The sequence below is a fragment of the Streptomyces spinoverrucosus genome (assembly GCF_006539505.1).
In the GTDB taxonomy this organism is placed as follows: domain Bacteria; phylum Actinomycetota; class Actinomycetes; order Streptomycetales; family Streptomycetaceae; genus Streptomyces; species Streptomyces spinoverrucosus.
Map to the genome: position 1 here is coordinate 1 of NZ_BJND01000052.1, position 57230 is coordinate 57230.

At 69.8% G+C, this 57230-nt stretch carries 46 protein-coding genes, 1 tRNA gene and 4 pseudogenes (1 of these 51 running past the window's edge); 21 read left to right on the plus strand and 30 right to left on the minus strand.

The genetic code is table 11. From position 1 onward, the window contains the following. Positions 1–503: 503 nt before the first annotated feature. Positions 504–941, minus strand: coding sequence for a glutaredoxin domain-containing protein (locus SSP24_RS30100; RefSeq protein ID WP_141313107.1), 438 nt, complete (start codon positions 939–941; stop codon positions 504–506). A gap of 109 nt (positions 942–1050) precedes the next feature. Between SSP24_RS30100 and SSP24_RS30105 the strand changes: the two genes are divergently transcribed. Further along, the gene (locus tag SSP24_RS30105; protein WP_189986399.1) at positions 1051–1593 is read left to right on the plus strand and encodes a hypothetical protein; all 543 of its coding nucleotides are present in this window, start codon (positions 1051–1053) and stop codon (positions 1591–1593) included. 326 nt (positions 1594–1919) lie between these two features. Here the strand turns inward: SSP24_RS30105 and SSP24_RS30110 are convergent, their stop codons facing one another. Both SSP24_RS30110 and SSP24_RS44405 read right to left on the minus strand, forming a co-directional pair. Next, positions 1920–2159: a hypothetical protein gene (locus tag SSP24_RS30110; protein ID WP_141313111.1), complete on the minus strand. Its 240-nt coding sequence runs from the start codon at positions 2157–2159 to the stop codon at positions 1920–1922. Between the two features lie 476 nt (positions 2160–2635). Further along, positions 2636–2782, minus strand: a pseudogene (locus tag SSP24_RS44405) (IS1380 family transposase); the annotation flags it as partial. Positions 2783–3093: 311 nt separating this feature from the next. On the opposite strand from SSP24_RS44405, the pseudogene SSP24_RS45590 reads away from it, so the two are divergent. Further along, a pseudogene (locus tag SSP24_RS45590) lies at positions 3094–3189 on the plus strand (RNase A-like domain-containing protein); the annotation flags it as partial. 338 nt (positions 3190–3527) lie between these two features. On the opposite strand, the gene SSP24_RS30125 reads toward SSP24_RS45590, so the two are convergent. The 4 genes from SSP24_RS30125 to SSP24_RS30140 all read right to left on the minus strand — a co-directional run bounded on the left by SSP24_RS30125 (position 3528) and on the right by SSP24_RS30140 (position 6384). Then, positions 3528–3600 (minus strand) — tRNA-His (locus SSP24_RS30125). Between the two features lie 94 nt (positions 3601–3694). After that, positions 3695–4297, minus strand: coding sequence for an oligoribonuclease (gene orn / locus SSP24_RS30130; RefSeq protein WP_141313117.1), 603 nt, complete (start codon positions 4295–4297; stop codon positions 3695–3697). A gap of 127 nt (positions 4298–4424) precedes the next feature. Beyond that, positions 4425–5675, minus strand: a complete 1251-nt coding sequence (locus SSP24_RS30135; RefSeq protein ID WP_141313119.1) for a helix-turn-helix domain-containing protein — start codon at positions 5673–5675, stop codon at positions 4425–4427. A 376-nt stretch (positions 5676–6051) separates the two neighbouring features. Further along, the gene (locus tag SSP24_RS30140; protein ID WP_174864741.1) at positions 6052–6384 is read right to left on the minus strand and encodes a hypothetical protein; all 333 of its coding nucleotides are present in this window, start codon (positions 6382–6384) and stop codon (positions 6052–6054) included. Between the two features lie 333 nt (positions 6385–6717). Here SSP24_RS30140 and SSP24_RS30145 point away from each other — a divergent pair, with 333 nt between their 5' ends. Then, positions 6718–7245, plus strand: coding sequence for a universal stress protein (locus SSP24_RS30145; RefSeq protein WP_141313121.1), 528 nt, complete (start codon positions 6718–6720; stop codon positions 7243–7245). A 150-nt stretch (positions 7246–7395) separates the two neighbouring features. Next, the gene (locus SSP24_RS30150) at positions 7396–7956 is read left to right on the plus strand and encodes a GPR1/FUN34/YaaH family transporter (protein WP_141313123.1); all 561 of its coding nucleotides are present in this window, start codon (positions 7396–7398) and stop codon (positions 7954–7956) included. A 145-nt stretch (positions 7957–8101) separates the two neighbouring features. Here the strand turns inward: SSP24_RS30150 and glmS are convergent, their stop codons facing one another. The 3 genes from glmS to SSP24_RS30165 all read right to left on the minus strand — a co-directional run bounded on the left by glmS (position 8102) and on the right by SSP24_RS30165 (position 11174). Continuing rightward, the gene (gene glmS / locus SSP24_RS30155) at positions 8102–9919 is read right to left on the minus strand and encodes a glutamine--fructose-6-phosphate transaminase (isomerizing) (RefSeq protein WP_141313125.1); all 1818 of its coding nucleotides are present in this window, start codon (positions 9917–9919) and stop codon (positions 8102–8104) included. A gap of 13 nt (positions 9920–9932) precedes the next feature. Next, positions 9933–10190 (minus strand): hypothetical protein, encoded by a 258-nt coding sequence (locus SSP24_RS30160; protein ID WP_141313127.1) that lies wholly within the window; start codon positions 10188–10190, stop codon positions 9933–9935. Between the two features lie 99 nt (positions 10191–10289). Further along, positions 10290–11174 carry a DUF4429 domain-containing protein gene (locus SSP24_RS30165; protein ID WP_141313129.1) on the minus strand — a complete coding sequence of 295 codons (885 nt, stop codon included), beginning with the start codon at positions 11172–11174 and terminating at the stop codon, positions 10290–10292. Between the two features lie 71 nt (positions 11175–11245). Here SSP24_RS30165 and SSP24_RS30170 point away from each other — a divergent pair, with 71 nt between their 5' ends. Next, positions 11246–12841, plus strand: coding sequence for a beta-N-acetylhexosaminidase (locus tag SSP24_RS30170; protein ID WP_141313131.1), 1596 nt, complete (start codon positions 11246–11248; stop codon positions 12839–12841). A 75-nt stretch (positions 12842–12916) separates the two neighbouring features. Here the strand turns inward: SSP24_RS30170 and SSP24_RS30175 are convergent, their stop codons facing one another. The 10 genes and pseudogenes from SSP24_RS30175 to SSP24_RS30220 all read right to left on the minus strand — a co-directional run bounded on the left by SSP24_RS30175 (position 12917) and on the right by SSP24_RS30220 (position 26016). Beyond that, positions 12917–14686 carry an IucA/IucC family protein gene (locus tag SSP24_RS30175; protein ID WP_141313133.1) on the minus strand — a complete coding sequence of 590 codons (1770 nt, stop codon included), beginning with the start codon at positions 14684–14686 and terminating at the stop codon, positions 12917–12919. Beyond that, positions 14683–15237: a GNAT family N-acetyltransferase gene (locus SSP24_RS30180; protein WP_141313135.1), complete on the minus strand. Its 555-nt coding sequence runs from the start codon at positions 15235–15237 to the stop codon at positions 14683–14685. The genes SSP24_RS30175 and SSP24_RS30180 overlap by 4 nt, the downstream gene beginning before the upstream one ends. Next, entirely contained in the window at positions 15234–16520 is a 1287-nt protein-coding gene (locus tag SSP24_RS30185) for a lysine N(6)-hydroxylase/L-ornithine N(5)-oxygenase family protein (RefSeq protein ID WP_174864742.1), read from the minus strand. The genes SSP24_RS30180 and SSP24_RS30185 overlap by 4 nt, the downstream gene beginning before the upstream one ends. Beyond that, a complete protein-coding gene (gene desA, locus SSP24_RS30190; protein ID WP_141313137.1) occupies positions 16504–17946 on the minus strand; it encodes a lysine decarboxylase DesA in 1443 nt (480 codons plus the stop codon). The genes SSP24_RS30185 and desA overlap by 17 nt, the downstream gene beginning before the upstream one ends. A gap of 145 nt (positions 17947–18091) precedes the next feature. After that, a pseudogene (locus SSP24_RS30195) lies at positions 18092–18927 on the minus strand (siderophore-interacting protein). A 136-nt stretch (positions 18928–19063) separates the two neighbouring features. After that, a complete protein-coding gene (locus SSP24_RS30200; RefSeq protein WP_141313139.1) occupies positions 19064–20116 on the minus strand; it encodes an ABC transporter substrate-binding protein in 1053 nt (350 codons plus the stop codon). A gap of 133 nt (positions 20117–20249) precedes the next feature. Then, positions 20250–21410: an acyl-CoA dehydrogenase family protein gene (locus SSP24_RS30205; protein ID WP_141313141.1), complete on the minus strand. Its 1161-nt coding sequence runs from the start codon at positions 21408–21410 to the stop codon at positions 20250–20252. A gap of 6 nt (positions 21411–21416) precedes the next feature. Then, on the minus strand, positions 21417–22367 hold the full coding sequence (locus tag SSP24_RS30210; RefSeq protein WP_141313143.1) for a hydroxymethylglutaryl-CoA lyase: 951 nt from the start codon (positions 22365–22367) through the stop codon (positions 21417–21419). Beyond that, on the minus strand, positions 22364–24391 hold the full coding sequence (locus SSP24_RS30215; RefSeq protein ID WP_141313145.1) for an ATP-binding protein: 2028 nt from the start codon (positions 24389–24391) through the stop codon (positions 22364–22366). The genes SSP24_RS30210 and SSP24_RS30215 overlap by 4 nt, the downstream gene beginning before the upstream one ends. Before the next feature lie 8 nt (positions 24392–24399). Next, the gene (locus SSP24_RS30220) at positions 24400–26016 is read right to left on the minus strand and encodes a carboxyl transferase domain-containing protein (RefSeq protein ID WP_141313147.1); all 1617 of its coding nucleotides are present in this window, start codon (positions 26014–26016) and stop codon (positions 24400–24402) included. A gap of 86 nt (positions 26017–26102) precedes the next feature. Between SSP24_RS30220 and SSP24_RS30225 the strand changes: the two genes are divergently transcribed. The 4 genes from SSP24_RS30225 (at position 26103) to SSP24_RS30240 (ending at position 29678) form a co-directional block, all read left to right on the plus strand. Next, entirely contained in the window at positions 26103–26693 is a 591-nt protein-coding gene (locus SSP24_RS30225; RefSeq protein WP_141313149.1) for an SACE_7040 family transcriptional regulator, read from the plus strand. A gap of 24 nt (positions 26694–26717) precedes the next feature. Then, positions 26718–27419: a CPBP family intramembrane glutamic endopeptidase gene (locus SSP24_RS30230; protein ID WP_141313151.1), complete on the plus strand. Its 702-nt coding sequence runs from the start codon at positions 26718–26720 to the stop codon at positions 27417–27419. Between the two features lie 196 nt (positions 27420–27615). After that, a complete protein-coding gene (locus tag SSP24_RS30235; protein WP_141313153.1) occupies positions 27616–28773 on the plus strand; it encodes an acyl-CoA dehydrogenase family protein in 1158 nt (385 codons plus the stop codon). A 35-nt stretch (positions 28774–28808) separates the two neighbouring features. Continuing rightward, positions 28809–29678, plus strand: a complete 870-nt coding sequence (locus SSP24_RS30240; protein WP_141313155.1) for an acyl-CoA thioesterase — start codon at positions 28809–28811, stop codon at positions 29676–29678. On the opposite strand, the gene SSP24_RS30245 is transcribed toward SSP24_RS30240, so the two are convergent. Further along, a complete protein-coding gene (locus SSP24_RS30245; protein WP_141313157.1) occupies positions 29675–30463 on the minus strand; it encodes a phosphatase in 789 nt (262 codons plus the stop codon). The genes SSP24_RS30240 and SSP24_RS30245 overlap by 4 nt on opposite strands. Positions 30464–30549: 86 nt before the next feature. Next, on the minus strand, positions 30550–32052 hold the full coding sequence (locus SSP24_RS30250; protein WP_174864743.1) for a PucR family transcriptional regulator: 1503 nt from the start codon (positions 32050–32052) through the stop codon (positions 30550–30552). Between the two features lie 147 nt (positions 32053–32199). Here SSP24_RS30250 and SSP24_RS30255 point away from each other — a divergent pair, with 147 nt between their 5' ends. Genes SSP24_RS30255 through SSP24_RS30265 form a run of 3 tightly spaced genes read left to right on the plus strand, consistent with a single transcriptional unit; the run spans position 32200 to position 36373 of the window. Beyond that, positions 32200–33660, plus strand: a complete 1461-nt coding sequence (locus SSP24_RS30255; protein WP_141313159.1) for a sodium:solute symporter family protein — start codon at positions 32200–32202, stop codon at positions 33658–33660. Between the two features lie 56 nt (positions 33661–33716). Further along, positions 33717–34691 (plus strand): agmatinase, encoded by a 975-nt coding sequence (speB, locus tag SSP24_RS30260; protein WP_141313160.1) that lies wholly within the window; start codon positions 33717–33719, stop codon positions 34689–34691. Further along, positions 34688–36373, plus strand: a complete 1686-nt coding sequence (locus SSP24_RS30265) for a thiamine pyrophosphate-binding protein (protein ID WP_141313161.1) — start codon at positions 34688–34690, stop codon at positions 36371–36373. The genes speB and SSP24_RS30265 overlap by 4 nt, the downstream gene beginning before the upstream one ends. 7 nt (positions 36374–36380) lie before the next feature. Here the strand turns inward: SSP24_RS30265 and SSP24_RS30270 are convergent, their stop codons facing one another. Further along, positions 36381–36740 carry a peptidase inhibitor family I36 protein gene (locus SSP24_RS30270; protein ID WP_141313162.1) on the minus strand — a complete coding sequence of 120 codons (360 nt, stop codon included), beginning with the start codon at positions 36738–36740 and terminating at the stop codon, positions 36381–36383. 148 nt (positions 36741–36888) lie between these two features. Further along, positions 36889–37695: an endonuclease I family protein gene (locus SSP24_RS30275; protein WP_141313163.1), complete on the minus strand. Its 807-nt coding sequence runs from the start codon at positions 37693–37695 to the stop codon at positions 36889–36891. Positions 37696–38036: 341 nt separating this feature from the next. Between SSP24_RS30275 and SSP24_RS30280 the strand changes: the two genes are divergently transcribed. From SSP24_RS30280 to SSP24_RS30290, 3 genes and pseudogenes are all read left to right on the plus strand, one after another. After that, the gene (locus SSP24_RS30280; protein ID WP_141313164.1) at positions 38037–38789 is read left to right on the plus strand and encodes a DUF899 domain-containing protein; all 753 of its coding nucleotides are present in this window, start codon (positions 38037–38039) and stop codon (positions 38787–38789) included. A gap of 276 nt (positions 38790–39065) precedes the next feature. Further along, positions 39066–39398: a hypothetical protein gene (locus tag SSP24_RS30285; RefSeq protein ID WP_141313165.1), complete on the plus strand. Its 333-nt coding sequence runs from the start codon at positions 39066–39068 to the stop codon at positions 39396–39398. Positions 39399–39461: 63 nt separating this feature from the next. Then, positions 39462–39569, plus strand: a pseudogene (locus SSP24_RS30290) (IS5/IS1182 family transposase); the annotation flags it as partial. A gap of 34 nt (positions 39570–39603) precedes the next feature. Here SSP24_RS30290 and SSP24_RS30295 read toward each other — a convergent pair. Both SSP24_RS30295 and SSP24_RS30300 read right to left on the minus strand, forming a co-directional pair. Continuing rightward, complete coding sequence (locus SSP24_RS30295) at positions 39604–40032, minus strand: VOC family protein (RefSeq protein ID WP_141313166.1); 429 nt, start codon at positions 40030–40032, stop codon at positions 39604–39606. Positions 40033–40069: 37 nt separating this feature from the next. Continuing rightward, on the minus strand, positions 40070–40555 hold the full coding sequence (locus tag SSP24_RS30300; RefSeq protein WP_141313167.1) for a hypothetical protein: 486 nt from the start codon (positions 40553–40555) through the stop codon (positions 40070–40072). A gap of 68 nt (positions 40556–40623) precedes the next feature. Between SSP24_RS30300 and SSP24_RS30305 the strand changes: the two genes are divergently transcribed. Together SSP24_RS30305 and SSP24_RS30310 are read left to right on the plus strand one after the other, a co-directional pair. Next, positions 40624–41505, plus strand: coding sequence for a serine hydrolase (locus SSP24_RS30305; RefSeq protein WP_174864744.1), 882 nt, complete (start codon positions 40624–40626; stop codon positions 41503–41505). A 56-nt stretch (positions 41506–41561) separates the two neighbouring features. After that, positions 41562–42602, plus strand: a complete 1041-nt coding sequence (locus SSP24_RS30310) for an esterase-like activity of phytase family protein (RefSeq protein ID WP_141313169.1) — start codon at positions 41562–41564, stop codon at positions 42600–42602. 10 nt (positions 42603–42612) lie between these two features. Here the strand turns inward: SSP24_RS30310 and SSP24_RS30315 are convergent, their stop codons facing one another. Next, positions 42613–42978 carry a hypothetical protein gene (locus tag SSP24_RS30315; RefSeq protein ID WP_141313170.1) on the minus strand — a complete coding sequence of 122 codons (366 nt, stop codon included), beginning with the start codon at positions 42976–42978 and terminating at the stop codon, positions 42613–42615. A gap of 122 nt (positions 42979–43100) precedes the next feature. On the opposite strand from SSP24_RS30315, the gene SSP24_RS30320 reads away from it, so the two are divergent. The 3 genes from SSP24_RS30320 to SSP24_RS30330 all read left to right on the plus strand — a co-directional run bounded on the left by SSP24_RS30320 (position 43101) and on the right by SSP24_RS30330 (position 48793). Beyond that, positions 43101–46814: an ABC transporter ATP-binding protein gene (locus SSP24_RS30320; RefSeq protein ID WP_141313171.1), complete on the plus strand. Its 3714-nt coding sequence runs from the start codon at positions 43101–43103 to the stop codon at positions 46812–46814. Between the two features lie 74 nt (positions 46815–46888). Beyond that, the gene (locus tag SSP24_RS30325; protein WP_141313172.1) at positions 46889–47278 is read left to right on the plus strand and encodes a hypothetical protein; all 390 of its coding nucleotides are present in this window, start codon (positions 46889–46891) and stop codon (positions 47276–47278) included. A 96-nt stretch (positions 47279–47374) separates the two neighbouring features. After that, positions 47375–48793: a S28 family serine protease gene (locus SSP24_RS30330; RefSeq protein WP_141313173.1), complete on the plus strand. Its 1419-nt coding sequence runs from the start codon at positions 47375–47377 to the stop codon at positions 48791–48793. A 25-nt stretch (positions 48794–48818) separates the two neighbouring features. Here SSP24_RS30330 and SSP24_RS30335 read toward each other — a convergent pair whose 3' ends face one another. The 3 genes from SSP24_RS30335 to SSP24_RS30345 all read right to left on the minus strand — a co-directional run bounded on the left by SSP24_RS30335 (position 48819) and on the right by SSP24_RS30345 (position 55174). Further along, a complete protein-coding gene (locus SSP24_RS30335) occupies positions 48819–49346 on the minus strand; it encodes a hypothetical protein (RefSeq protein ID WP_308439658.1) in 528 nt (175 codons plus the stop codon). 201 nt (positions 49347–49547) lie between these two features. Next, entirely contained in the window at positions 49548–51380 is a 1833-nt protein-coding gene (locus SSP24_RS30340) for a glycoside hydrolase family 3 protein (protein ID WP_141313175.1), read from the minus strand. A gap of 359 nt (positions 51381–51739) precedes the next feature. After that, positions 51740–55174 (minus strand): DNRLRE domain-containing protein, encoded by a 3435-nt coding sequence (locus SSP24_RS30345; protein ID WP_167529744.1) that lies wholly within the window; start codon positions 55172–55174, stop codon positions 51740–51742. Between the two features lie 504 nt (positions 55175–55678). Here SSP24_RS30345 and SSP24_RS44410 point away from each other — a divergent pair. Continuing rightward, positions 55679–57230, plus strand: partial view of a polymorphic toxin-type HINT domain-containing protein gene (locus SSP24_RS44410; protein ID WP_229866312.1) — the start only. 6533 nt of this gene lie beyond the right edge of the window; 1552 of the gene's 8085 nt are visible here — the first part of the coding sequence; it begins with the start codon at positions 55679–55681; the stop codon falls past the right edge of the window.

Genomic DNA, 57230 nt, shown 5'->3' on the forward strand with positions numbered 1-57230 from the left:
TAAGAGTCGGAGCCGCCCGTGAGGGGCAGGAACTTCCTCGCCGCCACGGTGCTCCGGCTCCGCAGCGGCCTGGATACCTGATGGTCCTGGGCGACACCAGAGGAGGTCACGAAGGCTGGCCCGGTACCTTGCGGGATTAGGCTAGGACCCCATTGTGGAGATTGCGGTCTGGAACTCCTACGCCATGCTCGCCCACCAGCGAGGGGAGCACACGGAGGCCGTCGACTCGGGCCTGGCTGCCCAGTCCACCGCCATCACCAAGCGTGACCCCTCTTCGCCTCCCTGGACCACGCCCGCACGGCCATCGGCCACTTGAACCTCGGCGACTGACAGGCCGCCATCCGTTTCCTGGGGGTACACCCAGGAGGCCCTGGGGCTTCCGAAAGGTCGGCGAACGCCAGCCCTTCCCGGACTCCCCGCTGTACGCCGTGATGCTGGCCGAAACTGCCGCTGAAGTAGCGGAAAAGGCGAGCCAGTTGCTCTCCGTAGGGTGCGGATTCTGATCACGCGGAAGGGGAGAGCTGTTCGCGCACCCATTCGGGATCAGGGTTGGTGTGTGGCCGGCCCGCCACGATGACGGTCGGCACGGTCTCGTTGCCGTCGTTGGCTGCCCTCACCGCTGCTGCTCCTGCCGGGTCACGCCAGATGTTGACCCAAAGCAACTGGCGGGCGCTGCGGCCCAGCCGGATGCGCAGTCGTATGCAGTACTTGCAGCCCGGACGCCAGAAGACGACCGGCCGACCGTCGACCACGCTGCGGCGTTGTGCCTCCCGGGCATCGATCGACCTCGGGAAGATCAGGGGCGAGTTCACGCCTGCGAGCGAAAGGAACGCCAGTAGGAGTGCTGCGGCTGTGCCGGGGTTCCCTTTGAAGATCAGCCCAGTCGCGACGGCTGAGCCGCAGAGCACAAGCAGCATCGGCAGGATCCAATCGCGCATCATGGGGACGCAGGCTATCGATGAGTGGAAATGCTCCTCGAAACCAGGGGCTGTCCGGCGATCATGCAGTCAGTGGCCGTGTTTCCGTGACGCTGCCGTAGCCTCCGTGGTCATGTTCAAGTGGTGGCATGTGGTGGCGGATGACGAACGGCAGCGATGGACTCTCGATCCGTTCGTGAGCGTGGGGCCGCTGGCGTTCGGTGTGGGCCCCGGTGAGGTATCGGAGGCACTGCGCGGTGTCACAAAGGAAGCTCAGCGGCACAGGCTTCGCCGTCGTGCGAACGAGACTGTCGACGTCATTGAGGAGGGCGAGTACCGAGAGTTCGGTCTGAAGCTCTACTACCGGGAGGAACGGCTGGCCGGCATCGTGGTCGATGCACTGCGAGGGCCTCAGGTCTACGTGGAGGGTGTGGCCTTGGTGGGCCAGGTCCCTTCCGTTCTGGAGCAGTGGATGCTCGACCGTGCCGAAGCCCGTGAGCCGGATTCGGAGCTCTCTTACATGGATGCTGGCGTCCCTGGGTCGGACTCACTGGGCGTCGTTCTGGATGTGCAGCGCGCAGGCGATCACCTCCTGACGCGGCCGGTGTTCGTCCCCCGTGAGGCCCTGGATGACCTCCCCCACTTCCTGCCACGGGAAGCTTGGTCGCGTTGCTGAGCACGCCTGCCAGGCAGACTGGGACGGGGCCGTGGGTCTTTCCGTGACGGACGCGGTCGCAGTCACCGGCCAACGTCCATACAGATTGGCGGACTTGAGCGCGGGACGCGGTAGTGCGGTCAGCGCACCATCCCGCGGCCACCGCCCTCGACGGACTCGCGGGTCCTGGTCGGAGCAGTGGGCGCAGGACTTCGGTTGTGGTCGGCAGGGCGGTCAGGGAGAGGGGTCCTGCCCCTGTTCCTGACCGCCCCGGTGGTGGACGGGTGGGTGGACTTCTTCATGCGCGGTTGTGCGGTTTGAGGGCAGGAACTGCCTTTGGTTGTCCGTCAGTTGCAGAAGTTGAGGATGGGGAGGAGGCCGTTGCCGCACTGGAAGTGCTCCCCGTCCCCGCCGCCGCCACCGTAGGCTGGGGTGGCCTTTGTGGCGACGTGCGTGGCTGGCGTCGCGGCCGCGGCGGATGTGGCAGTTGCCACCCCCGCCGCACATGCGATGCCCACGGCGGCACTCACCGCGAGTGCTCGCGGAATCCGGGAAACGGCCTTCTTGGGGTGAGGTGTAGTGTTCATGGACTCACCATGCACACCCTCGCGATCAGTTGCTCGCCGAGCGCATCCGAGCGGGTGAGCCACCCCACAGGGCCGGATCAGAATTCGCTTTCAGGGATACGCCGGCCTCGGCTGACCTCGATACGCGGCACATCGCTCAGTTGGCCTCGGCATTTCATGACGGCTCGCCAGATCAACTCGCAAGCAGTTGTGGCTTGTTGGGCCGTTTGGTGGGCAGGTCGAGGGTCCGGCTGTCACGCCTGGTGGGCGCCGGGTTCCACGGCTCCGGCGGGCCGGTGCGGGTTTGGAGGGACGGGGCACGCTGCTGGTCAGCCTGGCTTCGGCAGGGCGGTGAGCCGGGCCAGGGCGTCGGTGATCACGTCGGTCCAGGCCGGCAGCTCCAGCACGATCTGGACGATCTCCAGCCAGATCTGGTTCTGCGCGCCCTCGTGGAGGGGCAGGTGGTCGCTCGCGGCGTTGGAGCCGGCGTTGCCAGGTCCCACATCCGGAGCCGGCGTGTCGGCCAACTTCCACACACGGTCGCGGACTTCAGCGCTTGCCGTCCTGATCACATCAGGGGCCTTCGGCCCGGCCGAGGCTAGGGCGTCGACGAGGCGGGAGACCGTCGGGTCGGAGGCCACCGGCAACCCGACGCGCTCATGGCCCCGTTGGACGAGGAGCACCGAGCGCTCCGACATTCGAGGCGCAGGAGGCACGTGCGGAGGCCTTCGGTATGCGGGCGCTCAACGAGTTCAAGGCAAGCATGTGGGAAAGAGCCCGGAGCAAGCTCGTTCAGCGCCTGCGTGATCAGGGCGCCCCAATGGGGAGGTCGCGGGTTGCAGTGTCACGAAGCAGCCGTACGGCCGGTCCGACAAAGAACCTCCGGTTGGGGAGCCGGCGAAGAGCCGCCCCTCCTTTCCCTTCGGGGCCACCCGGACCGAGGAGGAGACACGGGGAGGCATCCTGGCCCTCCAGGCCCGAGCCCGTCGACGTGCGGGCCGCGCGAGTGATCCTCGGACGGGACGCATCCCGTCCTCACGGATTCGTTTGACCGTGGACACGGCGAGCTGGACCAAGTGATCCGTGCCTACGCCGGACAGCCGGCCAGCGACACACCGGAGCGAACCGAGCCGGGCGTCGATCGCCTACCTGCGGCACACCTGGCACACCCGCCCATGGGCGCCGGTACGCGGAGCCCCCGCCCGGACGACTCGGCCGGCCCCGTACAGCCCCAGCGGCTGGCTCGCCTTCGTCGCCGCCCGGCTCGTGGATGGACCGCGGCGACGCAGATGCCGTCGCCCGGCGCGTGGTGGCCCGCGGTGTGGCCACCAGGGCAATGAAAGAGGCCGGTGACCCCTTCCTACGAAGGTCACCGGCCTCTTCGAACAGGGTGAGTGACGGGACTCGAACCCGCGGCATCCTGGACCACAACCAGGTGCTCTACCAGCTGAGCTACACCCACCATGACCGGCGGTTCTACTGTCGTTTCCCCGACCGGCCGAGAAAAAGTGTACAGGGTCCGAAGGGGTGCTCGCGCCCGGCTTTCGCCGGGGCGGTCACTGTGCGGGCAGGACGTGCTTCGCGGCGATCGCTCGGGCGGTGTCCGAGTCAGGGCCGGGCTGCGGTACGAAGATGGCCTCGCGGTAGTAGCGCAGTTCCGCGATGGACTCGCGGATGTCGGCCAGGGCGCGGTGGTTGCCGTTCTTCTCGGGGCTGTTGAAGTACGCGCGCGGGTACCAGCGGCGGGCCAGCTCCTTGATGCTGGAGACGTCGACGATGCGGTAGTGGAGGTAGTCCTCCAGCGTGGGCATGTCGCGCAGCAGGAAGCCCCGGTCGGTGCCGACCGAGTTGCCGCACAGCGGGGCCTTGCCGGGCTCCTTGATGTGTTCACGTACATAGGTGAGGACCTGGTCCTCGGCGTCCGCGAGGGTCGTGCCGTTCGGCAGCTCCGCGAGCAGGCCGGACGCGGTGTGCATCTGACGTACCACCTCCGGCATCGTCTCCAGCGCCCGGTCCGGCGGGCGGATGACGATGTCCACCCCCTCGCCGAGTACGTTCAGCTCGGAGTCGGTGACGAGGGCGGCCACCTCGATGAGAGCGTCGTCGGACAGCGAGAGGCCGGTCATCTCGCAGTCGATCCACACCATGCGATCGTTCATGCGTCCACCCTACGGCCGACATGCGCATATGAGGGGTGCCGCGTACGTGCGGGAACGGGAGCAGGGCCCACAGGGGCTGCCTGCTCCCTGTGGACCCCGTCACACCGTCACGGCCGGGTCACGGCCCTTACGACCCGCTGCGCTGCCCCGGCAGGCTCGCACGCGCGTACGTCTCCCGCGCGTGATCCCCCGGCAGCGCCGAGGAGCCGACCGCGCTCGCCGCCGCCGTACGGCGTGCCTGCATCGGCACCGGGCTCTCCGGGTGCAGCGGGGCGGACGGCGGGCCTGCCTGCGGCGGCGGGCCGGTCATCGGCGCGGGCGCGCTCGCCGTGCCGTCGCCGTCCGACGTGCGGTCGGACTGCGGGCGGCGTGCTCGGTACGCCGCCCGGTACGCGGCCGGGGACGAGCCCAGCTGGCGGCGGAAGTGGCCGCGCAGGGCGACCGGCGAGCGGAAGCCGCAGCGGCCCGCCACCTCGTCGACCGAGTAGTCCGATGTCTCCAGCAGGCGCTGCGCCTGCAGCACCCGCTGGGTGATCAGCCACTGCAGGGGCGCGCTGCCCGTCAGCGAGCGGAAGCGGCGGTCGAACGTGCGGCGCGACATGTACGCCCTCGCCGCCAGCGTCTCGACGTCGAACTGCTCGTGCAGATGCTCCAACGCCCAGGCGACGACCTCCGCCAGCGGGTCGGCGCCGATCTCCTCCGGTAAAGATCGGTCCAGGTAGCGTTCCTGGCCTCCGCTCCGGCGTGGGGGCACCACCAGGCGGCGGGCCAGCGCGCCGGCCGCCTCGTTGCCGTGGTCCGTCCGCACGATGTGCAGACAGAGATCGATTCCGGCCGCGGTGCCCGCCGACGTCAGCACGTCACCGTCGTCGACGAACAGCTCCCGCGGGTCCACATGGACCGACGGGTAGCGCTTCGCCAGCGTCGGCGCGTACATCCAGTGCGTGGTGGCCGGGCGGCCGTCCAGCAGGCCCGCCGCCGCGAGGACGAACGCCCCCGTGCACAGGCCCACGATCCGGGCGCCCTCCTCGTGCGCCCGGCGCAGCGCGTCGAGCGCCTCCTCCGGCGGTGGCGAGGTGATCGATCGCCAGGCGGGCACGACCACCGTGCCCGCGCGGGAGATCGCTTCCAGGCCATGCGGCGCGGTCAGTTCCAGGCCCCCTGTGGTCCGCAGCGGGCCTTCCTCGCCCCCGCACACCAGCAGTCGGTAGCGCGGTACGCCGGCGTCCTGGCGGTCGATTCCGAACACCGACAGCGGTATGGAACTCTCGAAGATGGGGCCGCCGCTGAACAGCAGCACCGCGACGATCTCCTTGCGGCGGCGCCCGGACAGCTTCCGGGCCCCGGCATCCGGCGCGGCAGTGGAGTCGTGGCTCATACTGCTAAGCCCCCCTCGGTGGTCGCGGCTCCTCGGTTGTGTCGCTCCTGCACGTTTCCCCTCGGTCCTGCACGAGTCCCCCGCCGTAGACAGTCAAGATCGAATCTACTGTGTCCCGCCGTGCCGGTGTGCCAGTTCATCACCCGGCACATTGTCGACTTGGCAACTTGGCGTGAAGCATTCGATCACGAAGCGTTGCACTAGCGGGCCGCGCAGGGAAGTGCGCCTTGTCGCAGTGGCCAATCCACGTAGGGTGCGCGAGCCCCCTGGGACCCTTTCCGTGCAGGTCGAACGGGGGTTGGGGGGTGCTCGGGGGTGCTGATGCACACAGTTCAGAAGTTGGCTGAAAAGATACGGGCGCGTGCGCGGAAACCGGTCAGCCGACCGGTGTATGTCCGCCCGGGCGCCGTCCGCCCCTGTGCGCCCCCGAACCGCTGCGCTGATGCCGGCCCCGGTGCGGCGCGCCCTCCGTGGCCCGCAGCCGGGCCGCGCCGCGCTCGGACGCGCGCAGCAGCGCCCGGCAGACCGCAGTGACGGCGGCGAGGCCCAGGGCGGTGCCCATGGCGCCCGCGAGGGAGCTGCCGCACCACACGAGGATCACCGGGACGAGCAGACAGCTGAAGGCGGCCCACCGGACCACGTCGGTCACCGCGTCCGGGCCGGACGCGGTCCCGGGGCGCGTCTCGGGGGTCGGGCGGGGTGCGGACATCACATACTCCCTGTAGCGGCGGCTCACGCTCCCTGCGGCGGTGGCTCACGTGGATCAACGCCGGTTCGACCGCTCGGTCACTGCCGGACCGGGGGTGCGCCGGCGGCGTAAGTGAATCCTGTGCAAACCGCCTGTACGGGGCAGCAACCATTGCGTTACGGGCGCCCCCTCGTGCATGCTCCCTGGAACCCGCCGCGGACGTGAGCGGGATCTGGGCTAAGGAGGCGTGCCGCCGTACCCTTGGGGGTATGGGGTTGGGAAGATGATTCCCGGACACAGCTCCGCCGCACACTGTCGTCCCACCCGATCAAGGATCACAACGCCGAGACAGCCATGGCCGGTCACGAATTCTTCGAACCCGCGGACCGCAAGCGGCCGGTCGCCGACCCGACGGCGGCCGATCCCCTGGCGGCGGAAGAGCCACGCCAATCGTGCGACCCCGCCTTCAAGCACGGTGTCGTCGTCGGCTTCGACGGCTCGACGTCCTCCGAGCGTGCCCTCGCGTACGCGATCGGCATGGCCCAGCGCTCCGGTTCGGGCCTGATCATCGTCCATGTGGCCAACCGGCTGCCCACCACGGTGTGGGCCGGCTGTGAGCCACCCGTCTTCGTCGACGTGCCGGACCACCGCACCGAGGTGCTCGGTCTGGAACTCGCGTGCGCGGAGTACCTCGCCGAGGTGCCCTGGATCCTGGTCGAGCGCGGCGGTGACATCTGCCACGAACTCGAGGAGGTCGGGCGGGAGTACGAGGCGGACGCCATCGTCGTCGGCTCCACGCACGGCATCGTGGGGCGCATTTTCGGCTCTGTCGCGGGGCGGCTCGCCAAGCGCGCCAAGCGCCCTGTCGTTGTCATTCCGTAACTCGCCGTTGGCCCAGGTGAGATGCCTGGTGGGCACGGCCGACTCCCTTTGTGCACACGCCAAATCTACTCACGCGTAGATGTGTTTGTGCCCTTGTGAAGGGCATATACCGGTCACCGCACAACTGCACAGGCATGAAGGGAGCCCGCCGTGGACAACGGAGTCTCTGCGGGAAGCACCACCACGATCGTCGGCCGACTCGCGCTCGGTATCACCCTGTTGGCCGTCGGCCTCGGGTACACCGGGCTGATCGACGGAGTGACGGCGGCGGACGCCGTGACACTGGCTCACTACGTAGGCGGCGTCGTGCTGTTCGTCGCCGGACTGTTCGCGTTCCGGGAGGGCGACGGCGGGACGGGGACCGCGTTCGCCGCGCTCGGCGCGCTCTGGTTCACGTGGGCGGTCTCGCCCGACGTCTCCGACAACGCCGCGGGGTTGTTCCTGCTGCTGTTCGCCCTCGTCGCGCTCTCCCTCACGCTCGCCGGGGGCGAGACGCTCGGGCAGGCCACGTACGGGCTGTTCTTCGTCGCGCTGCTGCTGCTCGCCATCGGGCAGTTCGCGGACAGTGGGGCGCTGGACAAGGCGGGTGGCTGGTTCGCCGTCGCCTCCGGCGCGGTGGCCTGGTACGCCGCCACGGCGGCGCTGGCGCACTGGCCGACGGCACTTCCGCGACGCGGTGCCGCGAGCCGCGGTGTGACGGCTGCGGGTTAGCTGCGCCGGCTGGGGAGTTGGGCGGCTTCCCGGCGAATGAGACGGACCCCCGCGTGGAGGTGGCACACGTGGGGGTCCGTCCTGTTGTCTTGCCGGTGCGGGTGCGTTGTGGTTTCTCGCGCAGTTCCCCGCGCCCCTAGGGCAACTATTCGACCGTTACCGACTTTGCGAGGTTCCTGGGCTTGTCGATGTCCCTGCCCAGGGCCAGGGCCGTGTGGTACGCGAGGAGTTGGAGGGGGATGCCCATCAGGATCGGGTCCAGCTCGTCCTCGTTCTTGGGGACCACGATCGTCTGGTCGGCCTTCTCCTGCTCCTGGTGGGCCACCGCCAGGATCTTGCCGCTGCGGGCCTTGATCTCCTCCATCGCGGCGCGGTTCTTCTCCAGCAGGTCGTCGTCGGGGACGATGGCGACCGTCGGGAGGGCGGGCTCGATCAGGGCCAGCGGGCCGTGCTTCAGCTCGGAGGCGGGGTAGGCCTCGGCGTGGATGTACGAGACCTCCTTGAGCTTGAGGGAGGCCTCGCGGGCGACCGGGTAGCCACGGACGCGGCCGATGAAGAGCATCGAGCGGGCGTCGGCGTACCCCTTGGCCAGCTGCTCGATCTCCTCCTCCTGCTTCATGATCTCGGCGATCTGCGTGGGCAGCTTGCGCAGGCCCTCGATGATCCGCTTGCCGTCGCGGACGGAGAGGTCACGGGTGCGGCCGAGGTGCAGGGCGAGCAGGGCGAAGGCCACGCAGGTGTTGGTGAAGCACTTCGTGGAGACCACGCAGACCTCGGGGCCCGCGTGCACATAGATGCCGCCGTCGGCCTCGCGGGCGATCGCCGAGCCGACGACGTTCACGATGCCCAGCACCCGGGCGCCCTTGCGCTTCAGCTCCTGGACGGCCGCCAGGACGTCGTACGTCTCACCGGACTGCGATACGGCGATGTAGAGCGTGTCGGGGTCGACGACCGCGTTGCGGTAGCGGAACTCGGAGGCGGGCTCGGCGTCGGCGGGGATGCGGGCCAGCTCCTCGATCATCTGGGCGCCGATCATGCCCGCGTGGTACGAGGTGCCGCAGCCGAGGATCTTCACCCGGCGGATCCGGCGCGCCTCGCGCGCGTCGAGGTTCAGGCCGCCGAGGTGCACGGTGGAGAAGCGGTCGTCGATCCGGCCGCGCAGGACGCGGTCCACGGCCTCGGCCTGCTCGTGGATCTCCTTGTGCATGTAGGTGTCGTGGCCGCCCATGTCGTACGACGCCGCCTCCCACTCCACGGTGGTGGGCTCCGCCGTGGTGCGGGTGCCCTCCGTCGTGTAGGTGCGGAAGTCGTCGGCCTTCAGGGTGGCCATCTCGCCGTCGTCCAGCGTCACTATCTGACGCGTGTGGGTGACCAGCGCGGCGATGTCCGAGGCGACGAACATCTCCTTCTCGCCGACGCCGAGGACGACCGGGGAGCCATTGCGGGCGACGACGATGCGGTCCGGGAAGTCGGCGTGCAGCACGGCGATGCCGTACGTGCCCTCGATCAGGCGCAGGGTCTCACGGACCTTGTCCTCCAGCTTCTCGGCCTGCGAGCGGGCGATCAGGTGGACGAGGACCTCGGTGTCGGTCTCGGAGAGGAACTCGACGCCGTCCGCCTCCAGCTTGCGGCGCAGGTCGGAGGCGTTGTCGATGATGCCGTTGTGGACGACGGCGACCTTGCCCTCGGCGTCCAGATGCGGGTGGGCGTTGACGTCGGAGGGGGCGCCGTGGGTGGCCCAGCGGGTGTGGGCAATACCGGTGGTGCCCTTGAAGCGCGCCGGGACCTTGGTCTCCAGGTCACGGACCCGGCCCTTGGCCTTGACCATCTTCAGACCGGCGGCCTTGGGGGAGGTGACGACGATGCCGGCCGAGTCGTAGCCGCGGTACTCCAGACGCTGGAGGCCCTCCAGGAGCAGGGGGGCGACGTCACGCTTCCCGATGTATCCGACGATTCCGCACATATATACGTATTCCTCAGCCGTAGACGATGCGGCGCAGCTGCCTGAGCGTGAGCTCGGGTGGTGCCACCGCCCGGTATTTCAGGTCCGCCGCGATCTGTTCGAAGATCGTCGCGTTGACCAGGCCCTGGGCCTGAAGTTCGCGGTGGCGGCGACGGACGAACTCCTCGGTCGTCTCGTCGAAGTAGGCGAGCACGTCCTGGATCACACGCAGCGCCTCACCCCGGTTGAGGGGGGTGGAGCGCGTCAGATGATCAACGAGTTCGTCGTGCACCCGGTAGATCCTGGGGTACGGGCGACACTTTCGCAACATCCCTGCCCGATTTCGGGCAGGGATGTGGGGTGGATGGGCTGTGATGCCCGTTGTATCCGGTTACATCCGTTTCAGGATCGCCTGCTTGGCCAGGCTGAACTCCTCGTCGGTCAGTACGCCGCCGCGGTGCAGTTCGCCGAGCTCGCGCAGGCGCCGGAGCAGTGCGTCGTGGTCGTCCTCGCGGGCGGACGCGGCGGGCTCCGACTGCTGCGCGGAGGCCTCCAGGGCGGCAGCCGGGGCCGGGGCCGCCGGGTGCGGGAGGCGGGCCTGGACGGCGGCCGCGACCAGGGCCATCAGCGGGTCCTTCTTGAAGCCCCACAGCTCGACCGAGTTCGGGTCGTACTTGGGCGGGGCCTTGGTCGGGGCGTTCTTCACGGTGAAACGCAGATAACCGTTCTCCAGGCCCGCCGCCGGATGCCACTCCACCGCCACGATGTCGATGACGGCCAGCGTGCGGGTGCCGGCGGCGGCCTTGGCGTCCTCCGTCTTCCAGTTCCACTCCAGGCGCACCTGCTCGCCGTCGAAGCTCGCGGTGCCGTCCCCGGCGGCGGCCGACAGCGGGACTGCGGGGCCCGGCAGCAGGTACTCGGAGACCGGCTCGGAGGGCACCTGGTCCAGCATCAGGGCGTTGCGCACCTCGTCCACGAAGTACTCGGCGACGCCGTAGCGGTCGGACTCGACGACCAGTTGGTAGGGGTCGTGGGGTTCGCCGAGCCGGCCGCCGGTCGCATGAAGCAGCGGGTCGGCGCCGTCCCGCAGCCGCAGCCTCAGCCGCCCGGACTTGCGGCCCTGCTCGAACGATATGCCCGCCAACGCCCCCAGTGGCACGACCAGTTCACCCAGCGTCTTGCGCAGCAGGCTGACGTTCTTGTCCCGTCCGGGAGTCAGGCGCAGCGCGTCGCCGTCGAAGACCCACGTCCCGTCCTTCTGGATGATTTCCGCCATGAGAGGGATTGTTTCACCGGTCTCGCGAGAGAGTGGTCCATACCTGTTGGAGCTCCAGGAAGGGACCGTTTGTGAGACAGCACCGCTCCCTGCACCACAGAACCCTTCGCCTTCTGGCTTCCCTGCTGCTCGTCACGGCGGTGGGCGCCTCCCTCACCGCGGCGGCACCGGCGCCCACAACCACGACCGCGCTCGACGACGTGATACCGGCCCCCGCCTCCGTCGACCCGGGCGGATCGCCGTACCGCATCACCGAGTGCACCCGCATCCGCGTCGACAACTCCCTTGAGGCCCGCCGTATCGGCGGCTATCTCGCGGACGTGCTGCGCCCCTCGACCGGCTACCGCCTCCCCGTCACCACCCACGGCGACGGCGGCATCCGGCTGCGGCTCGCCAAGGGCCCGTACGGCGACGAGGGTTACCGCCTCGACAGCCGCCGCACCGGCGTCACCATCACCGCCGCCCGCCCCGCCGGACTGTTCCACGGCGTGCAGACCCTGCGCCAGCTCCTCCCGGCCGCCGTCGAGCGGGACTCCGTACAGCCCGGCCCCTGGCTGGTCGCGGGCGGCAGCATCAAGGACACCCCGCGCTACGGCTGGCGCGGCGCCATGCTCGACGTCTCCCGGCACTTCTTCACCGTCGGCGAAGTCAAGCGCTACATCGACCAGTTGGCGCTGTACAAGTTCAACAAGCTGCACCTGCACCTCAGCGACGACCAGGGCTGGCGCATCGCCATCGACTCCTGGCCGCGCCTCGCGACCTACGGCGGCTCCACCGAAGTCGGCGGCGGCCCCGGTGGCTACTACACCAAGGCCGACTACAAGGAGATCGTCCGCTACGCGGCCTCCCGGCACCTGGAGGTCGTCCCAGAGATCGATATGCCCGGCCACACCAACGCGGCCCTCGCCTCGTACGCCGAACTGAACTGCGACGGCGTCGCGCCCCCGCTCTACACCGGCACCGCCGTCGGCTTCAGCTCGCTGTGCGTGCCGAAGGAGGTCACGTACGACTTCGTGGACGACGTCATCAGGGAGCTCGCCGCGCTCACGCCGGGGCGTTATCTGCACATCGGCGGTGACGAGGCGCACTCCACCAGCCACGAGGACTACGTGAAGTTCATGGACCGGGTGCAGCCGATCGTCGCCCGGTACGGCAAGACGGTCATCGGCTGGCACCAGCTCACCGGCGCGAGTGCGGCGAAGGGTGCGCTCGCGCAGTACTGGGGGCTGGACGGCACGAGCCCGGCGGAGAAGGAGCAGGTCGCGGCGGCGGCGCGGAACGGGACCGGGCTGATCCTCTCCCCGGCCGACCGGATCTACCTCGACATGAAGTACAACGCCCAGACCCCGCTCGGACTGTCCTGGGCCGGATACGTCGAGGTGCAGCGGTCCTACGACTGGGATCCGGGCGCCTATCTGCCGGGTGCGCCCGCGTCGGCGATCCGGGGGGTCGAGGCGCCGCTGTGGACAGAGACCATCGAGAACTCGGCCCACATCGAGTACATGGCGTTCCCGAGGCTGCCGGGTGTGGCCGAGCTGGGGTGGTCGCCCGCGTCCACGCACGACTGGGCGGACTACCGGGAGCGGCTTGCGACGCAGGGGCCTCGGTGGGATGCGCTGGGGATCGGGTATTACCGGTCGCCGCAGGTTCCCTGGCCCTCTGAGTAAGAGATCCCCTCTGAGTAAAAAGAGGACGGGCACCTCGGAGGACCGTACTCCGGGGTGCCCGCCTGTCTTTGGGTGTCAGAGCCCCGCTATGGGGTTCTTCAAGGTGCCGACCAGTTGGAGTGCGCCCGCCGGGTCCGCCAGGTCCACCATCTGCTTGTTGTTGCGCAGCTGGAGACGGTTCAGGCAGGACAGCGCGAACTCGGGGGCGAACATGTCGTACTGCCGGAACTTGTCGGCGAGTTCGGGCATCGACTCCTGGTACTCACGGGTGACCTCGGCGACCGTCCGCCAGAAGTCGTCCTCCTCCAGGATTCCCTCGGTGGCGAGGTTTGCGGCGAGGAAGCGGAAGAAGCAGTCGAAGACGTCCGTGAAGATGGACAGGAGTTTTGTGTCCTCGGGGACGTCGACGCGCAGCCGCTCCACCGTCGGGGGCAGGACCGCGTCCGGGTCCATGACGGCGATCTCCTCGGCGATGTCCTTGTAGATCGCGCGTTCGACGACGCCGTCCTTCAGGACCAGGATGACGTTCTCGCCGTGCGGCATGAACACCAGGTCGTAGGCGTAGAAGCTGTGCAGCAGCGGGGTGAAGTAGGCCCGCAGATAGCGGCGCAGCCACTCCTTCGGGGCCAGGCCCGACTGCTCGATCAGCGCAGCCGCGAAACCTCGGCCCTCGTGGTCGACGTGCAGCAGGGAGGCCATGGTGGCGAGCGACTCGCCCTGCTGGAGCGAGGCGACCGGGCTCTCCCGCCACAGTGCGGCCAGCATCTTGCGGTACGGCGAGTAGCGGTCCGTCGCCTTCTCGTACTCCAGATGCCGGTAGCCGACCGCCGCCCTCTCGCGGATGATCGACAGGCCCGTCGACTTCAGCACCGGGTCGTTCTCGATCAGCTGGGCGAGCCAGTCGTTGATCGCCGGGGTGGCCTCCATGTAGGCGGCCGAGAGCCCCCGCATGAAGCCCATGTTGAGGACGGACAGGGCCGTCTTCACGTAGTGCTTCTCGGGGTGGGTGGTGTTGAAGAAGGTACGGATGGACTGCTGGGCCAGGTACTCGTCGTCGCCCTCGCCCAGGCAGACGAGGTGGTTGCGGGCGACCTCGGCGGCGAAGGTGACGGTGAGCTTGTTCCACCACTGCCAGGGGTGGACGGGGATGAGCAGGTAGTCGGCTGGGTCGAGGCCCCGGTCCGTGAGCTGCTGGTGGAACCGCTCGACCGTCTCCGCGCCCAGCTCGTCCCGCAGGAACGACTCGTACTCGATGCCGACGCCGGCTGTGAAGGCGGCGCGCGAGCGGTGCGCGGCCAGCCACACCAGCCGGACCGGGCTCGCGGTCTCGGGGGCGTACGAGAGGTACTCGTGGATGCCGAAGCCCAGCCGGCCGTTGTTGGCGACGAAGCAGGGGTGGCCCTCGGTCATACCGGTCTCGATGGCCTGGAAACCGCCTTTCACCAGCTCGGCGACCGGGATCTGCGGCTTGGTGAGCTTGTAGCAGGTGCCGGAGAGGGTGGAGGAGATCTCCTCCAGGTAGACCGGGAGGATCTCGTCGCTCAGGCCGAGCGCCTGCTTCAGCTCGATGAAGAAGTCCAGCGCGGCCAGAGGGAGTTCATTGCCGTCGCGGTGCCGGGTGATGGAGTCGGCGTCGATCTGCCAGTGGTCCAGGGCGCGGATCATGGCCGTGAAGGTGTACCGCGTCAGACCGTCGTCGCTGCGGACGACGAACTGATCGCCGTCCTTCTCGGGCGTGATCAGCCGCTCGTGGGCGAACTCGGCGAGCGCCTTGCGGATCAGGAGGCGGTTGGCCCGCGCCCAGCGGTGGGGGGCGAGATGCGCTACGGCGTCGGACAGGGTCATACGGCTACTCCTCGGGCGGCCACGAACTGTTCGCGCGTGCAGAAGCTCAGCAGCGCGCGTTTCTCCGGCTTGTCGATCTCACGTACGGGTTCAAAGCCGACGGCCTCGTTGAGCGCGTGCACCGCCTTGTTGCTCACGTCCGGCTCGACCACGACCCGCCGGGTGCCCGGGTCGGCGAACAGCTCGTCCATCACGGCGGTGATGACGGCCCGGGTGAAGCCGTGGACCGGCCGGTCGGTGGGGGCGACCAGGAAGTGCATGCCGACATCGCCGGGCTCGGGGTCGTACAGGCCGACCAGCTCGACGTACCGGGGGTCGTACTTCTCCATCAGGAAGGCAGGAGCGCCGTCGTGCAGGCCGAGGTAGGCGTGGTGGTGCTCGTGGGCCGCGATCCGCATGTACTCGCGCTCGACGTCCTGGAGTTTGGCGTCCTGCATCATCCAGAAGGCCGCCTTGGGGTGGGTGACCCAGGCGTGCAGCAGCTCGGCGTCCTTCAGGGGGTCGAGGGGGCGGATGGTGAACGTACCGATGCCCGTACGTGTCGTGCTCATACGGCGAACTCCTGGAACGCGATGGTCTTCTCGACCGGGTAGTACTCGCTGCCGAGCAGCTCACGGATGATGTACGCGTTCCGGTACGCGCCCATGCCGAGGTCGGGGGACGTGATGCTGTGGGTGTGGACACCGGCGTTCTGGAGGAAGACGCCTCTGCCGGTGACGTCGATGGCGTAGTTGCGGGCGACGTCGAAGCTGCCCTGGGAGTCGTACACCAGCCGGTCGCGGACCGGCTTCAGGAACTCCGGCTCGACGTACCGGTAACCGGTGGCGAGCACCAGGCCCTGGGAGTTGATCTCGAAGTCCTTCTCCTGCTCCTCCTGACGGAAGCCCAGCGTGTACGTGCCGTTCTCGTACCGGGCGCTGGTGAGCGCGGAGTTGGTGAGCAGCCGGGTGGGGACCGGCCCGCCGAGGTTCTTCTGGTAGAGCAGGTCGAAGATCTCGTTGATGAGATCGCCGTCGATGCCCTTGAACAGGCCCTTCTGCTGGGCGGTGAGCCGGTAGCGGGTGGCCTCCGGCAGCTCGCGGAAGTAGTCGATGTACTCCGGGGAGGTCATCTCCAGCGTGAGCTTGGTGTACTCCAGCGGGAAGAAGCGCGGGGAGCGCGTCACCCAGTTCAGCTGGTAGCCGTGTACGTCGATCTCGCTGAGCAGGTCGTAGTAGATCTCGGCGGCCGACTGACCGCTGCCGACCAGCGTGATCGACTCCTTGCGCTGGAGCTCCGCCTTGTGCTGGAGGTAGCGGGAGTTGTGCAGGAAGTCACCGCCGAGACCCTGGCAGGCGTCCGGGATGTAGGGCGGGGTGCCGGTGCCGAGGACCAGGCGACGGGCGCGGAAGACGTCGCCGCCTTCGGTGCGGACGACGTACAGCTCGTCCTCGTACGTCACCTCGGTGACCGTTGTGCTGAAGCGGATGCTGCTCAGCTTGTTCGCGGCCCAGCGGCAGTAGTCGTCGTACTCGACCCGCAGCGGGTAGAAGTTCTCGCGGATGTAGAACGAGTACAGCCGGCCCTTCTCCTTCAGGTAGTTGAGGAAGGAGTACGGGGAGGTCGGGTCGGCCAGCGTGACCAGGTCCGACATGAACGGGGTCTGCAGGTGGGCGCCGTCCAGGAACATGCCCGCGTGCCATTCGAAGTCCGGCTTGGACTCCAGGAAGAGGCCGTCGAGTTCGGCGATGGGCTCGGTCAGGCAGGCCAGGCCGAGGTTGAAGGGGCCGAGCCCGATTCCCACGAAGTCGTACGTCTCTTTCGTGGCACCAGTGGCTTCAGGAAGCGCGGTCAAGGGATTCTCCCAGGTACTGCTCGGCATGGCCGGCGATCAGGTCGAGGACGGCGGCGATGTCTTCGGTCGTCGTCTCGGGGTTGAGCAGGGTGAACTTCAGGTAGTGGCGGCCGGCCACCTTGGTGCCCGCGACGATGGCCTCACCGGAGGCGAACAGGGCCTTGCGGGCGTAGAGGTTGGCGCGGTCGATCTGGGCCGGGTCGGTGACGGCCGCCGGGATGTAACGGAAGACCAGGGTGGACAGGGAGGGCTCGACCACGACGTCGTAGCGCGGGTCGGCGGCGAGCAGCTGCCAGCCCTCCTGAGCCAGGTCGCACACCTCGTCGAAGAGCTGTCCGATGCCGTCGGCGCCCATCACGCGCAGGGTCATCCAGAGCTTGAGGGCGTCGAAGCGGCGGGTGGTCTGGAGGGACTTGTCCACCTGGTTGGGGATACGTTCCTGCACCATCCGGCGGGGGTTGAGGTACTCCGCGTGGTAGGTGGCGTGGCGCAGGGTCGAGGCGTCCCGCACCAGCACGGCCGAGGAACTAACCGGCTGGAAGAAGGACTTGTGGTAGTCGACGGTGACCGAGTCGGCGCGCTCGATGCCGCTGAGCAGGGCGCGGCGCTTCGGTGAGGCGAGCAGTCCGCAGCCGTAGGCGGCGTCGACGTGCATCCAGGTGCCGTACTGGGCGCACAGCTCGGCGATCTCGGGCAGCGGGTCGATGGAGCCGAAGTCTGTGGTGCCTGCGGTGGCGACCACGGCCATGGGTGTCAGGCCGTCCTGCGCGCAGCGCTCCAGCTCACGGGCGAGCGCGACCGTCTGCATCCGCTTGTCGTGGTCGACGGGGATCGCCACGACCGACTCGGCGTCCAGCCCGAGGAGTTTGGCGGACTTCTTCACGCTGAAGTGGCTGACCTCGGAGGCGAAGATACGCAGTTTCGCGAGGTCGTCGCTCTTCGCCTCCTCCCGGGCCAGCAATAGCGCCTGGAGGTTGGACTGCGTGCCGCCCGAGGTGAAGACGCCGTCGGCGTTCTCGCCGAGGCCGATGCGCTCGGTGGTCCAGTCGATGAGCTTGCGCTCGATCAGGGTGCCGCCGGCCGACTGGTCCCAGGTGTCGAGGGAGGAGTTGACGGCGGAGAGGATCGCCTCGCCGAGCACGGCCGGGATGACGACCGGGCAGTTGAGGTGGGCGAGGTAGCGGGGGTGGTGGAAGTAGATCGCGTCCCGGAGGTAGACATCCTCCAGTTCGTCCAGCACCGCGGCGGTGTCGCCCAGCGGCTGGTCGAGGTCGATCTGCTCGATGCGGGGGGCGAGGGCATCGACGGTGACGCCCGTGAACGGACGGTCGGTGGTGGCGAGTTTCGCCGCCACCCGCTCTACTCCATCGGTCACGGAGCGGCGGTACTGCTCCGCGGTCGTGTCATTGAGCAGGTGCGAGCGCATGTGGGGGTCCTCCGGTGGGGACGGTCCGTTGCGGGACGGGGGAAGGCCGCGTCTAACTTAGGTTAGCCTAACCTAATTAACTCTGGTGAAACGCAGCCCCAGCCGTGACAGCCGTCACCTTGAACGGCTGCCCTTCGGACAGCAGTTACTCGCCCCGCTCGCGCAACTGCTCTTCGGTGAGGCCCTGTCGCCAGTAGCCGAGAAGGTGACACGGCGCCGGTCGACACCGCGCTCGCCGACGAAGTGCCGACGCAGTTCCTTCACGCAGGACGACTCGCCCGCGATCCAGACGTACGGGTGTTCGGCGGGCGGCAGTTGGGCGGCACGCAGGGCGCCGAGAGCCATGGGGGAGCTCTCGGCGCGGCCTGCGTCCTGCACCAGCCAGGTGACCTCGGCGTCGGCCTCGGTCACCAGGTCCTGGATGTCCCCGGCGTCGTTCACCTCCAGCCAGACGTGGACCCGCTGACCGGCGGGCAGCGACTCCAGAATGGCCGCGACGGCAGGCAGGGCGGTCTCGTCGCCCCAGAGGACCACCAGGTCGGTGTCCTCCGGCGGCCGGAACCGGATCGCCCGGTTGTCCGCGACCGCCGGCCCGAGCAACAGCACCCGATCACCGGCGGCGGCCCGGGAGGCCCAGGCGGAGGCGGGCCCGGCGGGGGTGTGCAGCACGAAGTCGATGTCGATCTCATCGGGATCGCGACGGAGCGCCCGCAGCGTGTAGGACCGCATCACGGCCCGTACGTCATCGGGGAGTTCACGCCACCCCTGCCACCACCCGTCACCGAGCTCAATGGGAACCTGCGGCTCCCGCTGGCCGGGGTGGGGCAGGAACAGCGACAGGGACTGGTCACGCCCCTCGGAGAAGAAGTACCGCAGGTCGTCCCCGGCAAAGGTGACCCGAACAAGAGACGGCCCGAGCCGCTCCGTCCGTACGACTTGCAGAGAGAAGAAACGGAATGGGGCGGCTACGGCCGTAGTCATGGAGTAACTCCTGAATGGACGTCAGGGATGCCGACCTCTCAGGGGCGCGGGGCTGTATTGATTTGCGGCTCCGCCGCGCGGGCGCGACCAACCACAACGGACCCGCAGCCGCCCCACAACCTCAAGTGGCTCTCTCTCAGGCGACCTTCTTCGCCTTCTCGATCGCCTCGGCAAGACTGGTCAGCAACGGCGTGCACTTGTCGTACGACAGAATCGGCTCCGGCGAACGCGGAATGACCTGCCCCGCCTCGACCGCGGGCAGCTTCTTCCACGTGCCCTCGGTGATGTCCGCCGGCTGAATCGTCGACGACCGGTCGTCCATCATGATGATGTCCGCCGGGTACTTGTCGACGTTCTCCCAGCTCAGCGACTCGAACCAGCCCCCACCCTGCGCCTTCGCCTTCTCCGGCGGCTCGACGAAGTTCACGCCGAGCGCCTTGAAGTACTCCAGGTCGATGGAGAGGTTGGTGCCGGAGACGTAGAAGATCTCCTGGCTCGCGGAACCGGCCATCACCTTGATCTCGGGCCGGGCCTTGGCCGCCTTGCGCAGCCGCTCGGCCGCGGCCTCGAACTCCTGCTTGGCCTTGACGACCTTGTCGGCCTTCATGTCCGCGCCGAGCGACTCGGCCAGCGCCCACATGCGCTGCAGCGGCTCGGTCATCTGGCGGTCGTAGACGGAGATGGCGACGCTCGGGGCGAGCTTGGCGATCTTGTCCTTGGACGCCTCGGGGACGTACCAGAGGGTGCCCGCGCTGTCGAAGGTGGTGGAGATCAGGACGTCCGGCTGGAAGGCGGCGTACTGCTCGACGTTGAACTGGTCCCAGACGTTGCCGAAGACGGTCAGCTTGGTGACGTCCATGTCCCCGGCCTGGACGTCGGCCTTGCCGTCCTGCGTCTTGGTCGGGCCGAAGACGCCCTTGACCTCGATGCCGTAGTCGTAGAGGGCGGCGGCGACGCCGACGAAGGCGACAATGTTCGTGGGGACCTGGTCCAGCTTCACCGTCTCGCCGCGGTCGTCCTTGAAGCTCCAGGGGCCGGAGGCCTTGGCGGATGCGGATGCCTTCGCGTCCGAGCCGCCGCTGCTCGTGTCTTCGTCGCCGCAGGCTGCGAGCACGGCACCGAGGCCGAGGGCACCGCCGGCGGCGAGGAGGCCGCGGCGGGTGAGGTGGGTGGCACGGGCGTTGGACATGAGTGTGGCTGCTTTCGAACAGGGCGGAGGGCCCGCCGGACAATTCGAAGGTAGGTTAGCCTAACCTCAGATCTTGTCCAGGGGGCGGGCCCCCGGGCGTACGCACCTGTGCGCGGCCTGTGCGGCCGGTCGCTCAGCCCGCGAGCCCCAACTCCCGTGCGATCAGCATCCGTTGCACCTCGCTCGTGCCCTCCCCGATCTCCAGGATCTTCGAGTCCCGCCACATACGCGCGACCGGATACTCGTTCATGAAGCCGTAGCCGCCGTGGATCTGGGTGGCGTCGCGGGCGTTGTCCACGGCGATCGTCGACGAGTACAGCTTTGCCAGCGCCGCCTCCTTCTTGAAGGGTTCGCCCGCCAGCAGCCGGGACGCCGCGTCACGCCACGCCAGGCGGGCCGTGTGGGCCTTCATCTCCATGTCCGCGATCTTGAATTGGATGGCCTGGTTGGCGCCGATCGGCCGGCCGAAGGCGTGACGTTCCTTCGCGTACTTCAGCGACTCGTCGACACAGCCCTGCGCCAGGCCGGTGGCGAGCGCCGCGATGGCGATGCGGCCCTCGTCGAGGATGCGCAGGAACTGGGCGTACCCCCTGCCCTCCTCGCCGAGCAGGTTCGCCGCCGGGACCCGGACGTCGTCGAAGGACAGCTCCCGGGTGTCGGAGGCGTTCCAGCCGACCTTGGAGTACGGGGCCGCGACCGTGAAGCCCGGCGTGCCGGACGGGACGATGATCGCGGAGATCCGCGGCCCGCCGTCCGGTTTACGGCCCGTCACCGCGGTGACCGTGACCAGACCGGTGATGTCCGTGCCGGAGTTGGTGATGAAGCACTTGGTGCCGTTGATGACCCACTCGTCGGTCTCCGGGTCGAGCCGGGCCGTGGTGCGGGTCGCGCCCGCGTCCGAGCCGCCGCCGGGCTCGGTCAGGCCGAAGGCGCCGAGGATCTCGCCGGTGCACAGGCGGGGGAGCCATGCGCGCTTCTGCTCCTCGGTGCCGAACAGGTGGATCGGCATCGCGCCCAGCGAGACGCCCGCCTCCAGGGTGATGGCCACCGAGGAGTCGACACGGGCCAGTTCCTCCAGGGCGACGCCCAGGGCGAGATAGTCGCCGCCCATACCGCCGTACTCCTCCGGGAACGGCAGCCCGAACAGGCCCATCTTGCCCATCTCGCGGACGATCTCGTACGGGAACTCGTGCCGCTCGTAGTAGTCGCCGATCTTGGGGGCGACGACCTCGTGTGCGAACTCCTCGACCGTGCGGCGGAGTTCTTCCAACTCGGGGCTGAGGCGGTGGTCCATGGTGCGTCACTGCTCCTGGTGGTCCTTGTGGGACAGGGCTCTTACGGTGCGGGACGGGCTGGGTCGGCCCAGGTGACCGGCCATCCACACGCTGGTGGCGGTGAGACGGCCGAGATCGACGCCGGTGTCGATGCCGAGGCCGTGCAGCATCCACACGAGGTCCTCGGTGGCGAGATTGCCGGTGGCGCTCTTCGCGTACGGGCAGCCGCCGAGGCCGCCCGCCGAGGCGTCGACCGTCGTGACGCCGTGCTGAAGCGCGGCCAGGGTGTTGGCCAGGGCCTGGCCGTAGGTGTCGTGGAAGTGCACGCCTAGGGCGGTGGTGGGGATGTGGTCGGCGTTGAGGGCGGTGAGGAGTTCGGCGACGTGACCGGGGGTGGCCACGCCGATCGTGTCGCCCAGGCTCAGTTCGTCGCAGCCCATGTCCAGCAGGGCCTTGCAGACCCGGACGACCTGGTGGACCGGGACGGGGCCCTCCCACGGGTCGCCGAAACACATGGACAGATAGCCGCGGACGTGGACGCCGTCGGCTTTCGCCCGTGCCACCACCGGGTCGAACATGGCCAGCGCCTCGTCGACCGTGCGGTTGAGGTTGGCCTTCGCGAAGGACTCGGTGGCGCTGGCGAAGACGGCGACGCGGGTGGCGCCCAGGGCCAGCGCACGGTCGAGGCCACGGGTGTTGGGGACGAGGACCGGGAGGGCGACGGGGAGATCACTGACGAGTGGGAACAGCTCCTCGGCGTCGGCCAGTTGGGGCACCCACTTGGGGTGTACGAAGCTGGTGGCCTCGATCGTGGTCAGGCCTGCGTCGGCCAGCCGGCGGATGAACTCCGCCTTGACCTCGGTCGGGACCTGCGCCTTCTCGTTCTGCAGGCCGTCGCGGGGGCCGACCTCGTGGATGCGGACGCGTGAGGGCAGATCATCGGCCGGTACGACCATGGGAAGGCCGTTGGTTGTCATTCCGCCACCTCCTCCGCGGGGGCGATGACCGCCAGGACCTGGTCCATGGCGACCGTCGTGCCGGGGCTGACGTCCAGCTCGGTGACAGTTCCGGCGTGCGGGGCGGAGATGACGTGCTCCATCTTCATCGCCTCCACCACCAGCAGGCTCTGACCGGCGCTCACCTCGTCGCCGACCGCCACCTTCACGACCGTGACCGTGCCCGGCATGGGCGCGGTGAGCGAGTCGGCACCGGAGTGGGCGGCGCGGGAGAGGGACGCCTCGACCGGGTCGTGGTCGCGCACGTGCCAGGCGTCACCGTCGCGGCCGAGCCAGGTGCCGTCCGGCAGGGCGGCGAAGGTGTGGGCGATGCCGTCGAGCCGGAAGGTGAACCGCGAGTCCGCTCCGGCCGGGGCCGGACCCGGCGTCACTCGGACCGGGGCCGACCCCGCGGCCCCCCGCACCGGGACCTCCGCCCCGTCGAGCAGTAGCTCGAAACCGCCGTCCGGCGTGGCGCGCAGGCGTACGGTCACCGGGTCGTGCCCCGGTACCCGGAGGTGGTGCGCCGTCCAGGATCGCTCGCCGCCCAGGCGCCAGCCCTCCGGGACGGAGAACGGGTCGACCCAGCCGGAGCCCCGGGCGGGGGCCAGCGCGGCCTGGCGCAGGAGAGCCGCCGCCGCGTAGACCTCTGTCGGGACCGCGTCCGGCACGAGGCGCGCCACGTCCCGCTCGACCAGCCCGGTGTCCAGGTCGCCCTCGACGACCGCCGGATGGGCGAGCAGCCTCCGCAGGAACCCGGCGTTCGTCGGCACGCCCAGGACGACCGTCTCGGCGAGGGCGGCGCGCAGCTTGCGCAGGGCGGTGGCGCGGTCGGGGCCGTACGCGATGACCTTCGACAGCATCGGGTCGTACAGGCTGCCGACCTCGCTGCCCTCGCTGAGCCCGGAGTCGGTGCGCACGCCGTCGCCCTGCGGCTCGCGCAGCCTGAGCACCGTGCCGCCGGAGGGCAGAAAGCCTCGCGTCGGGTCCTCGGCGCAGATGCGGGCCTCTATCGCGTGCCCGGTGAGGGCGATGTCGTCCTGTGCGAAGGCGAGGCGCTCGCCCGCCGCGACCCGCAACTGCCACTCCACCAGGTCGAGGCCGGTAATGAGTTCGGTGACCGGGTGCTCCACCTGGAGGCGGGTGTTCATCTCCATGAAGTAGTACGCGCTCGGATCCCCGCCCGGGACGATGAACTCGACCGTGCCCGCCCCGACGTACCCGCACGAGCGGGCCGCTTCCACGGCGGCCCGGCCCATCGCCGACCGCGTCTCCTCGCTGAGGAGCACACTCGGCGCCTCCTCGATGATCTTCTGGTGGCGACGCTGGAGGGAGCACTCGCGCTCGCCCAGGTGGACCACGCCCCCGTGCCCGTCGGCCAGGACCTGGATCTCGATGTGGCGGGGCCGGTCGATCCACCGCTCCACGAGGAGGGTGTCGTCGCCGAAGGAGGCGGCGGCCTCGCGCCGGGCCGCCGCGATCTCCTCGTCCAGCCCGCTCAGGTCCCGCACCAGCCGCATGCCCTTGCCGCCGCCGCCCGCACTCGGCTTCAGCAGCACCGGGGCGCCCAGTTCCCGGGCGGCCTTCGCGAGTTCGGGGTCGCGGCCGCCGGGGACGACGGGCACTCCGGCCGCCGCCACGGTCTCCTTGGCGCGGATCTTGTCGCCCATGAGGGCAATGGCGTCGGCGGGCGGTCCGATGAAGACGAGCCCGGCGTCGGCGCACGCGCGCGCGAAACCGGCGTTCTCGGCGAGGAAGCCGTAGCCCGGGTGGACCGCCTGGGCGCCCGCCGCGGCCGCCGCCCGAAGGATCCGCTCCACGGACAGATAGCTCTCGACAGCCGGCGCCGGTCCGATCCGTACCGCCGTGTCGGCCTCGCGCACATGCCGGGCGTCGGCGTCGGCGTCGGAGAAGACGGCCACCGAGCGGACGCCCAGCGAGCGGAGCGTACGGATGACGCGGACGGCGATCTCGCCTCGGTTGGCCACAAGAACGGTGTCGAACATCGGTCCCCTCACATCCGGAAGACGCCGAACTGGGGGTCACCCAGGGGCGCGTTGGCGCACGCGGTCAGGGCCAGGCCGACCACCTGACGGGTCTCCAGGGGGTCGATCACCCCGTCGTCCCAGAGGCGGGCGGTCGCGTAGTAGGCATTCCCCTGACGCTCGTACTGCGCACGGATCGGCGCCTTGAACGCCTCTTCCTCCTCGGCGGGCCAGGACTCGCCGCGGCCCTCGATCTGGTCCCGCTTGACGGTGGCGAGGACGGAGGCGGCCTGCTCGCCGCCCATGACGGAGATCTTGGCGTTGGGCCACATCCACAGGAAGCGCGGCGAGTACGCCCGGCCGCACATGGAGTAGTTCCCGGCGCCGTACGAACCGCCGACCACGACCGTCAGCTTCGGTACGCGCGTGGTGGCGACGGCGGTGACCATCTTCGCCCCGTGCTTGGCGATGCCGCCGGCCTCGTAGTCCCTGCCGACCATGAACCCGGAGATGTTCTGCAGGAACAGCAGCGGGATGCCGCGCTGGTCGCACAGCTCGATGAAGTGGGCGCCCTTCTGGGCGGACTCGGAGAAGAGGATGCCGTTGTTGGCGACGACGCCGACCGGGTGGCCGTGGATCCGGGCGAAGCCGGTGACCAGGGTCTGCCCGAACTCGGCCTTGAACTCCGCGAACCGGGAGCCGTCGACCACGCGCGCGATGATCTCGCGTACGTCGTAGGGGGTACGGGAGTCGACCGGCACCGCCCCGTACAGCCCGTACGGGTCGACCTTCGGCTCCACCGCGGGCCGCACCTCCCAAGGCAGCGCCCCGCGCGCGGGGAGGGTGTCGACGATGTTCCGCACGATCCGCAGGGCGTGGGCGTCGTCCTCCGCGAGGTGGTCGGTGACGCCGGACACGCGCGCGTGCACCTCGCCGCCGCCGAGCTCCTCGGCGGTGACGACCTCGCCGGTGGCGGCCTTCACCAATGGGGGGCCGCCGAGGAAGATCGTCCCTTGGTTCCGCACGATGACGGCCTCGTCGCTCATCGCCGGGACATACGCCCCACCGGCCGTGCAGGAGCCGAGGACGGCCGCGATCTGGGGGATCCGGGCGGCGGACATCCGGGCCTGGTTGTAGAAGATCCGCCCGAAGTGCTCACGGTCCGGGAAGACCTCGTCCTGCATGGGCAGGAAGGCGCCGCCGGAGTCGACGAGGTAGAGACAGGGCAGCCGGTTCTCCAGGGCGACTTCCTGCGCGCGCAGATGCTTCTTCACCGTCATCGGGTAGTACGTCCCACCCTTGACGGTCGCGTCATTGGCGACGACGACGCACTCCCGCCCGCTCACCCGCCCGATACCGGCGATGACACCGGCGGCCGGGGCCTGGCCGTCGTACATCCCGTCGGCCGCGAGCGGGGCCAGCTCCAGGAAGGGTGAGCCCGGGTCGAGCAGGGTGTCGACGCGGTCGCGCGGCAGCAGCTTGCCGCGCGCGGTGTGCCGGGCGCGCGCCTTCTCACCCCCGCCGAGCCGGGCGGCGGCGAGCTTGGCGCGCAGCTCCTCCACGAGCGCGAGGTGCGCTGCCTCGTTGGCCCGCCAGGCCTCCGACGCGGGGTCCGCCGCGCCGTGCAGCTCCGGTGCCTGGTCCATCCTGCGGTCCCCTCACCTTGTTAATGAGCGTTAACGCATTTCCTCCAGGTTAACGACCGCTAACCTCGCTGTCTAGAATTGCTTTCATGGCCATGCGAACCGACGCCCCCACCCGCCGCGAACAGATCCTCAAGGAGGCCGCGCGACTCTTCGCCGAGCGCGGCTTCCACGGTGTCGGGGTGGACGAGATAGGGGCGGCGGTGGGCATCAGCGGCCCCGGCCTCTACCGCCACTTCCCGGGCAAGGACGCGATGCTCGCCGAGCTGCTGGTGGGCATCAGCGGACAGCTCCTGACCGGCGGGAAGCGCCGGGTGGCGGAGGCGGACGGGGACGCCGAGGCGGTCCTCGACTCGCTCATCGAGGGCCATATCGACTTCGCGCTCGACGACCGCCCGCTCATCACCCTGCACGACCGCGAGCTGGACCGCCTCCGGGACAGCGACCGCAAGCTGGTGCGCCAGCTCCAGCGCCAGTACGTCGAGCTGTGGGTGGAGGTGGTCCGTCAGGTCTACCCGGGCCTCCCCGAGCCGACGGCCCGCTCGGCCGTCCACTCGGTCTTCGGCCTGCTGAACTCGACCCCGCACCTGGGGCGGCCGGGGTCCCTGCCGGGGCGGGGGGCGACGGCGGAGCTGCTGCACCGGATGGCGAAGGGGGCGTTCGCGGCGGCGGGCTCGTAGACGGGCCGGGATGCCGGAGGCAGGATGCGGATCGTCTGTGTCGTCGCCGTCCTGGTCGCCGCGAACCTGATCAACAACTGGCTCGTGCGCGGCCCTGTCGCGTACGTCCTCACCTGTGTCGCCGCGACGGCCGTCCTGCTGCTGATCGCCCGCTGGGACGGTCTGACCCGGGCCGATCTGGGGATCGACGCGGCGGGGGTGCGCCGGGGGTTGCGGTGGGCGCCGGTCCTTGTCGGTGCCGTTGTCGCCGTCTGCCTGCTTCTCCTCGCCTTCCCGGCGGGCCGCGAGGTGTTTCGGGACGCCAGGGCTGCCGGCCTGTCCGCCGGTCAGTTGCTGTGGGCGGTGCTGGTGCGGGTGCCGCTCGGCACCGTGCTGCTGGAGGAGACTGCCTTCCGCGGTGTGCTGTGGGCCATGATCCGGCGTCGGTGCGGCACGGCGTGGGCGACCGTGGGCTCGTCGCTGCTCTTCGGCCTGTGGCATGTGCTGCCCTCCCGCGGCCTGGGCCGCGCCAACGCCGCCGTGGGGACGGCCTTCGGGGGTGGCTCGGCGGGTATGGCGGCGACCGTGGCGGTGGCCGTCGTGGCCATGGTGGCCGCCGGGGCGGTCCTGTGCGAGCTGCGCCGCCGCAGCGGAAGCCTGCTGGCGCCTGCGGCGCTGCACTGGGCGATCAACGGCTTCGGTTACGCCTTGGCCTGGGCGGTGTCCCGGGGTGGGGCTTCCGCCTGAGCGCTGGAAGTGCCGCGATTGCCAGTCGATCGTCTGCGGCGCCGTTGTGGTTGGTCGCGCAGTTCCCCGCGCCCCTTCGGGCCGCTGCGCTACCGGCGTGACGAGGGTTACTCATGGATCGGTCTGGACGTCGGTTCCTACTCGCCGGTACGGTAAGTGAGCAAGCGCTTAGACATGTACCCGTGGAGGTGGCGGCGTGCGCCGTACGGTGTTCAACGAGGATCACGAGGCGTTCCGGGAGACCCTGCGCGCCTTCATCGAGGCCGAGGTCGTACCGGTGTACGACGAGTGGTTCGCCGCGGGGCAGGCGCCGCGCGAGTTCTACTACAAGCTCGCCGAGCTGGGTGTCTTCGGCATCCGTGTGGACGAGGAGTACGGCGGCGCCGGCATCGACTCGTACAAGTTCGAGGCCGTGCTCTACGAGGAGACCGCCCGCGCGGGTGTGACCTTCGGTGGCTCCGGCGTGCACGTGCTGCTCGGTCTGCCGTACATCAAGATGCTCGCCACCGACGAGCAGAAGAAGCGGTACCTGCCGAAGTTCGTCTCCGGTGAGGAGATGTGGGCGATCGCGATGACCGAGCCGGGCACCGGGTCCGACCTCGCGGGCATGAAGACCACCGCCAAGCTGAGCGAGGACGGCACGCACTACGTCCTCAACGGCGCCAAGACCTTCATCACCGGTGGCGTCCACGCCGACCGCATGATCGTCTGCGCCCGCACCGCCGCGCCCACCGCCGAGGACCGCCGCCACGGCATCTCCCTCTTCGTCGTGGACACCAAGGCCGAGGGTTACTCCGTCGGCCGCAAGCTCGACAAGCTCGGGCTCAGGACCTCCGACACCGCCGAGCTGGCGTTCGTCGACGTCAAGGTGCCCGTCGAGGACTTGCTCGGCGAGGAGAACAAGGGCTTCTACTACCTCGGCCACAACCTCGCCTCCGAGCGCTGGGGCATCGCCTACGGCGCGTACGCGCAGGCCAAGGCCGCCGTCCGGTTCGCCAAGCAGTACGTGCAGGAGCGCACCGTCTTCGGCCAGCCGGTCGCCCACTTCCAGAACACCAAGTTCGAGCTGGCCGCCTGCCAGGCCGAGGTGGACGCGGCCGAGGCCGTCGCCGACCGCGCCACGGAGGCCCTCGACGCCGGTGAACTGACCCCGGCCGAGGCCGCCAGCGCCAAGCTGTTCTGCACCGAGGTGGCGCACCGTGTCATCGACCGCTGCCTCCAGCTCCACGGTGGCTACGGCTTCATGAACGAGTACCCGATCGCCCGCCTGTACGCGGACAACCGTGTGAACAGGATCTACGGCGGGACCAGCGAAATCATGAAGACGATCATCGCGAAGGACATGGGCCTGTAAGGTCCACGAAATTACTGGCCAGTAGAAAAGTGGCCATGAGCCAGGCACTACAGGATCTCCTCGATCTGCTCGACCTGGAGCAGATCGAGGAGAACATCTTCCGCGGCCAGTCCCGGTCCGCCGTCGTCCCACGCGTCTTCGGCGGACAGGTCGCGGCCCAGGCGCTCGTCGCCGCCGGGCGCACGGTCCCCGAGGACCGGCCCCCGCACTCCCTGCACGCGTACTTCCTGCGCATCGGCGACCCCGGCGCGCCCATCGTCTACACGGTCGACCGGCTGCGCGACGGCCGCTCGTTCACCACCCGCCGGGTCGTCGCGGTCCAGCACGGCCAGCCGATCTTCGGCATGTCCGTCTCCTTCCAGACGTACGAGGAAGGGATGGACCACCAGACGCCGATGCCGCCCGCGCCCGACCCGGTCACCCTGCCGACCTCCGAGGAACGGCTGAGCGGCTACGGCCACCTCGACGCGCGGGTCGTCGAGAAGTTCCTGGAGGCGCGTGCCGCCGTCGACCTGCGCTACGTCGACGAGCCGCCGTACGGCAGGTTCGGCGAGCCCCGCGCACCGCACTCGCAGGTGTGGTTCCGCACCAACGGCAAGCTCGCCGACGACCCCCTCCAGCACATCGCCCTCGCGACGTACGTCTCCGACATGACCCTGCTCGACTCGGTCCTGCTCGCGCACGGCCGGGGCGGCTGGGCCGTCGGTGATGTCGTCGGGGCCTCGCTGGACCACGCGATGTGGTTCCACCGCCCGTTCCGCGCCGACGAGTGGCTCCTGTACGACCAGGAGTCCCCGTCGGCGTACGGCGGCCGGGGTCTGGGCCAGGCCCGCATCTACACGCAGGACGGCCGCCTCGCCATCACGGTGATCCAGGAAGGGGTCGTCCGGATACCCAGGGGTTAGATGAGCCCCGCCTCGGAGAGCAGATACGCCGTCATCGGGTCGTAGTACCGGGGGCTGACCACATGGTCGTCGAGCGGGACCGTCACCTGGACGGTCCCTTCGGCCTCCGCGATGAACAGGGCCGGGTCGTTGCAGTCGGCGTAGCCGACGGAGTCGACGCCGTGCTGGCCCGCGTAGCCCGCCCAGCCGTGGTCGGCGACGACCAGGTCGGGCAGCGGGCGGCCCTCCCGCTCCATGGCGGTGAGGATGGCCTTCATCGGCTCGCCCGAGTGGGTGTGCCACAGGGTGGCGCCGTGCTCCAGCATCGCCACGTCCGCGAACTGCATGACGTACCCCTCGTCGGTCTGCAGCCCGTCCGGGATCACGACGATCTCGCAGCCTGCGCTGCGCAGCGCCGCCGCCGTCGCCCGGTGCACGTCGAGGAGCCCGCCCGGGTGGCCGGTCGCGAACAGCACCCGCTGCTCGCTGTCGGCCGCCTTGCGCAGCCGGGCCGCGAGGCGCTCCAGGGCGGCGACCGTCAGCTCGGGGTCGATGGTGTCCTGGCCGTGCCGGTACTCGGGGTCGTCGTTCACGCCGACCCGCTCCGCCATCACCGCGAGCACGTCCTGCTCGTCGGTCCAGCGGTCGCCGAGCTCCAGGCCGAGCCAGAAGTTGCGGACGCCGTTGGAGAGTTGGCGGTAGTGGGAGAGGTTGTTCTCACGCGGGGTGGCGACGTCGCCCGCGATACGGGTCTTCACGAGGTGCTCGACGAGCTCGGCGCGGCTGGGTGTCCCGGATATCGGCATGGCTCTTATTGTGCGGTACGCGCCCGGACCCGTCCCGGACGTCCCGCACGCTGGGACGTGGGTCACTCACGCGCGGTCACCCGCGGTCACAGCTGCCGCAGCGCGAACCACAGCTCCATCCGTACGTCCGGATCGTCCAGGTCGCTGCCGAGGAGCGCCGCGCACCGGGCGATCCGTTGCCGCACGGTGTTGCGATGGACGGACAGGGCAACGGCGGTGCGGTCCCAACTGCCGTGCAGGGAGAGCCAGGTGCGCAGGGTTTCGGTGAGGGCGGGGGTCCCGATGATGGGGGCGAGGAGGGTGGTGGCGTGGGCCTGCGCCTCGACCGCCGGGACCAGGTCGGTGAGGCCGGGGCGGTCGGTGCCGTAGTGGGCCAGGGGAGTGCGGGTGGCCCGGGCGCGGGCCAGCGCGCGGGCCGCCTGGGTGTCGGCGGCCGGCCACTCCCGGGGCCCGGACGGGGCGCTGACGCCCAGGGTCCAGCCGGGTTGCGGGGCCGGTTCACGATCGGCGGGCAGCAGGACGCGTACGACGTCCTTGGCGAGGTCCACCAGCGGCGAACCCAGCGCCGCGCCGAGCGCCGAGGCGGCGACCGGGTCGGGGGCGGTCGTGTCGGGCCGCGCGTGCACGACCAGCCACCGCCCGGCACCGAGCAGCGGGGCCACGGCCTCCGGCTCGTCCCCCAAGAGCAGCCGGACCAGCGCGGAGGACCGGGCCGCGCCGGTACCGCTCTGGTGCTCGCCGGTGAGGAGAGAGAGGAGCACGGCGGCGACGGATGCAATGGCGTGATCGGCGGGGTCGCGCTGCGGGGCGGCGACACCAAGCACAAAGCCCTGTCCGGCACCGAGGGCGTAGGCGGAGAGGTGGGTGCCGGTGATGGTGTCGGTGGCGGAGGTGGGGGAGGGCTCCCCGCCCGACCCGCGCGCACCGCCCCGCCCGCGCCCACCCCCCGGCCGTACCACCCCCGCCAGCTCCCCCAACCCCCCGCGCACCTCGTCCCCCGGCGACCTGCCCGCCATGGCGATCGCGGCGCCGTCGGGGCCGTACAGCACCGCCCATCCCCCCACCCGCTGGGCCAGCTGCCGTAGTACGGACGGCACCGGGTCCGGGCGGGCGGCTGCTGCTGCCAGGCTCTGGTGGGCCTCCGTCACCCGGCGGAGTTCGGCGTGCCGGGCCTGTGCCATCAGCTGCCAGACCGCGCGGGCCACGCCGGAGAAGGTGGTCTGCGGCGGGACCTCCAGCAGCGGCAGGTCGTACGCCTCGCAGGCCGCGACCAGCGCCCGCGGCACCGTGTCGTGCACCGGCGCCAGGCCGAATCCGAGCGCCGCACCGCCCGCCGCCACGATCCGGGAGACGTAGTCGTCGAAGTAGGTCCCCGAGCCCGCCGCCTCCGGGATGTGCACCCCGGCCGTCAGCAGGAGTTCGCCGCCCAGCAGATAGGGATACGGGTCCGACATCTCCGAGGTGTGCGCCCAGTGGATCACGACCTCCGGATCGGTGGGCCCGGCGACTTGCCGCAGCGCCAGGTCCTCGCGGGCCAGCAGGGACGAGAGGGGCACGGGTGGCGTGGGTGGAACGGCGGGATCGGGCATGGTGTGCGTTTCCTCCATCCCGTACGGCTCGAATGGATGAAACGTACACTTCGCAGTCGCTTTCCGGCCACCTAGTCTCAGGCTTCGTCCCCCGCTCGTCCCCCCCCTCGTCCCCGCCACCGAGAGTGCGCGAAGGAGGCCCCACACATGGCCGTCGACTACCTCGTGATCGTCGTCTATCTGGCCGGCATGCTGGCCATGGGCTGGTGGGGCATGCGCCGCGCCAGGTCGAAGAGCGAGTTCCTGGTCGCGGGCCGCCGCCTCGGCCCCGCCATGTACTCCGGCACCATGGCGGCGATCGTCCTCGGCGGCGCGTCCACCATCGGCGGCGTCGGCCTCGGCTACCAGTACGGCCTGTCCGGCGCCTGGATGGTCTTCACCATCGGCCTCGGCCTGCTCGCCCTGTCGATCTTCTTCTCCGCCCGCATCGCCCGCCTGAAGGTCTACACCGTCTCCGAGATGCTGGACCTCAGGTACGGCGGCCGGGCGGGCGTGATCTCGGGCGTGGTCATGTGGGCGTACACCCTCATGCTCGCGGTGACGTCGACCATCGCGTACGCCACGATCTTCGACGTCCTCTTCGACATCAACCGCACCCTCGCGATCGTCCTCGGCGGCTCGATCGTCGTCGCCTACTCGACGCTCGGCGGCATGTGGTCGATCACGCTGACCGACATGGTGCAGTTCGTGGTGAAGACCATCGGCGTGCTGCTCCTGCTCCTGCCCATCGCGGTCGTCAAGGCGGGCGGCTTCAGCGAGATGAAGGCGCAGCTGCCGACCGAGTACTTCGACCCGCTGGGCATCGGCGGCGAGACGATCTTCACCTACGTCCTGATCTACACCTTCGGCATGCTGATCGGTCAGGACATCTGGCAGCGCGTCTTCACCGCCCGCAGCGACCGCACGGCCAAGTGGGGCGGCACGGTCGCCGGCACCTACTGCCTGGCGTACGCCCTCGCCGGTGCCGTCATCGGTACGGCGGCCAAGGTGCTCTACCCCAACCTGGCCAGCGCGGACGACGCCTTCGCGACCATCGTCAAGGACGAACTGCCGGTCGGCGTACGGGGGCTGGTGCTGGCCGCCGCGCTCGCCGCCGTGATGTCGACGTCGTCCGGCGCGCTGATCGCCTGCGCGACGGTCGCCAACAACGACATCTGGGCGCGGCTGCGGGGCGTCGTACGGCCCGGCGGCGGCGAGCACGACGAGGTCAAGGGCAACCGGACCTTCATCCTGATCATGGGCCTGGCCGTGATCGGTACGGCGATCGCGCTCAACGACGTCGTCGAGGCGCTGACGGTGGCGTACAACCTGCTGGTCGGCGGGCTGCTCGTGCCGATCCTCGGCGGGCTGCTGTGGAAGCGCGGCACCGCGCAGGGCGCCCTGGCCGCCGTCGCCGTCGGTGGCGTCGCGGTGATCGCGCTCATGGCGACGTACGGCATCCTCGCCAACGAGCCCGTCTACTACGGCCTGCTGTCCTCGCTGGCCGCCTATGTGATCGTCTCGCTGGCCACGCCCGCCACCGACGCCGCCGTCCTCGCCGCCTGGCGCGAGCGCCTCGCCGGGCGGGCACCCGAACCGGTGTCCGAGCAGGTCCCGGCGCCCCAGTAGAGTCGTAGCACAAGCAGTACATACGCGATGAAGCGTAGGAAAGAAGGCATTTCATCATGAGCAGCAACGAGACGCCGACCCCCCGCGGCCCCGTCGACTCCTCCCGCGTCCCGCGCTACGCCGGTCCCGCGACCTTCGCCCGGCTGCCCCGCCTGGACGAGGTCGGCACCGCCGATGTCGCCGTCGTGGGTGTGCCGTTCGACTCCGGCGTCTCGTACCGGCCGGGCGCCCGCTTCGGCGGCAACGCGATCCGTGAGGCGTCCCGGCTGCTGCGCCCGTACAACCCGGCGCAGGACGCGTCCCCCTTCGCGCTCGCCCAGGTCGCGGACGGCGGCGACATCGCCGTGAACCCGTTCAACATCAACGAGGCCGTGGAGACCGTCGAGGCGGCCGCCGACGACCTGCTCGGCACCGGCGCCCGCCTGATGACGCTGGGCGGCGACCACACCATCGCGCTGCCGCTGCTGCGCTCGGTGGCCAAGAAGCACGGCCCGGTCGCCCTGCTCCACTTCGACGCCCACCTCGACACCTGGGACACCTACTTCGGCGCCGAGTACACGCACGGCACCCCGTTCCGGCGGGCGGTGGAGGAGGGCATCCTCGACACCTCGGCGCTCTCCCACGTCGGTACGCGCGGCCCGCTGTACGGCAAGCAGGACCTGGACGACGACGCCAAGATGGGCTTCGGCATCGTGACGTCGGCGGACGTCATGCGGCGCGGCGTGGACGAGGTGGCCGACCAGCTGCGCCAGCGCATCGGCGACCGCCCGCTGTACATCTCCATCGACATCGACTGCCTCGACCCGGCGCACGCGCCCGGCACCGGCACCCCCGAGGCCGGCGGCATGACCTCCCGCGAGCTGCTGGAGATCCTGCGCGGCCTGGCATCCTGCAACCTGGTGTCGGCGGACGTCGTCGAGGTGGCCCCCGCGTACGACCACGCGGAGATCACGTCGGTGGCGGCCTCCCACACGGCGTACGAACTGACCACGATCATGTCCCGACAGATTGCCGAGGCGCGCGCGAAGTGACTCACGACCACGACCTGGTACTCCGCCCGACGGCCGCGCAGACGGAGGCCGCACTGAATCCTCCCCCCGGCCGCAACGGCGGAGACCTGGTCGTGGAGACGCTGGCCGGGCTCGGTGCGACGACGGTCTTCGGCCTGCCCGGTCAGCACGCGCTCGGCATGTTCGACGCGCTGCGCCGCTCGGACCTGCGGTATGTGGGCCTGCGGGTGGAGAACAACGCCGGTTTCGCGGCGGACGCGTACGGCCGGATCACGGGTGAGGCGGCGCCGCTGCTGCTGTCGACGGGGCCGGGGGCGCTTACGTCGCTCGCCGCGCTCCAGGAGGCACGGGCGGCCTCGGCTCCCGTGCTGGCGATCAGCAGCCAGATTCCGACGGCCGGGTTGGGCGGCGGCCGCCACGGCTACCTCCACGAACTCCCGGACCAGGCGGCCTCATTCAGGGGCGTGGTCAAGTCCGTCCACATGGTCCGTACGCAGTCCCAGATCCCGTCGGCGATCGCGGAGGCGTGGCAGTCGGCGCTGACGGCTCCGCACGGGCCGGTGTGGGTGGAGATCCCGCAGGACGTACTGCTGGACCCGACGTCGCTGCCGATGGTGACCGGGCTGGACGCGACGCCGGAGGAACTGGTGCCGCGCCCCGAACTGACGGCGGTAGCCGCTGATCTGCTCTCCAAGGCGTCCCGCCCGGCGATCATCGCGGGCGGGGGAGTCGTACGCGCGGACGCGTCGAAGAAGCTTCGCCGGCTGGCGGAACGGCTCCAGGCACCCGTCGTCACGACCTTCGGCGGCAAGGGGGCGTTCCCCTGGGAGCACCCGCTGTCGCTCCAGTCCTGGCTGGAGGACCGTCACATGACGGACTTCCTGGAGGACGCGGACGTCTTGCTCGTGGTCGGCTCGGGCCTCGGCGAACTCTCCTCGAACTACCACACGTTCAAGCCGCGCGGCCGGGTCATCCAGATCGAGGCGGACCTCGGCAAGCTGGAGTCCAACCACCCGGCACTCGGCATCCACGCGGACGCGCGTCTGGCGCTGCAGGCGCTGCTGGAGACGGTGGCGGACCGCGAGGACACGGGGGCGCGGGAGCGCGTACGCGAGGTGCTCGGGCGGATCGCCGACCGGATCGCCGCCCAGGAACTCACCCTGGAACAGCAGGTGCTGGCGTCGGTCCGCCGGGCCCTGCCCTCCGACTCCCCGTCCTTCTGGGACATGACGATCCTGGCGTACTGGGCCTGGTCGGCCTTCGACCCGAAGGCCCCCAACACCATGCACTCGGCCCAGGGCGCGGGCGGCCTCGGCTACGGCTTCCCGGCGGCGCTGGGTGCGGCGGCCGCCGACCCGACCCGCCCGGTGCTGGCGGTGTCGGGGGACGGCGGCGCGCTGTACTCGATCGCGGAGCTGGCGACGGCGAGGCAGTACGACCTGCCGGTGACCTGGCTGATCGTCGACGACGGCGGTTACGGCATCCTGCGCGAGTACATGACCGACGCCTTCGGCCAGGCCACGGCGACGGAACTGACGCGCCCCGACTATGTGGCGCTGGCCGAGTCCTTCGGCGTCCCGGGGGTCCGGACGACCCCCGAGACGCTGGAACAGGACCTGGCGAAGGCGCTGGCGTCACCCGGGCCGTCGGTGGTCGTACTCCCGGCGGTCCTACGGATGTTCGCGCCCACGCATCTGGGCTGAGCCGGCCTCAGCAGCCGCCCGGGCCGACCCCGTCGATCCGGCCGCCGAAGTCGCCGAGGTAGCGGGAGCGCCAGTCGCCGTTGAAGGCGTCGCGCTTCTCGACCGGGCTCCAGTTGATGAAGCAGGCGCGGGTGCTCGCGACGAACGAGCCGACGTGGTCGTGCAGGTGGGGCGGCATGTCGCGGTAGCCGCTGCGTGCCGTCCACTCCCAGTAGTCGCCGTCGAAGCCCTCACCGCTCCAGAAGCACACCGACCCGTCCGGACAGGCGGGCGGCGCGGCGGCCTCGGCGGCGACCGCGCCGTGCGACGGCAGGACGAGGGCGGACAGGGCGAGGGCGGCGGCGACGGACCAGGAACGAAGCTTCATGAATCTCCTCCGTTGACTGCGGTACGCCCCGGCGGAGTTGCCGGGGCGCCCTGCCATGGTCCCGAGGGGGTACGGCGGCATGCCCGGCTGCCAGGGCCGCACACCACCTCATGGAGGGAACCGGAAGCACACCGCAGAAAACGTGTACCTACCAGATCGCCTCGACCCACTCCGGGTGGTCGATGAACGGGTTGCGGTTGCGCTGGTAGGAGTTGTAGATGACGTCGTTGCGGCGTTCCTCGAAGGTGCTCGGCGGGTCCTGTTCGTGCCACTGCTTCAGGACCGAGAGGCGGCCGTGGTAGGGGGCGCTGCCGTTGGTGGTGGAGTCGTTGGGCTCCAGGTCGGGCCAGCTGTCGTCGCCCTCGTAGCGGACGGCCATGTAGAGGATCATGCGGGCCACGTCGCCCTTGACGGCGTCGCGGGGCTCGAAGGAGTTGGAGTCGGTGAGGCTGCCGCCGCTGTTGGTGAAGCTGCTGCCGCCGTTGTCGAAGTCCTTGTTGCCGCGGATGGAGTTGACCTGGACGTCCTCGGGGCGCAGGTGGTGCAGGTCGGTGCCGGGGCCGGTGGAGGTGCCGAAGTCGCCGTGCGACTTGGCCCAGACGTGCTCGCGGTTCCAGTCGCCGACATCGCCGCCGTTGAGGGACTTGCTGCGGGAGATGCCCGAGTACAGCAGGATGACGTTGTTGCTGTTGTTCGGGTCCTGGTCGGTGACCTTCAGGGCGTTCCAGACGGCGGAGTAGGACAGCTTCGTCTGGTTGCTGATGATCGTGTGCAGCGAGGACTTGAGGCTCGTACCCGTCTTGCCGACCGCGTTCTTGTAGTACGTCGAGTCGTACGCGGTCGTCGTGGCTGCCGCCGGGGTCGCGGTCAGCGTCGGTGTGGTGAGGCCGACCAGGACGGCGGCCGTCGTCAGCGCCACTGACTTCCAGCGGCGGCGTATGCGTGTCGCCAGCATGTGGGGTGTCCCATCTACGCGGGTTGAATGGAGGCGGCAAACGGGAGAGTGGCATGCACATGCAGTGGTGTCGAGGGCTTGCGCGTGTCTATTGGGTGACGGGAAACGGCAAATCGGGTTTTGTCTACGCGAGTTGAGATGCCGAAACGGCCCGACCGGAAAGCCGGGGCCTTTGTGCGGCGGGGATCACCGTGTGCGGGGACGTCGGGCAGCACCGTGTGACAACGCAAAGGGAACCGCGAAACGCGCAGGCCGTCGCGGCACCGCCCGCCCGGCTCGAAGGCCCACCGCCGCGCGCGTACGGTGGACGTACGACCTCCCCTGCAGGAGGGAAAGGCGCGATGCCCGAGCACAAGGTCGGCACACAGGAAGAGTTCGACGCGGCCCGAGCGGAGCTGCTCGCGGAGGAGAAGGAGCTCACCCGTCGGAACGACGAGCTCGCGCGGAAGCGGCGGGAGCTTCCCTGGGTGCCGGTCGAGAAGGACTACCGCTTCGAGACCGAGGACGGGACGAAGTCACTCGCGGATCTCTTCGACGGGCGCTCGCAGTTGCTCGTCTACCACTTCATGTTCGGCCCGCCCTACGACGCCGGATGCACGGTCTGCTCCTCGATCGCGGACACCCTCGATCCCAACGTGGTCCATCTCAAGGCCCGCGACGTGACGCTGATCTGCTCCTCACGGGCGCCGCTCGACAAGCTCCTCGCGTACCGGGCGCGGATGGGCTGGAGCTTCGACTGGGTCTCCAGCGGCGGCAGCGACTTCCACCGCGACCTCGGCTTCCAGTACACCGAGGACGAGCTGAGGCCGTTCCTGGAGGGCGAAATCCCGTCCACCGTGAGGCAGATGGCGGAGCTGTCCGGCACGGACGTACGCGGATACGTCACCGAGGGCCCCGGGCTGAGCGCCTACGCGCTCTCCGACGGCACCGTGTACCGGACGTACGTCACCACCGCGCGTGGCCTCGAACCCGCTATGGCCTACTACGGCCTGCTGGACCGGACGCCGATGGGCCGCCACGAGGAGGGTGAGCAGATGTTCTGGCTGCGCCGCCATGACGAGTACGGGGCCAAGACAGCCGCCACCCCGCGGTGAGACCCGGAGTACGAGTGGCGATTGAGCGGGTCCCGGCGGAGCCTGGGCTGCGCGGCGGGCGCTCCGGTCTCCAGTCGCACCGAGGAAGGGGCGGGGCGACAATGGGAAGACGGGCCTCGCTCGATTCGGCCCCTGTCCCCTGTGAGGAGACGGCCTCGCGCTCGCGGCGCGCGGCCAGGGACGTCAGTGTCGGACGGTGTCGGCGGCCGACCCGGCCTGCCGGGGCCCCGGGCGTGCAACCCGCGACTTCACGAATCCTCCCAGTAAGGAAGACTCATGAACCGGCACACACGCCTCCTCGCCCTCAGCGCCCTCGTGGCCGCCCCACTCGTCGCTGCCCCGACCGCCCTCGCTGCGGTCCCCCAGTCTCCGCCGGCCGCCGTCCCGGCCGCGACCTGTTCAGTCTCCGGCGTCCTCGAGAACGAGAAGGTGCACCTGTCCGGCGGCGGCTTCACCCCGGGCACGGCCCATGTGTTCGGGGCGGACGGCTTCGGCGGGACGGTCGAGATCGGCGAGAACGGCGGCTTCCAGATCATGAACGTGCCGCCCGCCCAGTACAGCGTCCGGCAGGGCGGCGAATTGACACAGTGCAGCGGCTTCAGCGGCTAGTACTGCAACCGAGCAGTCGTCGGCGATCCTCGTCCTGCGGCCCCCGATAGATCTGCAGCTTCCATTCCGCATCGCCGCGAACGCGGCCAGACCGAAGTGCCTGCTTGGAAGGAGGAGCACAACACCTCCCACCGCAAGGTCCGGGCCCGCGTGGAGCACGTCTTCGCGCGGGAGATGGCCCCCGCCTCGCCGTTTCGGAGAATGCTCAGTCGAGACAGAACTCGTTGCCCTCGATGTCCTGCATCACGATGCACGAGTCGTTGCCGTCATACAGGAGTCGCACGCGTACCGCGCCGAGCGGGAGCAGTCGTGCGCATTCGGCCTCGAGCGCGGCCAGGCGCTCTTCCCCCACGAGTCCGGTACCGACTCTCACATCAAGATGCACCCGATTCTTGGCGACCTTGCCTTCGGGGACGCGCTGAAAGTACAGTCGCGGGCCGACACCTGAGGGATCACTGCAGGCGAACCATGAACCCTGGTCCTCGGGAGCCTGGGAGCGGTTGAAATCGTCCCAAGTGGCGAACCCCGCCGGTGGCGGCGGTACGACGTACCCCAGCACCTCGCACCAGAAGCGAGCGAGACGCTCAGGTTCCGCGCAGTCGAAGGTGACTTGGAACTGCCTGATCGATGACATCGGCGCACCATATCAAGGGGGAGAAGTGCCATTGTCGTCAACCGGTCGAAGGTTCCTGGAGTTCGTCCCACCGCTCTTCCACGGTGACGCGGGAGGGGAGCAGCCGCACGAGCGCTTCGCCCAGCGTGGGATCGTGACTGCAGTCGAATGATCTGCTTTCATCGCGCCAGTCCAGCCTCAGCGACGTTGACACGTAGCCGTCCACCGTGGTGCCGGTGTGTTCAACCCCCACCGCCCTCAGGTCGGCGATGGGCACCGTCCGCACGCCCGCGCGGCTTTCCAGCCGGACCTGCGCCTTGGTGAACTCGACCGCGCGCACGACGGACCGCCTCCTGAGCAGGCCGATGCAGACCGTCAGCGTCAACAGCCCGCCGACGAGGAGGAACTCCCCGGGATGCGTCGGATCGTGGCGCAGCCACCGGAACCCCAGTACCACCAGCCCGCCGAGCCACACCAGGCTGAATCCCACCACGACGGGTGCGTAGTAGGGGACTTTGCACCGCACCGACTGCTCCGTGCCCATGCCCCCTCCACATTTTCTTGATGCGGCACTAGTACAACCTTTCCCTCGAACTCATGAGTCAAAAGGACATGACTCACGGGATATCGAGCGACAAGTCAAGAGCTTTTTCCAGACGCGCAAGAGCGCTCGGCGCGGCAGGAGTGGGCGCCGGTGTGCTCATAGCGTGCGTCGCGGCCGCCTCGCCCGCCGCCGCGGCGCCCGCACCCACCGTCAGCTGTACGTCCGCCAAGGCGGGCCTCGCCGCCAAGCTGAAGAAGGACATCACCGCCGCCCTCGCCAACCGCAAGGGCACCATCGCCGTCGGCCTCTACGACCGCACCACCAACACGACCTGCACCCTGCGGCCCTCCACCGCCTACGACTCGGCCAGCGTCGTCAAGGTCACCGTCCTGGCCACGCTGCTGTGGGACGCGAAGAAGCACAACCGGTACCTCACCGACCGCGAGGCCTCCCTCGCCAAGGCAATGATCACCAAGTCGGACAACGCCGCCACCTCCACCCTGTGGAGACAGCTCGGCATGACGAAGATCAAGGGCTTCCTGACCGCCGCCGGCATGACCCAGACCAAGCCCGGCGCGAACGGCTACTGGGGCCTGACCCGGATCACCGTCACCGACGAGCAGAAGCTGCTGAAGCTCATCACCGCCAAGAACCGGGTGCTCAGCGACAACTCACGCGCCTACATCCTGAAGCTGATGGGTCAGGTCGTCTCCTCGCAGCGCTGGGGCACGCCGTACGGGGTGCCGTCCGGGGTCTCCGTCGCCGTCAAGAACGGCTGGCTGCAGCGGGCCACGTACGGCTGGCGGGTGCACAGCGTCGGCGCCTTCAAGGGCCGTGGCCACGACTACGTGATCACCGTGCTCACTCACGGCAACAGCACCATGAACTACGGCATCGCGACCATCCAGGGCGTGGCCAAGGTCGTCCACCGGGACCTCGCCGCCTCCTGATGACGCTTCACGCGGCGGTCCCCCGCCCGTCACCGTCCCGTCCTACGGTGACGCCCATGCACCTGAGATCCGTACGCACCGTACTCGCCACCGTCACCGCCGGCCTGGCGGCGGCCACCTGCCTGACCGCCGCCGGGCCCGCCCAAGCCGGGGCCAAGCACCCGTCCGGCCACGCCTGTTCGCCCACCGTCTCCATCGACCGCTTCTCCGACGCGCTCGACAAGACGACGTACGACGGCACCTACGTCGGCAACATCTCCGCCCTCGCCGTCGACCGGAACGGCACGCTCGCCGCGCTTTCCGACCGCTCCTCCCTGTTCGGCCTGAACGCGAAGACGCTCGCGCCCCAGCGCGTCGTCCAGCTCGCCGACGAGAACGGCACCGACCTCGATTCCGAGGGCCTGGTCGTCGACCGGGACGGCACCTACCTCGTCTCCTCCGAGACCGAGCCCTCCATACGCCGCTACTCCCGCGACGGCCGCATCCTCGACCGCCTCCCCGTACCGGACGCGCTCAAGGTCGCCCCGGCCGGCCGCGCGGTCGGCAACGGCACCTTCGAGGGCCTCACCTTCCTCCCCGGCCGCCGCACCCTGCTCGCCTCCATGGAGTACTCCCTCTCCGGCGACACCGCGGGCATCGTCCGCTTCCAGACCTGGCAGCGGCACGGCAAGGACGGCTTCCGCCTCGGCGCCCAGTACGCCTACCGCGCCGACACCGGCCTCGGCGTCCCCGAGGTCACCGCGACCCCCGACGGCCGCCTCCTCGTCCTGGAACGCGGCTGGACCTCGGGCGTCGGCAACACGGTCCGCCTCTACCTGGCCGACCCACGCCGCGCCACGAACACGGCCGGCATCGACACACTGACCGGCCAGGACGACGTACGCCTGATCAAGAAGACCCTCCTCGCGGACCTGGTGAACTGCCCGTCACTGGGAGCGACGGCCAAGCAGCCCCAGCCGAACCCGCTCCTCGACAACATCGAGGCCATGACAATCACCGGCCACACCAAGGGCCGCCTCAAGCTCCTCCTGGCCAGCGACGACAACCAGAACCCCGTGCAGACGACCCGCTTTTACCACCTGCGCGTCCGCGTCTGACGCGCGGACGTCAGATCCGCCAGCCCAGCAGCGGGACGCGCATCCCCGTGAGCAGGGCCAGGAACATCACCGCGGACAGCAGCAGCACGGCCACGAGGCGCAGGGCGACGAGCGCGTCCGTGGCCGTGCGCACCGGGGACCAGGGAACGAGGCGCAGCAGCCAGGTCAGCGGAACCGAGGCCGCGAAGAGCAGGGCCAGGTCCTCGATCTGCTCGTCGCCGGACATCTGGACCGGTGCACTGGGGTCGAGGTCGTAGCCCTCGGCGTACATCGCGAACGCGAGCACCTTCCAGCACAGGGCGACGAAGAGCGTGACGACGGTTTCGACAAGCGGCAGACGCGGGTGCTGCCGCCCCGGGACGAGTGACACATGCATGGTCCGCCGAGCCTAGGCCGGAGACGCGGGACCCCGGTACGGGATCTGCGGCGGAGGGATGAAATCCGCTTCCATGCGCGTTGGTGCCTTCCGGTAGAGCAGGACAACCGGAAGGCACAGGCGTGGAACCGCAACGGGGATGGGCACGACGACTGTGGGGCTACGCCTGGCGGCATCCGACGGACGTCATACTCGCCCTCGGCTCCTCCCTCGCCGGCATGGCCCTCCTCGCCCTCGTCCCCCTGATCACCAAGGTGATCATCGACGACGTGATCGGCGACAAGACCCGCACCATGGCCCCCTGGGCCACCCTCCTCATCGTCGCCGCCCTCCTCGTCTACGCTCTCACCTACATCCGCCGCTACTACGGCGGCCGCCTCGCCCTCGACGTCCAGCACGACCTGCGGACGGAGATGTACGAGACGATCACCCGGCTCGACGGCCGCCGGCAGGACGAACTGTCCACCGGCCAGGTCATCGGCCGCGCCACCAGCGACCTCCAGCTGATCCAGAGCCTGCTCTTCATGCTCCCGATGACCATCGGGAACTTCCTGCTCTTCCTGATCTCCCTGGTGATCATGGCGTGGCTGTCGATTCCGCTCACACTGGTCGCCCTGGCGGTCGCCCCCGCCCTCTGGTGGATCGCGAAGCGCTCCCGCACCAAGCTCCACCCCGCCACCTGGTACGCCCAGGCCCAGGCCGCCGCCGTCGCGGGCGTGGTCGACGGCGCCGTCAGCGGCGTACGCGTGGTGAAGGGTTTCGGGCAGGAGGAGCAGGAGACCGGCAAGCTCAGGGAAGTCGGCAGAAAGCTCTACGCCGGGCGCCTGCGCACCATCCGGCTGAACAGCAAGTACACCCCCGCCCTCCAGGCCGTCCCCGCCCTCGGCCAGGTCGCGATGCTCGCGCTCGGCGGCTGGCTGGCCGTCCGCGGCCACATCACGCTCGGCACGTTCGTCGCCTTCTCCACCTACCTCGCCCAGCTCGTCGGCCCGGTCCGCATGCTCGCCATGGTCCTCACCGTCGGCCAGCAGGCCCGCGCCGGCACCGAGCGGGTCCTGGAGCTGATCGACACCGAGCCCTCGATGCGGGACGGGCACAAGGACCTCCCGGCCGAGGCGCCCGCCACCGTCGAGTTCGACGACGTCTCCTTCGGTTACGACGACAGCAGGCCCGTGCTGAAGGGGCTCACCTTCGAGATCCGCCCCGGCGAGACCCTGGCCGTCGTCGGCTCCTCCGGCTCCGGGAAGTCGACGGTCTCCCTGCTCCTGCCGCGTTTCTACGACGTCGCGCACGGCGCCGTCCTCGTCGGCGGCCACGACGTCCGCGAGCTCACCCTCGACTCGCTGCGGGCCGCGATCGGCCTGGTTCCCGAGGACTCGTTCCTCTTCTCGGACACGGTCCGCAACAACATCGCCTACGGCCACCCCGACGCCACCGACGAGCAGATCGAGGCCGCCGCCCGCGCCGCCCAGGCCGACCGTTTCGTCCGGGACCTCCCCGACGGCTACGACACCAAGGTCGGCGAGCACGGCCTCACCCTGTCCGGCGGCCAGCGCCAGCGCGTCGCCCTCGCCCGCGCCCTGCTCACCGACCCGCGTCTGCTCGTCCTGGACGACGCCACCTCCGCCGTGGACGCCCGCGTCGAGCACGAGATCCACGAGGCCCTCAAGCACGTCATGCAGGGCCGCACCACGCTGCTCATCGCCCACCGCCGCTCCACCCTCAACCTCGCCGACCGCATCGCCGTCCTGGACGCCGGCCGGCTCGCCGACCTCGGCACCCACGAGGAGCTCCAGGAACGCTCCGCCCTCTACCGCCGCCTGCTCACCGACCCCGACGAACTCGGCGCCGTCTCCCCGGGCCACGCCCTCCCCGCCGCGCCCCAGGAGGACACCTCCGTCCGCGACGAGCTGGAGGCCGAGTTCGACGCCGAACGCGGGGTCACGCCCCGCCTGTGGACGGGTGACCGCGAGCCCAAGGACGCCGCCCTCGCCGGCACCCCGGCCACGCCGGAACTGCTCGCCCAGGTCGACGCCCTGCCCCCGGCCACCGGCACCCCCGGCGTCGACGAGGCCCGCGCGGTCCAGCCGGAGGAGTCGTACGGGCTGAAGCGGCTGCTGCGAGGTTTCGGCCTGCCCCTGCTGATCAGCCTCGGCCTCGTCGCCGTGGACGCGGGCATGGGACTGCTGCTGCCCGTGCTGATCCGGCACGGCATCGACAGCGGTGTCACCCAGCTCGCCCTCGGCGCCGTCTGGGCGGCCTCGCTGCTCGCCCTGCTCGCCGTCCTCGCCCAGTGGGCGGCGCAGATCGGCGAGACCCGGATGACCGGCCGGACCGGCGAACGCGTGCTGTACGCCCTGCGGCTGAAGATCTTCGCCCAGCTCCAGCGGCTCGGACTCGACTACTACGAGCGTGAGTTGACGGGCCGCATCATGACCCGGATGACGACCGACGTCGACGCGCTGTCGACGTTCCTGCAGACGGGTCTGGTCACCGCCTTCGTCTCCGTGGTCACCTTCTTCGGCATCATGGCCGCCCTGCTGGTGATCGACCTCCAGCTCGCCCTCGTCGTGTTCGCCACGCTGCCGCCGCTGATCATCGCCACGTACTTCTTCCGCAAGGCCAGCGTGAAGGCGTACGAACTCGCCCGTGAGCGGGTGTCGACGGTCAACGCCGACCTTCAGGAGACGGTGTCCGGGCTGCGGATCGTGCAGGCGTTCCGGCGCGAGCGGGACGGCGGGCGGCGGTTCGCGGAGCGCAGCGACAGCTACCGGCAGGCCCGTATCCACGGTCAGTGGCTGATCTCCATCTACTTCCCCTTCGTGCAGTTCCTGTCGTCCGCCGCCGCGGCGGCCGTGCTGATCGCGGGCGCCGGGCGGGTGGAGGCGGCCACGCTCACCGCGGGTGCGCTGGTCGCGTACCTGCTCTACATCGACCTCTTCTTCGCCCCCGTCCAGCAGCTCTCCCAGGTCTTCGACGGCTACCAGCAGGCGTCCGTCTCACTCGGCCGGATCCAGGAACTGCTCCAGGAACCGACGTCGACGAAATCCGCGGACGAACCGCGGGGAGTCGTTTCGTTGCGCGGCGAGATCACTTTCGACGACGTCCACTTCTCCTACGGCGACGACGAGGAGGCCCTCAGCGGCATCGACCTCACCGTCCCCGCCGGGCAGACCGTCGCGTTCGTCGGCGAGACCGGCGCGGGCAAGTCGACGCTGGTGAAGCTGGTGGCGCGGTTCTACGACCCGACCGGCGGCCGGGTCACCGTCGACGGCGCCGATCTGCGCGACCTCGACCTCACCTCGTACCGGCACCGCCTGGGCGTCGTACCGCAGGAGGCGTACCTCTTCCCCGGCGCCGTCCGCGACGCCATCGCCTACGGCCGCCCCGACGCCACCGACGCCGAGGTGGAGGCGGCGGCTCGCGCGGTGGGCGCGCACGAGATGATCGCGACGCTGGACGGCGGCTACCTCCACGAGGTCGCCGAGCGCGGCCGCAACCTCTCCGCCGGGCAACGGCAGCTGATCGCGCTGGCCCGAGCCGAACTCGTCGACCCCGACATCCTGCTCCTCGACGAGGCGACGGCCGCCCTGGACCTGGCCACCGAGGCACAGGTCAACCAGGCGACGGACCGCCTGACCGGCCGCCGTACCACCCTCGTGGTCGCCCACCGCCTGACAACGGCGGCCCGCGCGGACCGGGTCGTGGTGATGGACCACGGGCGGGTCGTGGAGGACGGCACCCACGAGGAGTTGCTGGCCCGGGACGGGCGGTATGCGCGGCTGTGGCGGACGTTCGTCGGGGCGGCGGAGCCGGAGGAGAGCGTAGGGGTCTGAGACCCGCGCAACCGTCGGGCATACGTCGTGCGTCCGTACATCCGTACGTCGATCCGAGGGGTGCGGAGGGGACTGTGGACACCGGTGCGATACGACGTCGGATGGCGCTCGGCGTGGCCGTGCTGACCGCGTCGGGACTGCTGGCGCTCGCCGCGCCGGCGGACGCGCACGCGGCGGCGTCGAGCTGCGCCGGACGCAAGGTCAGGACGCTGTCCTTCGCCACCGGCGTGGTGCAGGTCTACAAGCGCGGTGGTTACGTCTGCGCCGTCACGCTCGCGAAGAACCCCGGCCCGAAGCGGTCGATGTCGGTCAGCGTGCAGGCGCGCGGCAGCCGTCCGGTCGTCGACAAGGGCAGGTACGGGTACCGCGCGGGTCCGGTGACCGTGCACGCCGGGCAGCGGTGCGTGTGGGTGAAGGGCTCGGTGGGGCGGCGGTCGGTCAGCTCGGGCTGGATCCTGTGCTGACAGCCGAGCCGACCTGCTGATTTATCAACCACCCTGGTGCACAGGTGTGTTGCTCCGATAGCTTCCGGCGCACATCTGTTCTCACAGGGAGGGTGCATGCGCAAGGCGCTCAGATGGCTGCTCGCGCTCACCGTGCTCATAGGCACGCTGAGCACGGCGGGGGCGGCCACAGCCGCCCAGCCGGAGGCCACCGACATCAAGGATCGGCTGCTCTCCATACCCGGCATGAGCCTCATCGAGGAGAAGCCATACCCCGGGTACCGCTTCTTCGTCCTCAACTACACGCAGCCGGTTGACCACCGCAGGCCCTCCAAGGGCACGTTCCAGCAGCGGATCACGGTGCTGCACAAGGACGACTCGCGGCCCACGGTGTTCTACACCGGTGGCTACAACGTCTCCACCAACCCCAGCCGCCGCGAGCCGACCCAGATCGTGGACGGCAACCAGGTCTCCATGGAGTACCGCTTCTTCACGCCGTCCCGGCCCAGCCCGGCCGACTGGACCAAGCTGGACATCTGGCAGGCCGCCAGCGACCAGCACCGCATCTTCAAGGCGCTGAAGCCGATCTACTCCAAGAAGTGGATTTCCACCGGCGGTTCGAAGGGCGGCATGACCGCCACGTACTACGAGCGTTTCTACCCCCGCGACATGGACGGCGTCGTCGCGTACGTCGCCCCCAACGACGTGGTGAACAAGGAGGACTCGGCGTACGACGAGTTCTTCGCGAACGTCGGCACCAAGGAGTGCCGGGACCGGCTGAACGGCGTGCAGCGCGAGGCGCTGGTGCGCCGGGAGCCGCTGGAGGAGCGGTACCAGGCGTACGCGGCCGAGAACGGCTACACCTTCAACACCGTCGGCAGCCTCGACAAGGCGTACGAGGCGACCGTCCTCGACTACGTCTGGGGCTTCTGGCAGTACAGCCTGCTGTCCGACTGCGACACCATCCCGGCCGACGCGAAGAACGCGACCGACGACGAGATCTGGAACTCCATCGACACGGTCGCCGGGTTCTCCTTCTACACCGACCAGGGCCTGGCGCCGTACACGCCGTACTACTACCAGGCCGGCACGCAGCTGGGCGCGCCGACGATCGTCTTCCCGCACATCGAGAAGAAGTACATCCGCTACGGCTACCTCCCGCCGCGCTACTTCGTCCCGCGTGACATCGAGATGAAGTTCCAGCCGCGGGCGATGCGGGACGTCGACAGCTGGGTGCGCCACAACGCGCGGCAGATGCTCTTCGTCTACGGCGAGAACGACCCGTGGGGCGCCGAGCCGTTCCGCCTCGGCAAGGGCGCGAAGGACTCCTACGTCTTCACCGCCCCCGGCGCCAACCACGGCGCCAACGTGGCCGGTCTCCCGGAGAAGCAGAAGGCGCTGGCCACGGCCAGGATCCTGAAGTGGGCGGGCGTCGCGTCCGCCGGCGTCGAGGCCAACCCGGCGGCGGCCAAGCCGCTGGCCAAGTACGACTCCCGGCTCGACAAGCGGGGCGCGGAGCGCACCCTGCGTCCGTAACACCGCTGCTGCGCCCGTCCGTCGGTCACACCGGGCGGGCGCAGCCCACCGGCGTGGCGCCGCCCAGCTGCACGTAGAGGGCCGTGGTCGCCGGGCAGTCAGTGCGGGCGGCAACCACTTCCGTCACCTTGTACTCCGGCTTCTCCCGGCCCCCGCCGTCGCAAGCCGTCTCGCGGACCTTTCCGCCCCCGGCGCCGTACACACAGTCCCCCACGATCGTGCGGGGCCCGCCCCCGCCACCCGGGTCGCCGGGGTGCGGAGGCTGGAGTTTGCGCATACAGGCATAGCCCTGGGGGACGGCGCCGTCCCCGTCCTCGTCGCGGGAGGGGCGCTGCTCGCTGATGTGCAGCACGAAGTCCGTGGTCCCCGGGCACGGCGGACCGTCATCCACCCGGCCGTCGTACCGCGCCACGACCCGCGCGGCCGCCCGCTCGCCGGAGCAGGGCACCTCGGTGAAGCTCGTCGTACCGAACGAACTGCACTCGTCGACCGCCAGGAACACCGCCCCGAACCCCGAGGCCCTGGTCGGCTCCCGTGACGGGCCGTCTTCCATCACCTGTTGCTGACAGCCCATCAGCAATAGTGCCGCCAGCGCAGCCCCCGCACACCGTCTCCCACGCATGGTCATTCCCCCCACCCCCGTCCAGCGTGACCCGCCACGGCGGGCACACGCCAGACATGCAGGGCGCTTTGCGCCCGTTTGGGGGTGGTGCGCCGGGAGCGCGGCGTACCGCACCCTACGTCCGATCGATGCCTAGTACGACAACCCGTGCCCGAGCGGATACAGCACCCGCGTCGGATCGTCCGCCCGCTGCACCGGCACCGGCAGCTTTCCGCGCGGTCGTACCGTCCCGGCGATGACCCGGGCCGCCGCCCGCAGCTCAACGTCCGTCCAGGAGTAGGACGCCAGGTAGCCGCGTACACCCGGCAGTTGGGCCACGTCGTACGGATTGCGGATGGCCACCGCGACCACCGGCTTCCCGGTCGCCAGCAACCGCTCGACCAGCGTCTTCTGCGAGCTGGTCGCCGTGACGTTGTACGTGCCGACGACCACCGCGTCCGCGTCGTCGGCCGCCGCGAGGGCCCGGTCGATGGTCGCCTGGGACGGTGCCGTGCCGGTCGACAACGCCGTTGCGGTGAAGCCGAGTTCGGTCAGCGCGGCCGCGAGGACGCCGGTGGGCGGGCCCGTCGTACCGGACGGCGAGGCCGGGTCGGCGCCGACCACGAGCAGCTTGGGGTGCTCACGCCGGGACAACGGCAGCAGCCCGCCCTCGTTGACGAGCAGGGTCGTCGTCCGCTCGGCGATCCGGTCGGCCGCGGCGAGGTGCGGCTTGGCGCCGACGGTGCGGTCGACGCCCCGCGCGCTGACGTAGGGCTCCTCGAACAGCCCCAGTCCGGCCTTGAGCCGCAGTACCCGGAGGATCGATTCGTCGAGCCGTTCCTCGGTGAGCTCGCCGTCCTGTACGGCCTTCAGGACCGCGTTCCAGGCGACGTCCAGCTTGGGCGGGTTCAGCAGCTGGTCCACGCCCGCCTTCAGCGCCAGCACCGGCACCCGGTCGTCGCCGTACTTGGTGCGGACGCCCTGCATGCCGAGGGAGTCGGTGACCACGACGCCGTCGTAGCCCAGCTCCTCGCGCAGGATGCCGGTGAGGATCGGGTGGGACAGGGTGGCCGGGTCGCCGGACGGGTCCAGCGCCGGGACCATGATGTGCGCGGTCATGATCGAGTCGATACCGGCCCTGACCGCCGCCCGGAACGGGGGAGCGTCGAGCGTGCCCCACTGCTCCCGGGTGTGCTCGATGACCGGGAAGCCGTAGTGGCTGTCGACCTCGGTGTCGCCGTGGCCGGGGAAGTGCTTGGCGGTCGCGGCGACCCTCGCCCGCTGGTACCCGGCGACCTCAGCGGCGACCAGCCCGGCCACCGCGTCCGGGTCGGCGCCGAAGGACCGTACGCCGATGACCGGGTTGGCCGGGTTGACGTTGACGTCGGCGACGGGGGAGTAGTCCTGCCGGATGCCCATCGCGCGCAGTTCCTCGCCGGCGATCCGGCCGAGGGTGCGGGCGTCGGCGTGCGAGCCGCCGGCGCCGACGGCCATCGCGCCGGGGAACAGCGTCGCGGGTCTGCCCACGCGGGCGACTATGCCGTGCTCCTGGTCCGTGGAGATCAGCACGGGCAGTCCGCGCGGGAGGCCGAGGGAGGCCTTCTGGATGCCGTTCGACAGGTCCGCGATCTGGCGCGGGGTGCGGGTGTTGTGCGCCCAGGTGAAGTAGATGATGCCGCCGAGGCGGTACTTGGCGATCAGTTCGGCGGCCGTGCGCACGCCGAGTTCCTTGAGGTTGGCGTCGATGTCGGCCTGGTCGGGGGCGGTGGCGGAGTGGCCGTAGACCCGGGAGACGAAGAGCTGGCCGACCTTCTCCTCCAGGGTCATCCGGGAGATGAGTTTCCGGAGGCTTTTGTCGTCGTCGGCGTGGGCCGTGGTCTGTCCGATCGTCAGGGCCGCGGTGACGCCCGCGGTGGCGGCGAGGACCGTACGTCTGGTGGGGGCGGCAGCGGTGTTTCCTGCGCTTTTCGTGCCGGCGTGGTGCACGTGCGCTCCTTCCGGAGGAGATCGCTGAAGGAAACTTCCAAGGAGTCACCAATATCCGGGAAGTTTCTGCCGGTCAAGGGGGCACACAGCCCCTCCGGGTGAGGGGCCGCCATCGGCGCATGGGAGGGGGGCGCGCCGATGGCGGCGGGCTGCCGGCCGTGGTGCGGCGGAGAGGGTGGTCGGCGCTCGCGGCCAGTGGCGAGGGCCGACACCGCATCGCGGAGACTCATCCGGCAACTGTGCGCATTGGACGAGCCGCACCCGGCTCGGGTTCCCGTCGCCGTGGTCACGGAAAGGGCCTCCGGGGGGTTTCCCCGGAGGCCCGATTCCTTTCCTTGTTCCTATGTATTCGTTCGGTGTCAGCCCAGTTGTTTCACCGTGCTGTAACCGCTTGAGCGGAGTGTCCTCGACTGGCCGAGCGACGTGGCGCCGCCCTCGAACAGCAGGAGGGCTCCGGCGCTGTTGGTGGCCCAGACGTCGGGGATGCCGTCACCCGTGGCGTCCGGGGTGCCGTAGAGCAGCGGGTAGGCGGCGGTGGTCATGGTGCCGGAGGCGTAGACCTTGTCGCCGTCCAGGCTCCAGCCGGACTGGCCGAGGCTCTTCAGCTCGGTGCCCGTGCCGGACGGGTCGGGCTTGCCCTTGCGGAGCTGGATGTTGCCGGCGGCCGTGCGGTACGTCATGTCGGCTTCGCCGTCGCCGTTGTAGTCGGCGATCGCCACGAAGTCCCGGTCCGCCCAGGCCGTCGTCGTCATCTGCGTCGCGGTCTCGAAGTAGCCTCCGCTGTAGCCACTGAAGACCCACAACTCCGCGCCTCCGACGCCGCCCGCGACGAACAGCTCCGGCTGCCCGTCGCCGGTGAGGTCACCGGCCGACTTGATCTCCGAGAAGGTCGACGGGGACGGCGCGTTCGCCGGGAGGCGGACCTCCACCCTGCGGGTCACGTCGATCCCCCCGTACCCGTCGCCCGGGTAGACGAACAGGCGGCCGTCGGGGGTGCGGATCACCCAGTCCGTCACGCCGTCCGCGGGCGCGAAGTCGCCGTTGTGGGTGACCAGGGCGTAGGTGTCGGTGCCGTTCCAGATGTGCGGCGCGGTGTTCCCGTCCTTGATCAGGCTGCCCTTGCGGTGCGTGCCGAAGCTGCTGGACATCCAGCCGCCGTCCTTGGAGACCGTGCCGATCCAGAGGTTGCCGGCCGCGGTGACCCAGCCGAGGTCGGCGCTGCCGTCGCCGTTCAGGTCGCCGGGACCGTCCGGGGTCTTGCGCGGAGTGACGTAGAAGAAGTGCTTTCTGGGGTTCGGGGAGATGTTGCCCGCCGTGTCCACCGCCTTGACGTACAGCGTGTTCGGGCCCGCCGCGGGCGGCTTGACCCCGGTGGCCGTGACCGACGTGACCGGGGTGGTGCACGAGACGGTGAGGCCGCCGCTCAGGCCCTGCTTGCCGTTCGCGCAGACGTAGGAGTCGTACGTCGTGGAGTTGATGGAGTAGACGAACTTCACGATGTCCGTCTCCCCGGAGGACATCTTGAAGGTGAGGTTGCCGCCTGTGCCGAAGGGGTACTTCGACCACACGTCACCGGTGCTGCTGTCGTCGGTGTCCGCGGGGAAGTCCGTGGATTCGACCGGAGCCGGCGTGTCGGGAAGATTCGAGTCGTAGACGAAGCGGCAGAAGGTCGAGGAGCTCGGTGCCCAGCCGCTGTACGTGGTCGCGTCCCAGGTGCGCACCCGCCACTGGTAGGTGACGCCGTTCGTCAGGGCGGGGAGTAGGACCGAGTCCGTCTCACCGTGGGCGATCGCGCGGTTGTACACCGTCTTCGTGGTGGCCCAGGTGCCGTTGTCCCAGTCGCTCTTCTTGCCGAACTCGAACTCCAGCTTGGACGTGACACCGTCCGGGTCCGTGCCCTTGGCGAGTATGGACAGCGTGCTGGTCTTGCCGATCTTGATGTACGGGGAGCTCGTGTCGCAGGAGCCCGGGGACATGGTGTAGCCGGTCGGGGTGTTGGGCCTGCGGTTGTAGGTGATGGCGATCTGGGGCGAGCCCGCGCCCTCCGCCTTGAACTTCTTCCAGGAGTACGTGTCCGTCTCCAGCGCGGTCGCGGTCGTCGTCGGCGCCGAGGTGGAGGTGGAGGCGACCATGCCGAAGTTGAAGCTTTGCCAGCCGTTGTCCGCGGCCTCCTGGGCCAGCGAGGTGACCGTGAAGTTGACGTACGCGTCCGGGCAGGAGCTGGACGACTTCCAGCCGTACGCGAAGGACTTCGAAGTGATCTTCCGCTTCCAGGTGGGCTGGACGTTCCACGTGGTGTAGGTGCCGAAGGGGTCGGTGCGCCAGATCTGCACCGTGCGCTTGCTGCACGACCAGGAGTGGGTCTCCAGGATCTTCAGGGTGGCGCTGGAGACCTCGGCGCCCTTGATGGAGTCGCGCAGCTTCATCTTGAAGAAGGAGCGGGCCGTGCCCCAGGTGTCCCGCTCGAAGCCGACGCGGGCCTCCTTGGTGTCCTCGTTGTAGTTGGCGCCGTCGTAGAAGTTCGAGCGCGGGTACTTCTTGTAGACCGTCGTCCAGTTGGCGCGGATGCCCGTCGTGGACGGGTCGACGAACAGGGGGAACGTCAGGTCCTCGGTGTCCTGGAGGTAACTGGACGGAGGAATGACCTTGAGCACGTCGCCGCCGAAGGAGGCGTTGGCCGTGGTGGCGTGGGCGCCCTCGCCGGGACCGTGCAGGGCGGGCAGGGCGAGGGTCGTCTCGGCTCCGGTCGCCGCGCGGTAGGCGACGGGGTCGGCGCCCCCGGGAGGCTCCTCTCCGGGATCCGTGCTGCCGAAGTTCTCCTCGTCGCTCCGCTCGTCGTCCGCTTCGGGCGTCTCGGTCGGCCGCTCCGGCCCCGGGTCCACCTTCTCCGGGTCCTCGTTGGTGCCGGTGCCGGCCGCCTCGTCCGGCAGCTCCGTGTCGTGGTCGCCCGCCGAGTCCCACAGGAACGGCGTCGGGGCGACGGTGACCTCGTTGCCCTCGCTGTCCTTGCCTATCAGCGCCTTGGTGGTGGGGTTCAGGACGAAGGAGAGCGTGGGCGAGGTGATGCGGTAGGCAGGGGGCTTCTCTGCCAGCCGGGCCGCGGCCTCGGGCGTGTGGACCACCAGGACGTGCGTGTACCCGGTGTTCCGCGCGGTGAGCAGCAGGTCGACGCCGGGCAGGACGCCCTCGTACAGCGCCCTGTTGTCCTGCACCACCGGCTGGGGCAGCGGGCCGGGCCACTCGACCCGCATCTCGTGCTGGTCGGCGGCCATCGTCAGCAGCGGGGTCCAGGTGTCCGTGTCGGCCACCGGGCGGACGCCGGCGCGGCCGGCGCGGTACACGGCCCGGTTCACCTCGGTGCCCGAGTCGTCCGCGTCACCCGGCGAAAACGTCACTGGGTACGGGCTGTTGACGGTCCGCCAGCCGTTCTTCGCCTTGCGCAGAGTCGTGTCGATCGCCGCCCATTCGCCCTTTTCGTTCCGGGCGCGCACGGGATCGACCGAGGAAACATAGGTGAACGATCCGTTGGGATTGGCGAACGTCGTGGAGAACTCGTCGGAAAGCGCGGTGACTTCGACCTTCTTGTCGGTCTCGCGCGCCCGGCGCTGGGCCTCGTCCTCGTCGATCGGCCGGGTGGCCTGGTCGCGGACCTCGGGGGAGGCGTCCGGGGAGTCGTCCCGCAGCGCCAGCACGGCGCCGCCGCCGGCCAGCACCGCGAGCGCCACCGCGGCGGCGATCGCGCGCCGGACCCGCGATCTCGCAGGCGGAAGTGGTTCGCTGTCGATCTCGCTCACAGGGGCAAGCCCTTCTCTTCTCGGGGATGCCCTCGGCCCTGAGGACACAGGCCGTGCGAGCGCGCGACGCGCCGGATTGGGCGGATGGAGTATGAGCAAGGCCGGGCATTGAGATCAACACTCTGGATTTCCGTAGAAGTTGATGATGGCCGGATCATGCCCCCCTGGTGCACTTTTTTGCCGCTTTTTATGATCCTTTGGAATGTGACGTAGCTAACACAAGATTTTCAAAGCTTGACGGAACCTTTTGCCAAGCCTCAACGTCATGCCGTCGTTGATCACTCATGTGCCATCGCTCCACGTTCATGTGCCGTCAGGCCGGGCGACTTTGATGGTTTGTGACTCGGGAAGGGTCGATTGGCCGTGCGTGGAGTGCTGTCGTGGTGTGGCAGGGGGTCACTGTCCGGGAGATCTCCGCGTGAGCGCCTGATCAGGCGCAGAACACGGGTCGGCGTCATCGCCGGCCTCGTCCTGGCTCTCAACGTCACGCTCCTGCCCAGCGCGATGGCGTTCGGCCCCGACGACGACGCGCGTACGACCGTCGACCTGGACGAGCTGCAGAAGACCGACGTCGTCCCGCTCGACGAGGCGAAAACCGGCCAGGTCGACCAGCTCTCCGGTCTGACCTCCACCGAGTCGGAGGAGTTCCTTCCCGCGGCCACCGCCCCGGTTCCGTCGGCCACCGGCACCATGCCGGTCGACAACATGACCCCCGGCACCACCACCCAGGTCGCCGCCTCCGCGGACGGCACGCTGAAGGTCGCCGTCGGTGCGCCCGCGGAAGCCACGGCCGCGGAGGCCGACGCCCTTGAAGGCTCGTGGAGCGTCGACGTCCGCCCCGAGAGCCAGGCCGTGACGGCCGGTTCGCCGGGCCTCGTGCTCGCCGTCGACGCACCCGACACCGCCACCGGCACAGCGGTCGTCTCCATCGACGCCACCCGCGTCGCCGAGTCCTACAGCGCCCAGTGGCTGGACCGGCTCTCCTTCACGCTGATGCCCGCCTGCTACGAGACCACCCCCGAGCTGGAGGAGTGCTCGACGGGCCTCCCGGTGGACACCGAGCTCAAGCGGACCGGCAACACCGTCACCGTGCCCGTCGACGCGGGCGACACCTCGGGCTCCGAGCCGGACCCCGGCGAGGACACCGCCACCGACGAGCTCAACGGCAGCACGAACACCACCGAACAGGTCCCGGAGACCCTGCTCAACCTGAAGGTGGACACCGCCGACCTCAAGGCCGTCGCGACCACGAGCACGACCACCACGACCACCGCCGCGAGCACCGACGGCGGCAGTGTGAACCAGGCCGTCTGGCGGGGCTCCACCAAGTCGGGGGTCCAGCAGACCGCCACCGGCTCCGGCGATGGTGTCCTCGTCGGCACTTCCTACGGCGCCGGCGCCGGCGGCGACTTCGCCGCGTCCCCGGTGAGCTCGGCCGGCGCCTGGTCCCAGGGCGGCTCCACCGGCGCCTTCACCTACTCGTACACGATGGCCGCCCCGCAGGTCGCCGCCGGTCCCGCCCCGAACGTCACCCTCAGCTACAACTCGCAGTCCTCGGACGGCCGTACGTCCGCCACGAACAACCAGGTCTCATGGGTCGGCGAGGGTTGGGACTACAACCCCGGCTCCATCACCCGCACCTTCATCGGCTGCGCCGCCGACACCGCGAACGCCAACAACGACAAGCACTTCACCGGCGACCAGTGCTGGGGCACCTACAACGCGGTGCTGTCGCTGAACGGCACCACCACCGAGCTGGTGCGGGACGACCTCACCAAGGAGTGGAAGAGCGCCCGCGGCGACAACATGCGCATCGAGCTGCTCGGCAGGGCCAAGTACACGGAAATCACCGGTATCGCCGATTCCAACAACGGCGACGACGACGGCGAGTTCTGGCGGGTCACCACCAGCGACGGCACCCAGTACTACTTCGGCCTCAACCGCCTCCCGGGCTGGACGTCTGGCAAGTCGGAGACCAAGTCGGTGCTCACCGTGCCGGTCGCCGGCAACCACAGCACCGACCCCTGCCACGCCGCCACGTTCGCGGCCTCCTTCT

Excerpts from the sequence above, each read along its gene's own strand:
- SSP24_RS30285 (WP_141313165.1), top strand. The coding sequence starts at position 39,066 with ATGAACCGGCACACACGCCTCCTCGCCCTCAGCGCCCTCGTGGCCGCC.
- SSP24_RS30315 (WP_141313170.1), bottom strand. The coding sequence starts at position 42,978 with ATGCATGTGTCACTCGTCCCGGGGCGGCAGCACCCGCGTCTGCCGCTT.
- SSP24_RS30220 (WP_141313147.1), bottom strand. The coding sequence starts at position 26,016 with ATGGACCAGGCACCGGAGCTGCACGGCGCGGCGGACCCCGCGTCGGAG.
- SSP24_RS30330 (WP_141313173.1), top strand. The coding sequence starts at position 47,375 with ATGCGCAAGGCGCTCAGATGGCTGCTCGCGCTCACCGTGCTCATAGGC.
- SSP24_RS30105 (WP_189986399.1), top strand. The coding sequence starts at position 1,051 with ATGTTCAAGTGGTGGCATGTGGTGGCGGATGACGAACGGCAGCGATGG.
- SSP24_RS30310 (WP_141313169.1), top strand. The coding sequence starts at position 41,562 with ATGCACCTGAGATCCGTACGCACCGTACTCGCCACCGTCACCGCCGGC.
- SSP24_RS30100 (WP_141313107.1), bottom strand. The coding sequence starts at position 941 with ATGATGCGCGATTGGATCCTGCCGATGCTGCTTGTGCTCTGCGGCTCA.
- glmS (WP_141313125.1), bottom strand. The coding sequence starts at position 9,919 with ATGTGCGGAATCGTCGGATACATCGGGAAGCGTGACGTCGCCCCCCTG.
- SSP24_RS30275 (WP_141313163.1), bottom strand. The coding sequence starts at position 37,695 with ATGCTGGCGACACGCATACGCCGCCGCTGGAAGTCAGTGGCGCTGACG.
- SSP24_RS30280 (WP_141313164.1), top strand. The coding sequence starts at position 38,037 with ATGCCCGAGCACAAGGTCGGCACACAGGAAGAGTTCGACGCGGCCCGA.
- SSP24_RS30335 (WP_308439658.1), bottom strand. The coding sequence starts at position 49,346 with ATGGAAGACGGCCCGTCACGGGAGCCGACCAGGGCCTCGGGGTTCGGG.
- orn (WP_141313117.1), bottom strand. The coding sequence starts at position 4,297 with ATGAACGATCGCATGGTGTGGATCGACTGCGAGATGACCGGCCTCTCG.
- SSP24_RS30165 (WP_141313129.1), bottom strand. The coding sequence starts at position 11,174 with ATGGCGGAAATCATCCAGAAGGACGGGACGTGGGTCTTCGACGGCGAC.
- SSP24_RS30305 (WP_174864744.1), top strand. The coding sequence starts at position 40,624 with ATGACTCACGGGATATCGAGCGACAAGTCAAGAGCTTTTTCCAGACGC.
- SSP24_RS30175 (WP_141313133.1), bottom strand. The coding sequence starts at position 14,686 with ATGACCCTGTCCGACGCCGTAGCGCATCTCGCCCCCCACCGCTGGGCG.
- speB (WP_141313160.1), top strand. The coding sequence starts at position 33,717 with ATGAGCAGCAACGAGACGCCGACCCCCCGCGGCCCCGTCGACTCCTCC.
- SSP24_RS30250 (WP_174864743.1), bottom strand. The coding sequence starts at position 32,052 with ATGCCCGATCCCGCCGTTCCACCCACGCCACCCGTGCCCCTCTCGTCC.
- SSP24_RS30145 (WP_141313121.1), top strand. The coding sequence starts at position 6,718 with ATGGCCGGTCACGAATTCTTCGAACCCGCGGACCGCAAGCGGCCGGTC.
- SSP24_RS30210 (WP_141313143.1), bottom strand. The coding sequence starts at position 22,367 with ATGACAACCAACGGCCTTCCCATGGTCGTACCGGCCGATGATCTGCCC.
- SSP24_RS30300 (WP_141313167.1), bottom strand. The coding sequence starts at position 40,555 with ATGGGCACGGAGCAGTCGGTGCGGTGCAAAGTCCCCTACTACGCACCC.
- SSP24_RS30140 (WP_174864741.1), bottom strand. The coding sequence starts at position 6,384 with ATGTCCGCACCCCGCCCGACCCCCGAGACGCGCCCCGGGACCGCGTCC.
- SSP24_RS30295 (WP_141313166.1), bottom strand. The coding sequence starts at position 40,032 with ATGTCATCGATCAGGCAGTTCCAAGTCACCTTCGACTGCGCGGAACCT.
- SSP24_RS30215 (WP_141313145.1), bottom strand. The coding sequence starts at position 24,391 with ATGTTCGACACCGTTCTTGTGGCCAACCGAGGCGAGATCGCCGTCCGC.
- SSP24_RS30255 (WP_141313159.1), top strand. The coding sequence starts at position 32,200 with ATGGCCGTCGACTACCTCGTGATCGTCGTCTATCTGGCCGGCATGCTG.
- SSP24_RS30135 (WP_141313119.1), bottom strand. The coding sequence starts at position 5,675 with ATGAGCCACGACTCCACTGCCGCGCCGGATGCCGGGGCCCGGAAGCTG.
- SSP24_RS30240 (WP_141313155.1), top strand. The coding sequence starts at position 28,809 with ATGAGCCAGGCACTACAGGATCTCCTCGATCTGCTCGACCTGGAGCAG.
- SSP24_RS30225 (WP_141313149.1), top strand. The coding sequence starts at position 26,103 with ATGGCCATGCGAACCGACGCCCCCACCCGCCGCGAACAGATCCTCAAG.
- SSP24_RS30180 (WP_141313135.1), bottom strand. The coding sequence starts at position 15,237 with ATGAGCACGACACGTACGGGCATCGGTACGTTCACCATCCGCCCCCTC.
- SSP24_RS30205 (WP_141313141.1), bottom strand. The coding sequence starts at position 21,410 with ATGGACCACCGCCTCAGCCCCGAGTTGGAAGAACTCCGCCGCACGGTC.
- SSP24_RS30270 (WP_141313162.1), bottom strand. The coding sequence starts at position 36,740 with ATGAAGCTTCGTTCCTGGTCCGTCGCCGCCGCCCTCGCCCTGTCCGCC.
- SSP24_RS30200 (WP_141313139.1), bottom strand. The coding sequence starts at position 20,116 with ATGTCCAACGCCCGTGCCACCCACCTCACCCGCCGCGGCCTCCTCGCC.
- SSP24_RS30110 (WP_141313111.1), bottom strand. The coding sequence starts at position 2,159 with ATGAACACTACACCTCACCCCAAGAAGGCCGTTTCCCGGATTCCGCGA.
- SSP24_RS30245 (WP_141313157.1), bottom strand. The coding sequence starts at position 30,463 with ATGCCGATATCCGGGACACCCAGCCGCGCCGAGCTCGTCGAGCACCTC.
- SSP24_RS30230 (WP_141313151.1), top strand. The coding sequence starts at position 26,718 with ATGCGGATCGTCTGTGTCGTCGCCGTCCTGGTCGCCGCGAACCTGATC.
- desA (WP_141313137.1), bottom strand. The coding sequence starts at position 17,946 with ATGCGCTCGCACCTGCTCAATGACACGACCGCGGAGCAGTACCGCCGC.